The organism is Mycolicibacterium rutilum (assembly GCF_900108565.1).
GTDB lineage: Bacteria > Actinomycetota > Actinomycetes > Mycobacteriales > Mycobacteriaceae > Mycobacterium > Mycobacterium rutilum.
On record NZ_LT629971.1, the window covers coordinates 2,605,880 to 2,662,854 of the forward strand.

53 protein-coding genes, 1 tRNA gene and 1 pseudogene (1 of these 55 cut by a window edge) are annotated in these 56,975 nt (G+C 69.2%); 28 read left to right on the plus strand and 27 right to left on the minus strand.

Annotation, left to right across the window (positions count from 1 at the left end):
• Nucleotides 1–1,231: the 5' portion of a dolichyl-phosphate-mannose--protein mannosyltransferase gene (locus BLW81_RS12735; RefSeq protein WP_083407493.1), read on the minus strand. 311 nt of this gene lie to the left of the window's left edge; only the first 1,231 of its 1,542 coding nucleotides appear in the window; the start codon lies at nt 1,229–1,231; its stop codon lies beyond the left edge, outside the window.
• A gap of 24 nt (nt 1,232–1,255) precedes the next feature.
• On the opposite strand from BLW81_RS12735, the gene rsmI reads away from it, so the two are divergent.
• Nucleotides 1,256–2,092, plus strand: a complete 837-nt coding sequence (gene rsmI, locus BLW81_RS12740; RefSeq protein WP_083407494.1) for a 16S rRNA (cytidine(1402)-2'-O)-methyltransferase — start codon at nt 1,256–1,258, stop codon at nt 2,090–2,092.
• Here the strand turns inward: rsmI and BLW81_RS12745 are convergent.
• The 7 genes from BLW81_RS12745 to metG form a co-directional block, all read right to left on the minus strand.
• Nucleotides 2,048–3,295, minus strand: coding sequence for an aminodeoxychorismate synthase component I (locus BLW81_RS12745; RefSeq protein WP_083407495.1), 1,248 nt, complete (start codon nt 3,293–3,295; stop codon nt 2,048–2,050). The two genes, rsmI and BLW81_RS12745, sit on opposite strands and share 45 nt — an antisense overlap.
• A 12-nt stretch (nt 3,296–3,307) precedes the next feature.
• Entirely contained in the window at nt 3,308–4,210 is a 903-nt protein-coding gene (locus tag BLW81_RS12750) for an RNA polymerase sigma-70 factor (RefSeq protein WP_083407496.1), read from the minus strand.
• Nucleotides 4,207–5,370 carry an NAD(P)/FAD-dependent oxidoreductase gene (locus BLW81_RS12755; protein WP_083407497.1) on the minus strand — a complete coding sequence of 388 codons (1,164 nt, stop codon included), beginning with the start codon at nt 5,368–5,370 and terminating at the stop codon, nt 4,207–4,209. The genes BLW81_RS12750 and BLW81_RS12755 overlap by 4 nt, the downstream gene beginning before the upstream one ends.
• Before the next feature lie 105 nt (nt 5,371–5,475).
• Nucleotides 5,476–6,378 (minus strand): RNA polymerase sigma-70 factor, encoded by a 903-nt coding sequence (locus BLW81_RS12760; protein ID WP_083407498.1) that lies wholly within the window; start codon nt 6,376–6,378, stop codon nt 5,476–5,478.
• Complete coding sequence (locus tag BLW81_RS12765) at nt 6,375–7,571, minus strand: NAD(P)/FAD-dependent oxidoreductase (protein ID WP_083407499.1); 1,197 nt, start codon at nt 7,569–7,571, stop codon at nt 6,375–6,377. The genes BLW81_RS12760 and BLW81_RS12765 overlap by 4 nt, the downstream gene beginning before the upstream one ends.
• A 63-nt stretch (nt 7,572–7,634) precedes the next feature.
• The gene (gene gdhA / locus BLW81_RS12770) at nt 7,635–8,984 is read right to left on the minus strand and encodes an NADP-specific glutamate dehydrogenase (protein ID WP_083410500.1); all 1,350 of its coding nucleotides are present in this window, start codon (nt 8,982–8,984) and stop codon (nt 7,635–7,637) included.
• 8 nt (nt 8,985–8,992) lie between these two features.
• Nucleotides 8,993–10,540, minus strand: coding sequence for a methionine--tRNA ligase (metG, locus tag BLW81_RS12775; protein WP_083407500.1), 1,548 nt, complete (start codon nt 10,538–10,540; stop codon nt 8,993–8,995).
• A 24-nt stretch (nt 10,541–10,564) separates the two neighbouring features.
• On the opposite strand from metG, the gene BLW81_RS12780 reads away from it, so the two are divergent.
• The 3 genes from BLW81_RS12780 to rsmA all read left to right on the plus strand — a co-directional run bounded on the left by BLW81_RS12780 (nt 10,565) and on the right by rsmA (nt 13,546).
• The gene (locus tag BLW81_RS12780) at nt 10,565–11,419 is read left to right on the plus strand and encodes a TatD family hydrolase (RefSeq protein WP_083410501.1); all 855 of its coding nucleotides are present in this window, start codon (nt 10,565–10,567) and stop codon (nt 11,417–11,419) included.
• 85 nt (nt 11,420–11,504) lie between these two features.
• Complete coding sequence (locus BLW81_RS12785; RefSeq protein WP_083407501.1) at nt 11,505–12,632, plus strand: resuscitation-promoting factor; 1,128 nt, start codon at nt 11,505–11,507, stop codon at nt 12,630–12,632.
• Complete coding sequence (gene rsmA / locus BLW81_RS12790) at nt 12,629–13,546, plus strand: 16S rRNA (adenine(1518)-N(6)/adenine(1519)-N(6))-dimethyltransferase RsmA (RefSeq protein WP_083407502.1); 918 nt, start codon at nt 12,629–12,631, stop codon at nt 13,544–13,546. The genes BLW81_RS12785 and rsmA overlap by 4 nt, the downstream gene beginning before the upstream one ends.
• Before the next feature lies 1 nt (nt 13,547).
• Here rsmA and BLW81_RS12795 read toward each other — a convergent pair whose 3' ends face one another.
• Nucleotides 13,548–14,339, minus strand: coding sequence for a serine/threonine-protein kinase (locus BLW81_RS12795; protein WP_083407503.1), 792 nt, complete (start codon nt 14,337–14,339; stop codon nt 13,548–13,550).
• A gap of 37 nt (nt 14,340–14,376) precedes the next feature.
• On the opposite strand from BLW81_RS12795, the gene BLW81_RS12800 reads away from it, so the two are divergent.
• From BLW81_RS12800 to BLW81_RS12830, 6 genes are all read left to right on the plus strand, one after another.
• Nucleotides 14,377–15,342: a 4-(cytidine 5'-diphospho)-2-C-methyl-D-erythritol kinase gene (locus BLW81_RS12800; RefSeq protein ID WP_083407504.1), complete on the plus strand. Its 966-nt coding sequence runs from the start codon at nt 14,377–14,379 to the stop codon at nt 15,340–15,342.
• A gap of 294 nt (nt 15,343–15,636) precedes the next feature.
• Nucleotides 15,637–17,271, plus strand: coding sequence for a fatty acyl-AMP ligase (locus BLW81_RS12810; RefSeq protein ID WP_083407505.1), 1,635 nt, complete (start codon nt 15,637–15,639; stop codon nt 17,269–17,271).
• 108 nt (nt 17,272–17,379) lie between these two features.
• Nucleotides 17,380–18,336: an efflux ABC transporter ATPase subunit, DrrA-related gene (locus tag BLW81_RS12815; RefSeq protein ID WP_083407506.1), complete on the plus strand. Its 957-nt coding sequence runs from the start codon at nt 17,380–17,382 to the stop codon at nt 18,334–18,336.
• A complete protein-coding gene (locus BLW81_RS12820) occupies nt 18,333–19,148 on the plus strand; it encodes an ABC transporter permease (RefSeq protein WP_083407507.1) in 816 nt (271 codons plus the stop codon). The genes BLW81_RS12815 and BLW81_RS12820 overlap by 4 nt, the downstream gene beginning before the upstream one ends.
• Before the next feature lie 37 nt (nt 19,149–19,185).
• Nucleotides 19,186–20,217 (plus strand): epoxyqueuosine reductase, encoded by a 1,032-nt coding sequence (locus BLW81_RS12825; protein WP_083407508.1) that lies wholly within the window; start codon nt 19,186–19,188, stop codon nt 20,215–20,217.
• A gap of 45 nt (nt 20,218–20,262) precedes the next feature.
• On the plus strand, nt 20,263–20,958 hold the full coding sequence (locus BLW81_RS12830; protein ID WP_083407509.1) for a cutinase family protein: 696 nt from the start codon (nt 20,263–20,265) through the stop codon (nt 20,956–20,958).
• 3 nt (nt 20,959–20,961) lie between these two features.
• Here the strand turns inward: BLW81_RS12830 and pth are convergent, their stop codons facing one another.
• From pth to BLW81_RS12845, 3 genes are all read right to left on the minus strand, one after another.
• Complete coding sequence (gene pth, locus BLW81_RS12835; protein ID WP_083407510.1) at nt 20,962–21,540, minus strand: aminoacyl-tRNA hydrolase; 579 nt, start codon at nt 21,538–21,540, stop codon at nt 20,962–20,964.
• A 6-nt stretch (nt 21,541–21,546) separates the two neighbouring features.
• Nucleotides 21,547–22,218 carry a 50S ribosomal protein L25/general stress protein Ctc gene (locus tag BLW81_RS12840; RefSeq protein WP_083407511.1) on the minus strand — a complete coding sequence of 224 codons (672 nt, stop codon included), beginning with the start codon at nt 22,216–22,218 and terminating at the stop codon, nt 21,547–21,549.
• 144 nt (nt 22,219–22,362) lie between these two features.
• Nucleotides 22,363–23,235: an oxidoreductase gene (locus tag BLW81_RS12845; protein ID WP_083407512.1), complete on the minus strand. Its 873-nt coding sequence runs from the start codon at nt 23,233–23,235 to the stop codon at nt 22,363–22,365.
• Between the two features lie 84 nt (nt 23,236–23,319).
• Here BLW81_RS12845 and BLW81_RS12850 point away from each other — a divergent pair, with 84 nt between their 5' ends.
• Nucleotides 23,320–24,180 (plus strand): helix-turn-helix transcriptional regulator, encoded by an 861-nt coding sequence (locus BLW81_RS12850; RefSeq protein WP_083407513.1) that lies wholly within the window; start codon nt 23,320–23,322, stop codon nt 24,178–24,180.
• On the opposite strand, the gene BLW81_RS12855 is transcribed toward BLW81_RS12850, so the two are convergent.
• Nucleotides 24,148–24,978, minus strand: a complete 831-nt coding sequence (locus BLW81_RS12855) for a helix-turn-helix transcriptional regulator (protein ID WP_157897683.1) — start codon at nt 24,976–24,978, stop codon at nt 24,148–24,150. The genes BLW81_RS12850 and BLW81_RS12855 overlap by 33 nt on opposite strands.
• Before the next feature lie 116 nt (nt 24,979–25,094).
• Between BLW81_RS12855 and BLW81_RS12860 the strand changes: the two genes are divergently transcribed.
• Nucleotides 25,095–26,039, plus strand: a complete 945-nt coding sequence (locus BLW81_RS12860) for an SDR family oxidoreductase (protein ID WP_083407515.1) — start codon at nt 25,095–25,097, stop codon at nt 26,037–26,039.
• 5 nt (nt 26,040–26,044) lie between these two features.
• On the opposite strand, the gene BLW81_RS12865 is transcribed toward BLW81_RS12860, so the two are convergent.
• From BLW81_RS12865 to BLW81_RS12885, 5 genes are all read right to left on the minus strand, one after another.
• Nucleotides 26,045–26,683: an LpqN/LpqT family lipoprotein gene (locus BLW81_RS12865; protein ID WP_083410502.1), complete on the minus strand. Its 639-nt coding sequence runs from the start codon at nt 26,681–26,683 to the stop codon at nt 26,045–26,047.
• 41 nt (nt 26,684–26,724) lie between these two features.
• Nucleotides 26,725–27,063, minus strand: coding sequence for an arsenate reductase (glutaredoxin) (arsC, locus tag BLW81_RS12870; RefSeq protein WP_083407516.1), 339 nt, complete (start codon nt 27,061–27,063; stop codon nt 26,725–26,727).
• Nucleotides 27,064–28,044 carry a ribose-phosphate diphosphokinase gene (locus BLW81_RS12875; protein WP_083407517.1) on the minus strand — a complete coding sequence of 327 codons (981 nt, stop codon included), beginning with the start codon at nt 28,042–28,044 and terminating at the stop codon, nt 27,064–27,066.
• Between the two features lie 99 nt (nt 28,045–28,143).
• Nucleotides 28,144–29,601, minus strand: a complete 1,458-nt coding sequence (gene glmU / locus BLW81_RS12880; protein ID WP_083407518.1) for a bifunctional UDP-N-acetylglucosamine diphosphorylase/glucosamine-1-phosphate N-acetyltransferase GlmU — start codon at nt 29,599–29,601, stop codon at nt 28,144–28,146.
• A gap of 5 nt (nt 29,602–29,606) precedes the next feature.
• Nucleotides 29,607–29,678 (minus strand) — tRNA-Gln (locus BLW81_RS12885).
• Between the two features lie 95 nt (nt 29,679–29,773).
• Here BLW81_RS12885 and BLW81_RS12890 point away from each other — a divergent pair.
• The 8 genes from BLW81_RS12890 (at nt 29,774) to BLW81_RS12925 (ending at nt 39,534) form a co-directional block, all read left to right on the plus strand.
• Entirely contained in the window at nt 29,774–30,379 is a 606-nt protein-coding gene (locus BLW81_RS12890) for a TetR/AcrR family transcriptional regulator (RefSeq protein WP_083407519.1), read from the plus strand.
• Nucleotides 30,380–30,441: 62 nt separating this feature from the next.
• Nucleotides 30,442–34,098 (plus strand): transcription-repair coupling factor, encoded by a 3,657-nt coding sequence (mfd, locus tag BLW81_RS12895; protein ID WP_083407520.1) that lies wholly within the window; start codon nt 30,442–30,444, stop codon nt 34,096–34,098.
• A 40-nt stretch (nt 34,099–34,138) separates the two neighbouring features.
• Nucleotides 34,139–35,188, plus strand: a complete 1,050-nt coding sequence (locus BLW81_RS12900) for a nucleoside triphosphate pyrophosphohydrolase (RefSeq protein WP_083410503.1) — start codon at nt 34,139–34,141, stop codon at nt 35,186–35,188.
• Between the two features lie 105 nt (nt 35,189–35,293).
• On the plus strand, nt 35,294–36,025 hold the full coding sequence (locus BLW81_RS12905; RefSeq protein WP_083410504.1) for a lytic transglycosylase domain-containing protein: 732 nt from the start codon (nt 35,294–35,296) through the stop codon (nt 36,023–36,025).
• Between the two features lie 83 nt (nt 36,026–36,108).
• Entirely contained in the window at nt 36,109–37,398 is a 1,290-nt protein-coding gene (eno, locus tag BLW81_RS12910) for a phosphopyruvate hydratase (RefSeq protein ID WP_083407521.1), read from the plus strand.
• A 15-nt stretch (nt 37,399–37,413) separates the two neighbouring features.
• The gene (locus BLW81_RS12915) at nt 37,414–38,112 is read left to right on the plus strand and encodes an FtsB family cell division protein (protein WP_083407522.1); all 699 of its coding nucleotides are present in this window, start codon (nt 37,414–37,416) and stop codon (nt 38,110–38,112) included.
• Complete coding sequence (locus tag BLW81_RS12920) at nt 38,105–38,599, plus strand: DUF501 domain-containing protein (protein ID WP_083407523.1); 495 nt, start codon at nt 38,105–38,107, stop codon at nt 38,597–38,599. The genes BLW81_RS12915 and BLW81_RS12920 overlap by 8 nt, the downstream gene beginning before the upstream one ends.
• Nucleotides 38,596–39,534, plus strand: coding sequence for a Ppx/GppA phosphatase family protein (locus BLW81_RS12925; protein WP_083407524.1), 939 nt, complete (start codon nt 38,596–38,598; stop codon nt 39,532–39,534). The genes BLW81_RS12920 and BLW81_RS12925 overlap by 4 nt, the downstream gene beginning before the upstream one ends.
• Before the next feature lie 3 nt (nt 39,535–39,537).
• Here the strand turns inward: BLW81_RS12925 and dosR are convergent, their stop codons facing one another.
• The gene (dosR, locus tag BLW81_RS12930; RefSeq protein ID WP_083407525.1) at nt 39,538–40,188 is read right to left on the minus strand and encodes a hypoxia response regulator transcription factor DosR/DevR; all 651 of its coding nucleotides are present in this window, start codon (nt 40,186–40,188) and stop codon (nt 39,538–39,540) included.
• 50 nt (nt 40,189–40,238) lie between these two features.
• The gene (locus tag BLW81_RS12935) at nt 40,239–41,237 is read right to left on the minus strand and encodes an Acg family FMN-binding oxidoreductase (protein ID WP_083410505.1); all 999 of its coding nucleotides are present in this window, start codon (nt 41,235–41,237) and stop codon (nt 40,239–40,241) included.
• Between the two features lie 92 nt (nt 41,238–41,329).
• Between BLW81_RS12935 and BLW81_RS12940 the strand changes: the two genes are divergently transcribed.
• Both BLW81_RS12940 and BLW81_RS12945 read left to right on the plus strand, forming a co-directional pair.
• On the plus strand, nt 41,330–42,184 hold the full coding sequence (locus BLW81_RS12940) for a universal stress protein (RefSeq protein WP_083407526.1): 855 nt from the start codon (nt 41,330–41,332) through the stop codon (nt 42,182–42,184).
• Nucleotides 42,185–42,230: 46 nt separating this feature from the next.
• The gene (locus BLW81_RS12945) at nt 42,231–43,946 is read left to right on the plus strand and encodes a sensor histidine kinase (protein WP_197680367.1); all 1,716 of its coding nucleotides are present in this window, start codon (nt 42,231–42,233) and stop codon (nt 43,944–43,946) included.
• 2 nt (nt 43,947–43,948) lie between these two features.
• Here BLW81_RS12945 and BLW81_RS12950 read toward each other — a convergent pair whose 3' ends face one another.
• The 6 genes and pseudogenes from BLW81_RS12950 to BLW81_RS12975 all read right to left on the minus strand — a co-directional run.
• Entirely contained in the window at nt 43,949–44,398 is a 450-nt protein-coding gene (locus BLW81_RS12950) for a pyridoxamine 5'-phosphate oxidase family protein (RefSeq protein ID WP_083407527.1), read from the minus strand.
• Nucleotides 44,399–44,403: 5 nt separating this feature from the next.
• A complete protein-coding gene (locus BLW81_RS12955; RefSeq protein WP_083407528.1) occupies nt 44,404–45,804 on the minus strand; it encodes a WS/DGAT/MGAT family O-acyltransferase in 1,401 nt (466 codons plus the stop codon).
• A gap of 48 nt (nt 45,805–45,852) precedes the next feature.
• Nucleotides 45,853–46,209: a ferredoxin gene (gene fdxA, locus BLW81_RS12960; RefSeq protein ID WP_083407529.1), complete on the minus strand. Its 357-nt coding sequence runs from the start codon at nt 46,207–46,209 to the stop codon at nt 45,853–45,855.
• Between the two features lie 78 nt (nt 46,210–46,287).
• Nucleotides 46,288–46,707, minus strand: a complete 420-nt coding sequence (locus BLW81_RS12965; RefSeq protein WP_083407530.1) for a DUF4383 domain-containing protein — start codon at nt 46,705–46,707, stop codon at nt 46,288–46,290.
• 66 nt (nt 46,708–46,773) lie between these two features.
• Nucleotides 46,774–47,250: a DUF4383 domain-containing protein gene (locus BLW81_RS12970; protein ID WP_083407531.1), complete on the minus strand. Its 477-nt coding sequence runs from the start codon at nt 47,248–47,250 to the stop codon at nt 46,774–46,776.
• A gap of 273 nt (nt 47,251–47,523) precedes the next feature.
• Nucleotides 47,524–49,404: pseudogene (locus BLW81_RS12975) on the minus strand (propionyl-CoA synthetase); the annotation flags it as partial.
• Nucleotides 49,405–49,442: 38 nt separating this feature from the next.
• Here BLW81_RS12975 and BLW81_RS12980 point away from each other — a divergent pair.
• From BLW81_RS12980 to BLW81_RS13000, 5 genes are all read left to right on the plus strand, one after another.
• Nucleotides 49,443–50,306, plus strand: a complete 864-nt coding sequence (locus BLW81_RS12980) for an alpha/beta fold hydrolase (protein ID WP_083407533.1) — start codon at nt 49,443–49,445, stop codon at nt 50,304–50,306.
• A gap of 70 nt (nt 50,307–50,376) precedes the next feature.
• Nucleotides 50,377–51,909, plus strand: coding sequence for an HNH endonuclease signature motif containing protein (locus tag BLW81_RS12985; RefSeq protein ID WP_157897684.1), 1,533 nt, complete (start codon nt 50,377–50,379; stop codon nt 51,907–51,909).
• Nucleotides 51,910–51,966: 57 nt separating this feature from the next.
• Nucleotides 51,967–52,743 (plus strand): SDR family NAD(P)-dependent oxidoreductase, encoded by a 777-nt coding sequence (locus BLW81_RS12990; RefSeq protein WP_083407535.1) that lies wholly within the window; start codon nt 51,967–51,969, stop codon nt 52,741–52,743.
• Entirely contained in the window at nt 52,740–54,335 is a 1,596-nt protein-coding gene (locus BLW81_RS12995; RefSeq protein ID WP_083407536.1) for a phytoene desaturase family protein, read from the plus strand. The genes BLW81_RS12990 and BLW81_RS12995 overlap by 4 nt, the downstream gene beginning before the upstream one ends.
• Nucleotides 54,332–55,942, plus strand: a complete 1,611-nt coding sequence (locus BLW81_RS13000; RefSeq protein WP_083407537.1) for a RecQ family ATP-dependent DNA helicase — start codon at nt 54,332–54,334, stop codon at nt 55,940–55,942. Before BLW81_RS12995 ends, BLW81_RS13000 begins: the two co-directional genes overlap by 4 nt.
• Here BLW81_RS13000 and BLW81_RS13005 read toward each other — a convergent pair.
• Nucleotides 55,923–56,204 (minus strand): intersectin-EH binding protein Ibp1, encoded by a 282-nt coding sequence (locus tag BLW81_RS13005; RefSeq protein WP_157897685.1) that lies wholly within the window; start codon nt 56,202–56,204, stop codon nt 55,923–55,925. The genes BLW81_RS13000 and BLW81_RS13005 overlap by 20 nt on opposite strands.
• Before the next feature lie 38 nt (nt 56,205–56,242).
• On the opposite strand from BLW81_RS13005, the gene BLW81_RS13010 reads away from it, so the two are divergent.
• Nucleotides 56,243–56,890, plus strand: a complete 648-nt coding sequence (locus BLW81_RS13010) for an SDR family oxidoreductase (protein WP_083407539.1) — start codon at nt 56,243–56,245, stop codon at nt 56,888–56,890.
• Nucleotides 56,891–56,975: the final 85 nt, after the last annotated feature.

Genomic DNA, 56,975 nt, shown 5'->3' on the forward strand with positions numbered 1-56,975 from the left:
GCCAGTCGCGTTTGACGAACGCCCGCCACACCGCCCACGCCAGCACCGGCACCGCGAGGAACCACATCGCCGGCGTGCCGACCAGCATCACGGCCTTCACACACGACTGCGCCCCGCAGCCGGGCACGTCCTGGTTGTCGATCGCATACAGCACCGGCCGCAACGACATCGGCCACGTCCACGGCTTGGACTCCCACGGGTGGTGGTTGCCGTCGGCGTTGGTCAGCCCGGAGTGGAACCGGTATGCCGCATACGTGTAATGCCACAGCGAGCGCAGCGCGTCCGGGATCGGCAGCGCGCTGTCCGGCCCGATCGACTGGCCCACCTCGTGACGGTTGACGCCCGTCTCCGAGGCGAACCACGGCGCGTACGACGCCAGGTACACCCCGAACGGGATCAGCACCAGCGCATACAGCGACGGACCCAGATCGCGGCGGAACGCGCCCAGCCACGGCCGCGGCACCCGGTACTGGCGGCGCGCCACGATGTCGAACACCAGCGTCATCACGCCGAAGAACGCGACGAAGTACAGCCCCGACCACTTTGTCGCGCAAGCCAATCCGAGCAGCACCCCGGCGCCGAACCGCCACCACCGCACGCCAAGGCGCGGGCCCCACGGTGTCTCGGTGATGCGGCCCTCGATCAGCGCGACGTGCATCCGCATCCGGACCTGGTCGCGGTCGACGATCAGACAGCCGAACGCGGCCACCACGAACGTGACCAGAAACCCGTCGAGCAGCGCGGTGCGCGCCGCCACGAAGCTCACACCGTCGGCGATCACCAGCAGACCGGCGATGCCGCCGATCGCGGTCGACCGGCTGATCCGGCGGGCGATCCTGGCGACCAGCACCACCATGATCACCCCACACACCGCCCCGGAGAACCGCCAGCCGAGCCCGGTGTAACCGAACAGCGCCTCGCCGATCGCGATCAGCTGCTTGCCGACGGGCGGGTGCACGACCAGGCCGTAGCCGGGGTTGTCCTCGACGCCGTGGTTGTGCAGCATCTGCCAGGCCTGCGGCGCGTAGTGCTTCTCGTCGAAGATCGGCGTGCCCGCATCCGTCGGCGAACCGAGGTTCAAGAACCGCGTCACGGCGGCCAACGCGGCGATCACCGCGGTCATCGCCCAGCCCTGCAGGCGGTCCGCGGGCCCGAAGTCGGCGACCGGCACCTGCGGTGCTGGGCTGATGACCGGGACCGCGCGCGGCGCTTCGGTGGCGGGGGCGGTCACGGTTGCGATCGTAGGCTGTGGGGCGTGACCGCCGGCCGACTACTCATCGCCGCCACGCCGCTGGGTCAGCCCTCGGACGCGTCCGCCCGCCTGGTCGACGCGCTGCGCACCGCGGACGTCGTCGCCGCCGAGGACACCCGACGAATCCGCACGCTGGCCCAATCGCTGCAGGTCACCATGTCCGGCAAGGTCGTCAGCCTGTACGACCAGAACGAGGCGTCCCGGGTGGCCGGGTTGCTCGACGACATCCGATCCGGTGCGCGCGTGCTGCTGGTCAGCGACGCCGGGATGCCGCTGATCAGCGATCCCGGCTACCGGCTGGTGACCGCCTGCATCGACGCCGACCTGCCGGTGAGCTGCCTGCCGGGGCCGTCGGCGGTGACGACGGCGCTGGCGGTCTCCGGGCTGCCCGCCGAGCGGTTCTGCTTCGAGGGTTTCGCGCCCCGAAAGCAGGCCGCGCGCAAGACGTGGTTGACGACGCTGGCCGTCGAGCAGCGCACCTGCGTGTTCTTCGAGTCGCCCCGCCGACTGGCGGACACGCTCGCCGACGCGGTCGACGTGCTCGGGGCCGACCGGCGCGCAGTGGTGTGCCGGGAGCTGACCAAGACGCACGAGGAGGTGCTGCGCGGTTCGCTCGGTGAGCTCGCCGAGTGGGCGGGCGACGGCGTGCTCGGCGAGATCACCGTCGTGCTGGCCGGCGCGGTGCCGCGGGCCGACCTCGACACGCTGGTGGCCGAGGTCGCCGCGCTCGTCGACGACGGCATGCGCGTCAAGGACGCGTGCGCCCAGGTGGTCGCCGCCACACCGGGCGCCCCGTCACGGCGTGAGCTCTACGACGCGGTGCTGCGGTCGCGGCAGTGAGCCGACGATCGCCGCGGCCTTGTGCAAACACTCGTCCCACTCGCGGTCGGGGTCCGAGTCGGCGGTGATGCCGCCGCCGACGCCGAGCACCGCGCCGCCTGCCGCGTCGAACTCCACCGTCCGGATCGCGACATTCAATTCGCAACCCGCCGCCGGTGAGGCCAAACCGACTGTGCCGCAATACACCCCGCGTCGATGCGGCTCCCATCCGGTGAGCAGCTGACGCGCCCGGGTCTTCGGTGTCCCGGTCACCGACGCCGGCGGGAACGTCGCGTCCAGCACGGTGGCCATCGGCACGTCGACACCCACGCGCGCCGCGACCGTCGACACCAGATGCCACACCCCCGGCGCGGGCCGGATGGCCAGCAGTTCCTGCACCGTCACGGTGCCGACGTCGGCGACGCGGCCCAGGTCGTTGCGTACCAGGTCGACGATCATGATGTTCTCGGCGACGTCCTTGACCGACGTCCGCAACCGCGCGGGGTCGGCGTCGCGGGGCAGCGTGCCCTTGATCGGGCTCGACGTCACCGCCTCACCGTGCCTGCCCAGGAACAGTTCCGGCGACAACGACGCGACGGCGCCCCACGTCCCGGCGACGAACGCCGCCCTCGCCGGGTTCGTGCGGTGCACGGCGTCGACGAAGAAGTCGAGCGGCGTGCCGGTCAACCGGCCGCGGAACTGCGTGCACACACACGCCTGGTACACCTCGCCGGCGGTGATCGCCTCCAGGCACTCCAGCACTCCGCGGCGGTGCGCGTCGCGGTCGGCGCCGCCCCAGGCGATCTCGGCCGGCCGGGGCGCGACGGGCATCGTGACCGCCTCGGCAACCCAGCGCGGAATCGTTGCGCCGCTGAGGCTTTCGAACCACCAGAGCCCGTCAGAGTCCTGGCGCAGCACACAATCGGACCATCCGCCGGCCGCCTCCGGTACCCGAGGGCCGCACCCGTCGGCGGCCGCGTCCGGGTACGACAGATAGCCGAACCAGCCTCCGCCCACGGCATCTCCCGATCCCGCAGCGACGTCGAACGCGCGCGCCGGTACCACCGCGGACACGTCGACGGTCGGCGCGATGACGGCTCGAGAGTCGAACCACTCGCCGATCAGCGCGGCGGGCGGCGCCAACCCCTCACGGGCCGCCGCGTGACCGAGCGCGCGCAGTACCGCCGGGGCGTCGCCCAGGTCGCCGAGCCGGTCGATCCGCACCGCCTCAGCTTGTCAGATGTGCCGCGTGATCTCGCGCGGGATGTCCACGCCCGCCAGCTTGTCCGGGTTGCGCATCGCGTAGAAGTGCGAGATCCGCCCGTCGGTGATCTCGACGGTGACGATGCCCTCGAAGCTGTCGCCGAGGTAGAGCTTGAGCGCCGGGGCGTTGTTGTACATCGCGGGCTCGACCCGGCCGGCCTCGCCGGCCACCCTGACCAGCCCGATGAGCACCCGCGCGACCTTCTCGGCGCCGACGACGGGGCGTCGGGCGGCGCTGACCTTGCCGTCGCTGTCAGCGGTCCAGGTGACGTCCTCGGTCAGCATCTCGAGCAGGCCGTCGAAGTCACCGCCGGCGGCCGCGGCGAAGAACCGCGCGGTCAGTTCCGCCGACGCCTTCGGGTCGACGGGGTCGTAGCGTTTGCGGCGCGACTGCACGTGTTCGCGGGCGCGGTGGGCCATCTGACGCACCGCCGGCACCGAGCTGTCGACGGCCGAAGCGATTGCGTCGTAGTCGAACCCGAACACCTCACGCAACACGAACACCGCGCGCTCGTCCGGGCTCAGCGTCTCCAGCACCACCAGCATCGCCATCGACACCGACTCGGCCAGCATCACATCGGCCGACGCGTCGGTCTGCTCGACGAGCAGCGGTTCGGGCAGCCACGGACCGATGTAGTCCTCGCGCCTGCGCGACTGTGCGCGTAGCGCGTTGATCGATTGCCGGGTGACGAGCTGGGCGAGGTAGGCCTTGGTGTCACGCACCGTCGTCAGGTCCACCTCGGCCCAGCGCAGGTAACTCTCCTGCAGCACGTCGTCGGATTCGGTTGCGCTGCCCAGGATCTCGTAGGCGATCGTGAACAGCAGCGGACGCAGCAGCGTGAACCGTTCGGCGTGTTCGTCACCCGGGGCGCTCATCGCGCGGGCACCGCCTGCGCGGCCACTTGGGCGCGGTGCGGGTTCGTCTTCCAGGAGTACGAACCCGGCTTGTCGGCCTCGCCGCGCATCCACTTGAGCGTGTAGCGGCAGACCTGCTCCTTGATCAGCGCGCCGGCGCGGCCGCCGACGTACCACCGACGCGGCGTGTCGTCGACGTCGGCGAACTGGAAGATCCCCGCCGCGCGGCCGAGGCTGATGCACTGCCCGGCCATCGCGTGGTTGACGGCGGCCGGGTCGGCGCCGCCCATGCGGGCCAGCACCGTGTTCGCGGCCTGCGCGCCCAGCGGCAGCGCGGCCTGGCAGCTCATCCGCCACGGCGCGTTCGACGGGGACACCGCGTCACCGGCACCGATGACGCGCGGATCGGCGAGGCTGGTCAGCGTCTCGTCGGTCAGCAGCCGGCCGAGCCCGTCGGTGGGCAGTCCGCTGGCCGCGGCCAGTCCCGGCACGCCGAAGCCCGCGGTCCACACCGTCACCGCGCTCGGCACCTCGCGCCCTGACGCCAGCACCACGCGGTCGGCCCGCACCTCGGCGACCGCGCTGCCCTCCACGACGGCGACGCCGAGTTTGGCCAGCCGCTTGGCGATGCTGCGGCGGCCGCTGTCGGCCAGCGACGGTCCGAGCACGTCGGTCACCAGCGTGACGGGGCGGCCGGCCTCGGCGAACTCGGTCGCGGCCTCGATTCCGGTGAGGCCGCCGCCGACCACCACCAGCGGCGCCGGGACGGGCACGTCGGCCAGTCGGGCGGCCAACCGCTGCGCCTGCTCCAATTCGCCGATGGGATAGCTGAATTCGGCGGCACCCGGCACCGCGGCGGGCACCGTCCCGGTGCTGCCGACGGCGTACACCAGGTAGTCGTAGGTCAGCGAGCCGCCGGAGGCCAGCGCGACGGTGCGGTTCGAGGTGTCGATTCGCTCGGCGCCGTCGACCACCAGCCGCACGGTGTCGGCCAGCACGGTCGCGTAGTCGGCGACGGCGTCGTCGTTGCCCGCCACGAGCTGGTGTAGCCGGATCCGTTCGACGAACGCGGGCCGCGGGTTCACCAGCGTGACGGAAGCGTGCGGGGCCAGCCGGTTGGCGGTCATCACTCCGGCGTACCCGCCGCCGAGGACGACGACGGTGGTGTGGTGTTCGGTCATGTCGGTCTCCTGTCGGTCATCCGGCTCCGCGTCGAGCCGGTCTGACCTCAAGACACCGGGCACCTACGGAGTGTGACAGCCCGCCGGCGAATGTGGCACACATCACTACCGGGTGATCCGGCGCGGCACCGTGATGCCTGCGAGCTTGTCCGGGTTGCGCATCGCGTAGAGGTTGGTGATCTGGTCGTCGACCACCTCGAACACGAACAGGCCCTCGAGGTGCTCGCCGGTGTAGACGACGACGGCGGGCGCGCTGTTGTAGGTGGCGGTCTCGATCCGGAGTTCCGGGGTCTCGCGGGCCACCTGGAACAGCCGGGTCATCAGCGCGGCCACCCGGCGGGCGCCGACGACCGGCCTGCGGATCGCCGTGGCCTTGCCGCCGTGGTCGGCGGTCCACGTCACGCGCGGGGCCAGCAGCGACATCAGCCCGTCCATGTCGCCGGTGGCCGCCGCGGTCAGGAACTGCTCGGTGATCTGCGCGGTGCGCTCGGCGTCGACGGGCCCGAACCGGTTGCGGCGGGCGTGGACGTGTTCGCGGGCGCGGTGCGCCATCTGGCGCACCGCCGACACCGACCGCCCGACCGCCGCAGCGACGTCGTCGTAGTCGAAGTCGAACACCTCGCGCAGCACGAACACCGCGCGCTCGTCGGGCGTCAGCGTCTCCAACACCACGAGCATGGCCATCGACACCGACTCGGCGAGCACCACGTCCTCGGAGGCGTCGCGCGAGTCGAGCAGCAGCGGTTCGGGCAGCCACGGGCCGACGTACTCCTCGCGGCGACGTGCCCTGGCCCGCAGCGCGTTGAGCGCCTCACGCGTCACCAGCTGCGCGAGATACGACTTCGTGTCGCGCACGGTGGCCAGGTCCACGTCGGCCCACCGCAGATAGCTGTCCTGCAGCACATCGTCGGATTCCGTTGTGCTGCCCAGGATCTCGTAGGCGATCGTGAACAGCAGCGGCCGCAGCAGCGTGAACCGCTCGGCATGTTCGCCTCCGGAGGCCGTCACGTTTCCTCGACCACCTTCGGCGCGAGCGCGGGCTCCTCGGGACGCGGACCGCCCTTGAACCAGGGCGTCGAACCCGGCTTGCGGGCTTCGCGGCGGATCCCCCACAGGGTGCCTTTGCAGATCGTCTCCTTCAGTGACGCCGCAACACGGCCTCCGAGGTACGCGTTGACCGGTGTGGTGTCCTGGCGGCCGAACTGCAGGAGTCCGGCGCGGCGGCCCAAACCGGTGCACGAATTGCCCGCGAAGCCGTACTCCAACACCGCGGGTTCGGTGCCCGCGATCCGGCTCAACACGGTGTTGGCCGCCTGCGGTGCGAGCTGAGTGGCCGTTCCGCAGCACATCCGCAACGGTTCACCCGACGGGGCGGCACAATCGCCGGCGGCGACGATGCGCTCGTCGTCGACGCTGGTGAGCGTCTCGTCGGTGAGCAGCCTGCCCATCTCGTCGGTGTGCAGCCCACTCGCCACCGCGAGGTCGGGAACACCGAACCCGGTCGTCCACACGGTCACCGCGCTCGGCCGCACGGCGCTGTCGGCGAAAACCACCGCGTCGGCGCGGACCTCGGCCACCGTGTCGGCTTCGAGCACAGTGACGCCCAGCTTGCGCATCGCCTTGGCCACCGAGCGGCGACCCGGGTCGGACAGCGCCGGCCCCAGTCGCCCGCCGCAGACCAGCGTCACATTGCGGCCGTGTTCGGCGAGTTCGGCAGCCGTTTCGATTCCGGTGAGGCCGGCCCCGACCACGGTGACCGGGGCGGCTGGATGCAGCGCCTCCAGCCGCTGACGCAGCTTCTGCGCATGCTCGAATTCGGCCACCGAGTAAGCGAATTCGGCTGCGCCGGGGACCGCCGCGGGGAAGGCGGCGGTGCTGCCGACGGCGTAGATGGCGTAGTCGTAGTCCAGTTCGGCGCCCGACGCGAGTTGCACGGTCCGTGCGTCGGTGTCGATGCGGGTCGCGGTGTCGACCACGAGACGGATTCCCTCGCCGAGCAGCGTCCCGTAGTCGACTGATGCGTCGTAGTCGCCGGTCACGGCCTGATGCAGGCGGATGCGCTCGACGAACTTCGGGCGGGGATTGACCAGGGTGATGTCGAGATTCCCGCGCAGCCGCAGGTGGTTGGCCGCCAGCGTGCCGGAGTAACCGCCGCCGATGACGACGACCTTGGTATTGGGGGTGTGTGCGTTTCCAGTCATGCCCTCAAGACACCGCGGGGTGCCCGTACGTGACAGAACGTGACCTGCATCACATATTCGTGTCTACACCAGCCCGAGCGCCAGCATCGCGTCGGCCACCCGGATGAACCCGGCGATGTTGGCACCCGCGACGTAGTTGCCCGGCTGGCCGTACTCCTCGGCGGTCACCAGGCACCGGTTGTGGATGCGGCGCATGATCTGCTCGAGCCGCAGCTCGGTGTCGGCAAAGGTCCACGAATCCCGCGACGCGTTCTGCTGCATCTCCAGCGCGCTGGTGGCCACGCCGCCGGCGTTGGCGGCCTTGCCCGGCGCGAACGTCACGCCCGCCTCGCCGAAGTACTTGACCGCGTCCGGTGAGCACGGCATGTTGGCGCCTTCGGCGACGACGCGGCAGCCGTTGGCGATCAGCGCCCGCGCCTCCTCGCCGTTGATCTCGTTCTGCGTCGCGCACGGCAGCGCGATCTCGCACGGCACGCTCCAGACGTTGCGGTCCTCGGCGAACTTCGCTGTGCTGCCGCGGAGTTCGGCGTAGTCGGCGATGCGGCCGCGGCGCACCTCCTTGACCTCTTTGAGGACGTCGAGGTCGATGCCCTTCTCGTCGACGACGTAGCCGCTGGAGTCCGAGCAGGCGACCACCGTGCCGCCGAGTTCGTGGATCTTCTCGATCGCGTAGATCGCCACGTTGCCCGAACCGGACACCACGACGTGCTTGCCCTCGAAGCTGTCGTTGTTGGCCTTGAGGATCTCGTTGACGAAGAACACCGTGCCGTATCCGGTGGCCTCGGTGCGGACCTGCGAACCGCCCCACGTCATGCCCTTGCCGGTCAGCACACCGGACTCGTAGCGGTTGGTGATCCGCTTGTATTGCCCGAACAGGTAACCGATTTCGCGCATCCCGACGCCGATGTCACCGGCGGGCACGTCGGTGTACTCGCCGAGGTGGCGGTACAGCTCGGTCATCAGCGACTGGCAGAACCGCATCACCTCGTTGTCCGAGCGGCCCTTGGGGTCGAAGTCCGCGCCGCCCTTGCCGCCGCCGATCGGCATGCCGGTCAGCGAGTTCTTGAAGATCTGCTCGAAGCCCAGGAACTTGACGATGCCCAGGTACACCGACGGGTGAAACCGCATGCCGCCCTTGAAAGGTCCGAGCGCGGAGTTGAACTCGACGCGGAAGCCGCGGTTGATCTGCACGGTGCCGCGGTCGTCGACCCAGGGCACCCGGAAGATGATCTGCCGCTCGGGCTCGCACAGCCGCCGGATGACCTCGGAGTCGACATATTCGGGATGCTTCTGCACGACCGGCCCGAGGCTGGTGAGCACCTCGTAGACGGACTGGTGGAACTCGGCCTCACCGGCGTTGCGCCGGGCGACCTCTTCGTAGATGTCGTAGAGCTTTTCGTGTAGACCGTTCACGTTGCAGATCACTCAGCCTGGTAGCGGGGGAACACGCCGGTCGGGGCCGGCAGGGCGGTGCCTGGTTGCAGGCGGGTGCCGACGGCGGCGATGGTCCGCGCGCCGGCGTCCTGGCCGAGCAGGTCGAGCAGCTTGGCCGTCGAGTCGGGCATGACCGGTTGCGTCAGCAGCGCGGCGATCCGCACCACCTCCAGCGTCGTATAGAGCACGGTGCCGAACCGCTGCTGGTCCTCGGCGGACTCGGATTTGCGCAGCACCCACGGCTCCTGGGCCGAGAAGTACTTGTTCGCCAGCCCGAGCACCGACCAGATCGCCTCGAGCGCCAGGTGCATCGCGACCGCGTCGAAGTGCGCGCGGACCCGGTCGGTCAGGGCGTCGGCCGCGGCCAGCAGCTCACGGTCGTCAGCGGTGAAATCGCCTGGCTCCGGGACGATTCCGTCAAGATTCTTGGCGACCATCGACAGCGAGCGCTGCGCGAGGTTGCCCAGCTCGTTGGCCAGGTCGGCGTTGATGCGGCCGATGATCGCATCCTCGCTGTAGCTGCCGTCCTGGCCGAACGGCACCTCGCGCAGGAAGAAATAGCGCACCGGGTCGAGGCCGAACGTGTCGACGAGGTTGACCGGGTCGACGACGTTGCCGATCGACTTGCTCATCTTCTCGCCGCGGTTGAGCAGCCAGCCGTGCGCAAACACCCTGCGCGGCAACTCGATCCCCGCCGACATCAGGAACGCGGGCCAGTAGACGGTGTGGAAGCGGATGATGTCCTTGCCGATCATGTGCAGGTCGGCAGGCCAGTAGCGCTGGAAGTCGGCCGAGTCCGTGTCTGGAAAGCCCACGCCGGTCAGGTAATTGGTCAGCGCGTCGACCCACACGTACATGACGTGGTCGGGGTGGTCGGGCACCGGCACACCCCAGTCGAACGTGGTGCGCGATATCGACAGGTCCCGCAGCCCGCCCGAGACGAAGCTGACGATCTCGTTGCGCCGCGTCTCGGGTTCGATGAACTCCGGATGGGCCTCGTAGTGGGCGAGCAGCCGGTCGGCGTAGGCCGACAACCGGAAGAAGTACGTCTCCTCCTCGGTCCAGGTGACGGGAGCCCCGGTCTCGGTGGCGATCCGCACGTCGTCGTCGCCGACGGTGGTCTCGGCCTCGGTGAAGAACCGTTCGTCGCGGACCGAATACCAGCCCTTGTAGGAGTCGAGGTAGATGTCACCGGCGTCGTTCATCCGCTGCCAGATCGCCTTGGACGCCTCGTAGTGGTCGGCGTCGGAGGTGCGGATGAACCGGTCGAAGGAGATGTTGAGCTTCTCCTGCAGACGCTGGAACACGTCGGAGTTGCGCCGCGCCAGCTCGGCGGTCGGCACGCCCTGGGCCTTGGCGGCCTCGGCCATCTTCAGCCCGTGCACGTCGGTGCCGGTCAGGTAGCGCACGTCGTAGCCGTCGAGACGCTTGAACCGCGCCACCGCGTCCGTGGCGATGTACTCGTAGGCGTGTCCGACGTGCGGATCGCCGTTCGGATAGGCGATCGCGGTGGTGATGTAGAAAGGGTCACTCATTTGAACTCAGCTTATGGTGTGGCGGTGAGTCAGAAGCGTCCAGGCAGAAGGGAGCCGCCGCCCGCCCCGGAGCCGCTGGCCCCGCTGATCGACGCCCACACGCACCTCGACGCGTGCGGGGCTACCGACGCGGCGAGCATCGGTGCGATCGTCGACCGCGCCGCCGCGGTCGGCGTGCAGGCCGTCGTGACCATCGCCGACGACCTGGACTCGGCGCGCTGGGTGACCGGTGCCGCCGACGCCGACGACCGGGTCTACGCCGCCGTCGCGCTGCACCCGACGCGGGCGAACGCGCTCACCGAGGACGCCAGCGCCGAGATCGAGCGGCTGGCGGCCCACCCCCGCGTCGTCGCGGTCGGCGAGACCGGCCTGGACCTGTACTGGCCGGGCAAGCTCGACGGGTGCGCGGACCTGGCCACGCAGCGGGAGGCCTTCGCGTGGCACATCGACCTCGCCAAGCGGCTCGGCAAGCCGCTGATGATCCACAACCGCGAGGCCGACGCCGAGATCCTCGACGTCCTCGCCGCCGAGGACGCCCCCGAGACCGTGATCTTCCACTGCTTCTCCTCGGGCCCGGAAATGGCGCGGGCCTGCGTCGACGCCGGCTGGCTGCTGAGCTTGTCGGGCACCGTCAGCTTCAAGAACGCCAAGGATCTGCAGCAGGCCGCCGCGCTGATCCCGCCGGACCAGCTGCTGGTCGAGACCGACGCCCCGTTCCTGACGCCGCACCCCTACCGCGGGGCGCCCAACGAGCCGTACTGCCTGCCGTACACCGTGCGGGCGCTCGCCCAGATCCTCGATAAGCCGGCGGAGGACCTCGCGCGCGAAACCACCACCACGGCAGCCCGCACGTATGGCCTCGCGAGTTGCTGCCCCTGAGCGACTCCGTTACCGTCCTGTAATCGAACACGGAAGCGCCAGCAGGCAACGGCGCTCCGTCCGATAGTCGGGGTTAGACGACGTTTTGAATACATTCAGCAAGATCCATGAAGCGCGCTCGCCGTTACTGCGACTTCTGGTCGGTGCGACGCTGCTCGCCCTGGCCTTCGCGGGCGGCGTCGCGGTCTCGGCGCACAAAACGGTCACGCTGACCGTCGACGGTGCGTCCACGACGGTGGCCACGATGAAGTCGCGCGTCATCGACGTGGTCGAGGAGAACGGCTTCGAGGTCGGCGAGCGCGACGACCTTTTCCCCGCCGCCGACGAACCGGTGGACCAATCCGACACGATCGTGTTGCGCCGCAGCCGTCCGCTGCAGGTCTCGCTCGACGGCGAGAACAGCAGGCAGGTGTGGACGACGGCGTCCACCGTCGACGAGGCGCTCGCCCAGCTTCAGATGACCGACAAGGCGCCCGCGGCGGCCTCGCGCGGCAGCCGCGTCCCGTTGGCGGGCATGTCGCTGCCGGTCGTCAGCGCAAAGACCGTCCACATCAACGACGGCGGCTCGCAGCGCACGGTCACGCTGGCCGCACCCAACGTCGCCGGGCTGCTCGAGGCGGCCGGCGCGCGGCTCGAGCAACGCGACGAAGTGGTGCCCGCCGCATCGGCCCCGGTCGTCGATGAGATGCAGATCACGGTCACTCGCAACCGCATCGAGAAGGTCACCGAACGGGTGCCGCTGCCCCCGGTGATGACCCGCATCGAAGACCCGACGATGAACCAGAGCCGCCAGGTCGTGGAGGACCCCGGGATGCCCGGCGTGCAGGACGTGGTTTTTGCGATAGCAAAGCTCAACGGAACCGAAACCGGCAGGCTGCCAGTAGCCAATGTCGTTCTCACCCCGGCCCGTGACGGCGTGCTGCGAGTCGGCACCAAACCCGGCACCGAGGTACCGCCGGTGGCCAATCCGGCGACCTGGGATGCGCTCGCGCGGTGCGAAGCCGGAGGTAATTGGGCCATCAACACCGGCAACGGATTTTACGGTGGCGTTCAATTTGACCAAAACACATGGGAGCGCAACGGGGGTCTGAGGTATGCTGCACGAGCGGATTTGGCAACAAGAGAAGAACAAATCGCGATTGCTGAAGTCACTCGGGCGCGGCAAGGGTGGGGAGCGTGGCCGACTTGTAGCGGGAGGATTGGGGCGCGCTGACCATTCGACTACTCGGGCGGACCGAGATACGACACCTGGCGAAAGAGATTGATTTCCGGCCGCGCAAATCGTTCGGCCAGAACTTCGTCCACGACGCCAACACCGTGCGCCGCATCGTGTCGGCGTCCGGGGTCAACCGGCATGACCACGTTCTCGAGGTCGGCCCCGGTCTGGGCTCCCTGACGCTGGCGCTGCTGGATCGGGGAGCGCGCGTGACGGCGGTGGAGATCGACCCCGTGCTGGCCAGGCAGCTTCCGACCACCATCGCCGAGCACTCGCACAGCGAGATCAACCGGCTGACCGTGCTCAACCGCGACATCCTGCTGCTGCGCAGGGCGGAGCTGACCGAGGAGCCGACGGCTCTGGTCGCCAACCTGCCGTACAACATCGCGGTGCCCGCGCTGCTGCACCTGCTCGCCGAGTTCCCCTCGATCCGCACCGTGATGGTGATGGTGCAGGCCGAGGTCGCCGAGCGGCTGGCCGCCGAACCGGGCGGCAAGGACTACGGCGTGCCCAGTGCCAAGGTCCGGTTCTTCGGCAACGTCCGCCGTTTCGGGATGGTGTCGCCGACCGTCTTCTGGCCGATCCCGCGGGTGTACTCCGGGCTGGTGCGGATCGACCGCTACGAGGTGTCGCCGTGGCCGACCGACGAGCGGTTCCGGCAGAAGGTGTTCGACCTCATCGACGTCGCGTTCGCGCAGCGCCGTAAGACCTCGCGCAACGCGTTCGCCGAATGGGCGGGCTCGGGCAACGAGTCGGCACGCCGGCTGCTGGCCGCCAGCATCGACCCGTCGCGCCGCGGCGAGACGCTGTCGATCGCGGACTTCGTCCGGCTGCTGCAGCGGTCCGGCGAGGCCGACAAGCCGGACGTCGACACCAAAGCCGACGAGCAGGGCTCCGTCGGCGTCCTGTAGGTCACTGCAGCGCGCGGGTGATCAACGCGACGAACTCGCGGCACGACTGGTAGCGGTCTGCGGGCTTCTTGGCCAGTGCTTTGGCCACGATCGAGTCGAAAGCCCTTGGCAGCCATGGTGTTCGCCGCGACAGCTTCGGCGGCGCCTCATGCAGGTGCGCGTCGACGAGGGTCATTCCGTCGTTGTGTGGAAACGGCGGTGACCCGGTGATCAGTTCGACGGTGGTGCAGGCCAGCGCGTACACGTCGGTGGCCTCGGTCGGGGCGTGGCCGGTGAGCAGTTCGGGCGCCGAGTAGGGCAGCGACGTCTCCACCTGCGTCGGGCGCCGGCAGATGTCGTCGGCGAGGGTGACCGCGACGCCGAAGTCGATCAGCACTGCGCGCGAGCCGTCCGGTTCGACCAGGATGTTGGCGGGTTTGACGTCGCAGTGCACGATCGCGCGGTTGTGCGTGTAGTCGAGCGCGTCGGCGATCTGGCCCAGTGCGGTGAGGCGTTCGGCGACGGTCCGCAGGCGCTGCACGCCGCCGCCGGTGACCAGTTCCATCGTCAGCCACCCGGGGCCGCGTTCGTAGACCGTCACGACGTTCGGGTGATCGAGCCGGTGGGCGAACTCGAATTCCCTTCGCAGTCGGCCGATTTCGGCGAGGTGCCGGTTGTGGTCGTCGAGGATCTTCAGTGCCACCACCCGGTCCGGGCGCTCGGCGTCGTGAATGCGATAGACGGTGGCGGATCCGCCGTGGCCGATGGGCGCGTCGACGACGTACCCTTCGAAACCTTCCCCCGCCGAGAGCACGCTCTAAAGACTAGGCCGACTCCGCTAGTGTCGTGCCGTGCCAGGCTGGAACGGAAACACCGCCTCCGAGTGGGTGCCCACCGGGTCGGTCACCGTCCGCGTGCCGGGCAAGGTCAACCTCTATCTCGCGGTGGGGGACCGCCGCGACGACGGCTACCACGAACTCACCACCGTGTTCCACGCCGTGTCGCTGCTCGACGAGATCACCGTGCGCAACGCCGACGTGCTGTCGCTGGAGATGACCGGTGAGGGCGCCGAGTCGCTGCCCGTCGACTCGCGCAATCTGGCCTGGCGCGCCGCCGAGCTGATGGCCGACCACGTCGGGCGCGCGCCGGACGTGGCGATCAGCATCGAGAAGTCGATCCCGGTGGCCGGCGGAATGGCCGGCGGCAGCGCCGACGCCGCGGCCGTGCTGGTGGCGATGAACACGCTGTGGGAACTCGGGGTGCCGCGCCGCGATCTGCACGCGCTGGCCGCGCAACTCGGCAGCGACGTGCCGTTCGCGCTGCACGGCGGCACCGCGCTGGGCACCGGCCGCGGCGAGGAGCTCGCGACCGTGTTGGCCCGCACCACCTTTCACTGGGTGCTGGCGTTCGCGCACGGCGGCCTGTCGACGCCCGCGGTGTTCGGCGAGCTGGACCGGCTGCGGGAGGCGGGCCGCGAGGCGCCGCCGCGGCTCGACGACGCCGAACCGCTGCTGGCCGCGCTGGCCTCCGGCGACGCCAACGCGCTGGCCCCGCTGCTCGGCAACGACCTGCAGCCCGCAGCGCTGCGCCTCGATCCCGAACTGCGCCGGACCCTGCGCGCGGGTACCGAAGCGGGCGCGCTGGCCGGAATCGTCTCGGGCTCCGGCCCGACGTGTGCGTTCCTGTGCGCCTCGGCGGGCGCGGCCGTCGACGTCGGCGCACAACTGGCCGGTGCGGGGGTGTGCCGGACCGTGCGGGTGGCCAGCGGCCCGGTGCACGGCGCGCGGGTGGTGCCGTCGCCGTCCACCTCGGTCTGACCCGCTCACCAGCGCATGTGTTGTGACCCAGGCCTCAATTATCGCGACAGTTTGGCAGCTACTTAAGAGTTGCATAAGATGGCTCGCGGTGAGAACTAGCGGTCAAGCAAGGGACGCGGCTTCTTCGCCCGCCGGATACAGCGGCGGGCGTGTCGTCAGATACCGCGAAGAGTCCGGAGCATCACCGATTCGAGACACAACCGCTCCCCAAATGTGTGCGCGCCTACGCAAAAGCGCCGCTGATCAGGCGGAGCATTACACCGGGGTCTTTGCTCTGGAGCCGAGGAGGTCGTCGTGAGCCGATTCACCGAGAAGATGTACTACAACGCCCGGACCGCCAAGACGGGCATGGTCACCGGTGAACCGCACGAACCCGTCCGGCATACCTGGGGCGAGGTACACGAGCGCGCGCGCTGCATCGCGGGCGGCCTGAAGAAGGCCGGCATCGGCCCCGGCGACGCCGTCGGCGTGCTGGCCGGCTTCCCGGTCGAGATCGCCCCCACCGCGCAGGGCCTGTGGATGCGCGGCGCCAGCCTGACCATGCTGCACCAGCCGACCCCGCGCACCGATCTGGTGGTGTGGGCCGAGGACACCATGAACGTGATCGGCATGATCGAGGCCAAGGCCGTCATCGTGTCCGAGCCGTTCCTGGTCGCGATCCCGGTGCTCGAGGAGAAGGGCATCCAGGTCCTCAAGGTCGCCGACCTGCTGGCCTCCGAGCCCACCGATCCCGTCGAGGTCGGCGAGGACGACCTGGCGCTGATGCAGCTCACCTCCGGATCGACCGGATCCCCCAAGGCCGTGCAGATCACGCACCGCAACATCTACTCCAACGCCGAGGCCATGTTCATCGGCGCCGAGTACGACGTCGACAAGGACGTCATGGTCAGCTGGCTGCCCTGCTTCCACGACATGGGCATGGTCGGCTTCCTGACCATCCCGATGTACTTCGGCGCCGAGCTGGTCAAGGTCACGCCGATGGACTTCCTGCGCGACACGCTGCTGTGGGCCAAGCTCATCGACAAGTACAAGGGCACCATGACCGCCGCGCCGAACTTCGCCTACGCGCTGTTCGCCAAGCGGTTGCGCCGCCAGGCCAAGCCCGGCGAGTTCGACCTGTCGACACTGCGCTTCGCGCTCTCGGGCGCCGAGCCCGTCGAACCGGCCGACGTCGAGGACCTGCTCGACGCCGGTAAGCCGTTCGGGCTCAGGCCCGACGCGATCCTGCCCGCCTACGGCATGGCCGAGACGACGCTGGCGGTGTCGTTCTCGCCGTGCGGCGCGGGCCTGGTCGTCGACGAGGTCGACGCCGACCTGCTCGCCGCGCTGCGCCGCGCCGTGCCCGCCACCAAGGGCAACACCCGCCGGCTGGCCTCGCTCGGCCCGCTGCTGCGCGACCTCGAGGCCCGCGTCATCGACGAGCACGGCAACGTCATGCCGCCGCGCGGCGTCGGCGTCATCGAGCTGCGCGGCGAGTCCCTGACGCCCGGCTACCTCACCATGGGCGGTTTCATCCCTGCCCAGGACGAGCACGGCTGGTACGACACCGGCGACCTCGGCTACATCACCGAAGAGGGCAACATCGTGGTGTGCGGTCGCGTCAAGGACGTGATCATCATGGCCGGCCGCAACATCTACCCGACCGACATCGAGCGCGCCGCGTGCCGCGTCGAGGGTGTGCGTCCGGGTTGCGCGGTCGCCGTGCGGCTCGACGCCGGGCACGCGCGCGAGACGTTCGCGGTCGCCGTCGAGTCCAACGCCTGGCAGGACCCGGACGAGGTGCACCGCATCGAGCGCCAGGTCGCCCACGAGGTGGTCGCCGAGGTCGACGTGCGCCCGCGCAACGTCGTGGTACTCGGTCCGGGCACCATCCCGAAGACCCCGTCGGGCAAGCTGCGCCGCAGCAACTCGGTCTCGCTCGTCACCTAACGATCCGCCGAGCAGACGCCAACTGCTCAAAAATCCGCGGGTTTCGGGTCACTTTGTGTCTGCTCGCGCGGTAACGGGGTGTCGGAAAATGCCGATACGGTTCCTGACATGCAACCTGCCATCGAAGCCGTCGAATTGGTGAAGCGCTTCGGCGACAGCGCCAGACCCGCCGTCGACGGCGTCAGCTTCACCGTCGCACCCGGGACCGTGCTCGGGCTGCTCGGGCCCAACGGCGCGGGCAAGACCACCACCGTGCGGATGATGACGACGCTGACGGTCCCGACCAGCGGCACCGCCCGGGTCGCCGGCTACGACGTCATCCGCGAACCCGACGCGGTGCGCCGCAACATGGGGTTGACGGGTCAGGTCGCCACGGTCGACGAACTGCTCACCGGCCGCGAGAACATCCGGATGATCGGCGGGCTCTACGGCATCCGTCGCAAAGACCTCAAGCGCCTGGGTGATCAACTGCTGGAACAGTTCTCGCTCGCCGACGCCGCCGACCGGGTGGTCAAGTCCTACTCGGGCGGGATGCGCCGGCGCCTCGACCTGGCGGTGAGCCTGCTCGCGTCGCCGCCGGTGCTGTTCCTCGACGAGCCCACCACCGGGCTCGATCCGCGCAGCCGCAGCGAGTTGTGGGACGCGCTGCGGGGGCTGGTCGAACAGGGCACCACGCTGCTGCTGACCACGCAGTACCTCGAGGAGGCCGACCAGCTCGCCGACAACATCGTGGTGATCGACAAGGGCCGCATCATCGCCGAGGGCTCACCGCTGCAACTCAAACAGCAGGCGGGCAACGCCAGTCTCGTCGTCACCGTGACCAACGCCGACGACCTGCCCGCCGCGCAGGCGCTGCTCGCCAAGACCGGCGCCGAGGTGTTCGTCGACGCCGGTGCGCGCGAATTGACCGCGTCCGCAGAGGGTTTGGACGACATGGTGAGCGTGGCCGGATGGCTGCGCGACAGCAACATCGCCGTCGACGACATCGGCCTGTCCAGGCCCAGCCTCGACGACGTCTTCCTGTCGTTGACCGGGCACCGCAGTGAAGAGGAGGCCGACGCGTGACCGCCGTGCCGATCCACCGCACCAACATCGCTCAGCAGTCGTGGATCATGGTCAAGCGCAACATGATCCACACCAAGCGGATGCCCGAGATGTTGAGCGACGTGACCGTGCAGCCGATCATGTTCGTGCTGTTGTTCGCGTTCGTGTTCGGCGCGTCGATCGCCAACCCCGGCGGCACCAACTACCGTGAGTTCCTGCTGCCGGGCATCCAGGCGCAGACCATCGTCTTCTCGGCGTTCGTGGTGGCCTCCGGGATCACCGCCGACGTCGAGAAGGGCATCATCGACCGGTTCCGGTCGCTGCCGATCTCCCGGTCGTCGGTGCTGATCGGGCGCAGCGTCGCCAGCCTCATCCACTCGTCGCTCGGCGTGCTGGTGATGGCGCTGACGGGCCTGGCGATCGGGTGGCGCATCCGCGGCAGCGTCGCCGAAGCGGTGCTGGCGTTCGCGCTGGTGCTGGTGTTCGGGTTCGGGATGATCTGGTTCGGCATCCTGATCGGCTCGCTGCTGCGCACCGTCGAAGCCGTCAACGGGGTGATGTTCACCGTGCTGTTCCCGATCACGTTCCTGGCCAACACCTTTGTGCCCACCGAGCCGATGCCGCACTGGCTGCGGGTGATCGCCGAGTGGAATCCGGTGTCCTCGCTGGCGCAGGCGATGCGTCAACTGTGGGGCAACGGCGGCCCCGCGCCGGAGAGCGCGCAGCTTCCGCTGCATCACCCGGTGCTGGCCACCGTCATCTGGTCGCTGGTGCTGACGGCGGTCTTCGCGCCGTTCGCGCTGCGCGCCTACGCGCGCCGTACGGCCGACTAGCTGCCCGGATTGCTGAGTATTGTGTACTATACTCAGCATGGCTCAGCCGATACCCGCGCGCATCGCCGATCACCCCACCGTTCGGGCCGTGCGCGCCCGACCGCGGCGCACCCCCGGCGTCATCGACGCCGCGTGGCTGCGGCAGCTCTGCCTGGACGCCGGCGCCGACGACGTCGCGTTCGCCAGCGTCGACAACCCGGACCTGGCCACCGAGCGCGAACACGTCGACGCCGCGCTGCCGGGTGTGCGCAGCTACATCTCCCTCGTCGTGCGGATGAACCGCGACAACGTGCGGTCGACGGCGCGCAGCGTGGCCAACCAGGAGTTCCATCGCAGCGGCGAGATCATGAACGAGGCGGCCCACCGGATCACCCGGGCCCTGCAGGACGCCGGGCACCGGGCGATCAACCCGTCGATGTCGTTCCCGATGGAAATGGACAAGTTCCCGGGCCGCATCTGGGTGGTGGCTCACAAGCCGGTCGCCGTCGCCGCCGGGCTGGGCGTGATGGGCATCCACCGCAACGTCATTCACCCCAAGTTCGGCAACTTCATCCTGCTGGGCACCGTGCTGGTGGACGCGCCGGTCAGCGAATACGGTGCACCCCTGGACTATTCGCCCTGCCTGGAGTGCAAGCTCTGCGTCGCCGCGTGCCCGGTCGGCGCGATCAAGAAGGACGGCGGCTTCGACTTCGTCGCCTGCTCGGTGCACAACTACCGCGAGTTCATGGGCGGCTTCACCGACTGGGCGCAGACCATCGCCGACAGCGAAGACGCCGCCGACTTCCGTTCCCGCGTCAGCGATTCGGAGAACGCGTCGATGTGGCAGAGCCTGTCGTTCAAGGCCAATTACAAGGCGGCATACTGCCTGGCGGTGTGTCCCGCCGGCGAAGACGTCATCGAGCCGTACCTGGAGGATCGCAAGGGTTTTATGGACCTGGTGCTGCGGCCCCTACAGGAGAAAAAGGAGACGCTCTACGTGCTGCCGGACTCGGCCGCCAAGGAGCACGCCGAGCGCCGGTATCCGCACAAGACGGTCAAGGTCGTCGACAGCGGGGTGGGCGGCCGCTAGCGCCGACCGGAATACATTCGCGCCGGCCCGGCGTTTGCTCATGGCATGACGACCAAACTGCCGCTGAGTCGGCTACTGATCATGGCTGCGGCAGTGGTGTTCTCGGGCCTGACGCTGGCGGCACCCGCAGCGGCCGCACCGACCGGCGCATGTCCCGACGTACAGGTGGTGTTCGCTCGAGGGACCGGCGAGCCCGCGGGTATCGGCCGGGTCGGCCAGTCGTTCGTCGACGCGCTGCGCCCGCTGGCGTCCGGCAAGTCGATCGACGTGTACGCGGTCAACTACCCGGCGACCCGTGACTTCCTGCGCGCCGCCGAGGGCGCCAACGACGCGAGCCTGTTCGTCCAGAACATGGCCGCGACCTGCCCCGACACGTCGATCGTGCTCGGCGGCTATTCACAGGGCGCCGCCGTCATCGACGCGATCGCGGTGGCCCAGACGCCGACGCTCGGCTTCACCCAGCCGATGCCCGCGACGGTCGCCGACCACGTCGCGGCGGTCGCGGTGTTCGGCAACCCGTCGATCCGGCTGCTCGGCGGCCCGCTGACCGCGCTGAGCCCGCTCTACGGCAGCAAGACCATCGACCTGTGCAACGGCGCAGACCCGGTGTGCTCCAACGGAAACGACGTCGCCGCACACAGCCTCTACGGCGAGTCGGGGCTGACCACGCAGGCCGCGCAGTTCGTCGCGGGCCGGTTGGCGGGCGCGGCGCCGATCACCACGCTGTCCGGCCGCGGCTGACGATCAGCCCCAGGCGTGCACGACGTTCTGCGCTGGCTCCAGACCCTGTGACACCAGCAGTTCGGTCGCGTCGCCGGCCTGCTCGCAGATCGTCGGCACGTCCTTCCACTCGGCGGAGGTGAATGTGCTCAGCACGAACTTCGCGCCGTCCATCCGCCCCGGCGGGCGGCCGATGCCGATGCGGACCCGCTGAAAGTCGTTGCTGCCCAACGCCGCACCGACCGAGCGCAGGCCGTTGTGGCCGGCCACCCCGCCTCCGGACTTGAGCCGGATACGACCGAAGTCGATGTCGAGCTCATCGTGGATGACGACGACGTCGGCCGGCGCCACCGAGTAGAACTTGGCCAGCGGCCCGACCTGACGGCCCGACTCGTTCATGTAGGTCCGCGGTTTCGCCAGCACGACGGCCCGCCCGCCGAGGCGGCCGGTGGCCACCTCGGCGCCGGACTTCTTGTGCACCTTGAACCCCGAGCCCATGCGGTCGGCGAGGATGTCGGCGACCAGGAACCCGAGGTTGTGCCGCGTCGTCGCGTACTGCGCACCCGGGTTGCCCAGGCCGACCACCAGGTGGGGTTCGGCCACGGGGGACTACTCGGACTCTTCGGCGGGCGCCGCTTCGGCGGAGTCGCCCTCTTCGGCAGCCTCGGCGGTCTCGGCGGCGGCTTCCTCGCCGGTCTCGCCGCCACCCTCGGCCTCGAGATCCTCTTCGGTCGGCGCGGCGACCACGTTGACCACCAGGGTCTCGGCGTCGGTCACAAGCGACACACCCGACGGCAGCTCGATGTTGCCCGCGGTGAACTGCGTGCCGACCTCGGCACCCTCGACGGACACGGTCAGGCTCTCCGGGATCGACTGCACGTCGGCCTCGACCTCGATGGTGTTGGCGTCCTGGGTGACCAGCGTGCCGGACGCGGCGTCGCCCTCGACGACGACGTTGACCTCGACGGTGACCTTCTCACCGCGCCGCACGACGAGCAGGTCGGCGTGGGTGATGGTGCGGCGGATCGGGTGGATGTCGAGCGCCTTGGTCAGCGCGAGCTGCTCCTTGCCGTCGATGTCGAGGGTCAGCACGGCGTTGGTGCCCGCGTGCCGCAGCACGGCCGCGAAGTCGTGGCCGTCCAGCTCGAGGTGCTGCGGGTCGGAGCCGTGGCCGTAGAGCACGGCGGGCACCTTGCCGTTGCGACGGGCACGGCGCGATGCGCCCTTGCCGGTCTCGGTGCGGACCGATGCGGTGAGGTTGTTGGGGGCGTTCTTCGCCATGAGGGGTGCTCCTGTCGTGTCGCTCGGCACGGCCAGGGCTCAACCACTCGAGATGGTTCGCGTCGATAACGGTGGCCTACGGTAGCCAGCCACCCTCGCCGTGATCGTCAGCCAGGGTAGCCGCAACCGGCGGGTTTGCCCAAATCAGAGCGGGAAAGCGGTGTCCGTGAGCTGCTCGGACAGCTCCCACAGCGCGGTCGCGGTGCGGCCGTCGCGGGCCAGCGGGCTGCGCAGCGCGGTCAGCCCGGTCGGGCCGCGGCTGGCGAACCGCGGGCCGACGAAGGCGTCGCCCGGGATGTCCTCGGCCACCGCGTACAGCGTCTGGCGGGCGCCGAAGTCGGGGGCGGTGGCGAACAGCCGGTTGTTGGCAAGCCAGATCCGGGTGCCGAACCGGTTGCCGGTCTGGCCCTGCAGGTTGGTCGCGGAGTAGCCGGGATGCGCGGAGACGGCCCGCACCGGGGATCCGGCGGCGCTCAGCCGTCGCTGCAGGTCCTTGGTGAACAGCAGGTTCGCCAGCTTCGACTGGCCGTACGCCGGCCAGGCGAGGTAGGGCCGGGCCTTCCAGTTGAGGTCCTTGAGGCTGATCCGGCCCATGAAGTGCATGATCGACGACACCGTGACCACGCGATCGCTGATCTTCGGCAACAGCAGATTGGTCAGCGCGAAGTGGCCGAGATGGTTGGTGCCGATCTGGCTCTCGAACCCGTCTCTGGTCAGCGCGTAGGGCACGGCCATGATGCCGGCGTTGTTCACCAGCACGTCGACGGCGTCGACACCGTCGGCTAACGCCCGCACCGACGCCAGGTCCTGCAGGTCGAGTTCGCGGACCTCGACGTCGCCGGTGATCTCCGCTGCGGCCTGCTCACCCTTGGCGGTATTGCGGACCGCGAGAATGACGCGAGCCCCGACGCGGGCCAGTTCGCGCGCGGTCACCAGGCCGAGTCCGCTGTTGGCGCCCGTCACGATGACGGTGCGTCCGGCGAACGAGGGCAGATCGGCGGCGGTCCATTCGCTCATGCGCTCACCCTAGCCGCGCCGGTTCGGGGCTCGGGGGTCCGGCCGTCCCTGGATATCCACTCGCTAAGCGGCGACGATGGACCGGTGGATCGGGTTCAGTTGGCGGACTTCCTGCGCAGTCGGCGTCTCGCTCTCGCCCCGGAGGAGGTCGGCTTGCCCAGCGGGGTGCGCAGGCGCACCAGCGGGCTGCGCCGTGAGGAGATCGCCTCGCTGGCGCTGATCTCGACCGACTACTACTGCCGGATGGAACAGCAACGCGGGCCCCAGCCGTCGGTTGAGGTCGTCGCATCGCTGGCCAAGGCGCTGCGGTTGTCCCTGGACGAGCGTGATCACCTGTACCGGCTCGCCGGACACAACGCTCCGGCGCGGAGCCCGGGGACCGATCAGGTCAGCGCCGCCATGATGCGGATCATCGACCGCCTGAAGGACACACCCGCCCAGGTGATGTCGGCGCTGGGCGAGACCCTGGTGCAGACGCCGCCCGCGCGGGCCCTGCTCGGCGACGAAACGCGGTACGAGGGCCACGCGCGCAGCGTTGTCTACCGCTGGTTCACCGACGACGCGTCCCGCAACGTGTACCCGACCGAGGACCATCCGAAGATCGAGCGCTCGTTCGTTGCCGGCGCGCGTGTCGCGTTCGTGCGCGACGGCGCAAGCTCGCGCGCAGCCGAAGTCATCAAAGCTCTGCTGGAGTGCAGTCCCGAGTTCGCCGTGCTGTGGGAGCAACACGATGTGGACACTCCGCATGAACTCGAAAAGCGCCTCGTGCATCCGCAACTGGGAGTGCTGGATCTGCAGTGCCAGGTGCTGCACGACGTGACCCACCTGCACACGCTGCTCGTGTTCACCGCGGAGGTCGGCAGCGTCAGCCACACCAAGCTGACCGCCCTGTGTGCCGAACCGGACGCGTATTCACGGGAAGCGCTGGTGCCCGATGACCGTTGACAACTGCACGCTGGTGTCGTCGGTTGAGCCGGGCGCCGGGTAGTAGACGACGAGCCGTTGGCCAGAGGCGTCCACCTCGAGAACCTCACGGCGCAGGTCGATGACACCGACCGCCGGGTGCAGGAAACGCCGCGTGGTAGCGGTCGCGGGCGGTGGTGCCCCGTCCGCCCAGAGGCGGGTGAACTCGGGGCTGCGCTGGCGCAACATCGTGGCCAAAAGCTCTGCGCCGCAATGGCCTTGCTCGACGGATCGCCGCAGGCCGGCGACGATCTCCGCACCGATTCGCGGATGCTCCTCGGCGGCGTAGCGTTGCCGTTCACCGGGTTCAAGGAACCAGCGGTAGTAACCGCTGCGCGCCCAGCCCGTGTGCACGGTCAGGTCGCCGAGCAGTGCTCGGGAAGCCGGCGTCTGCCGCAGCACCTCACCGGCCGGTCCCACGACGTGCGCGGGTGTCTCGGCGAGGCGGTCGAGCACCAGCATCACGCCCGGATCGACGTGCGCACAGAGGTGTTCACCCCCGCGGTAGCCCGCCGCCGCGAACAGGCGGTCGCGTTCTGCCCGGGTGAATCGAAGCCCCCGCGCGATGCCGGCCAGCGTGGCAGCCGACGGGTGCGGAGCCCCGCGGTGGCGTTCGAGGCGGGTGTAATAGCCAGGGGAGATCGAGCACAGTTCCGCCGCCTCCTCGCGACGCAAACCCGGTGTGCGCCGTCGCCGGCCGCGGGCGAGACCGACGTCTTCGGGTTGCAGTTGTCGCCGCCGCGTACGCAGCGCCTCCGCCACATACTCGAGGTTCGCCACGGCAGTCAGGATGCGGCGTCGTCGAGGCGGCCGGAAGGGCTCGGTGATCCAGGGATCGGCGATCCGCGGACGAGTGAATCCTGAATCCGGATTGTCCGGTGTGACAGCTTCGAAGCATGATGAACAGCAACACGCAGATCGTCGTCCCGGACATGACGGGCCAACTCGCCGTGATCACCGGTGCAAGCGACGGCATCGGCTTGGCCCTGGCCGCTCGCTTGGCCGCTGCGGGAGCGGATCTTGTTCTGCCGGTACGCAATCTGGACAAGGGTCAGCGGGTGGTCGAGCGGATCCGCACAGAAACACCCGCTGCCGATGTCACACTGCTGCCGGTCGATCTCTCGTCACTGCAGTCGGTGGCCGACCTGGCGGGCGAGCTGCTCGCCTGGGGCCGCCCGGTCAACGTGTTGATCAACAACGCGGGCGTCATGAGCCCACCCACCCGGCAGACCACCGCCGATGGCTTCGAATTGCAATGGGGCACCAATCACCTCGCGCACTTCGCGCTGACCGCCCGGCTGCTGCCGCTGCTCGTGGCGGGGAACGCTCGGGTGACCACGCAGTCGAGCATCGCGGCGCGGACGAACGGAATCAACTGGGACGACTTGAACTTCGAGCGGTCCTACTCCGAGGCGAAAGCTTACAGCCAGTCGAAGATCGCCAATCTGCTGTTCGGCTTGGAACTGGACAGGCGCAGCGCCGCCGCGGGCTGGGGCATCACGAGCAATGTCTCGCACCCGGGGGTGACGCCCACCAACCTCCTGCGGGCGCAACCACACATGGGACGGTCGCGCGACACGCTCCAGTTCCGTGCGGTCAAGGCGCTTTCCCGGCTGGGACTGCTGAATCGTTCCGCCGAGGAGGGGATGCTGCCCGCGCTGTATGCGGCGACGGACACACGCGCGGTGGGCGGCAAGTTCTACGGGCCGAGCGGATTCCAGCACCTCGCGGGAGCCCCGGCCGAGCAGCAGGTCTACCGGCCGGCACGCGACATGGCCGACGCCGCGCGCCTGTGGGAGGTTTCTGAGCGACTGGTCGGCGTGCGGTTCGCGACGCTGTAGGTGCGCTACTTCGGCGGCGGCGGCGGGGCGCCCGGCACCGCGACCGTGAAGCCGCCGATGATCTTCTCGATGTCGGGGGCTTCCTCGACGGCCTTGTCGGCGAATCCGGTGACCGTGAACTGCACCAGGTAGCGCTGTTTGGCCGGTGCCGCGCCGGTCGCGATCACGATCCGGTTGTAGCTGTGCATCCGCGTGCCGTTGAGGTCGTAGCTGCCTTCGATCATCGCCGACGGAAAACCCTTGAAGTCGTCCATCGACGCGTTGAGCCGCTTGAAGTTCTGCGACATCTCGGCGTCGACGTAGCCATGCTTGATCGCTTCCCGCGGATCAAAGTCGCCGGTCAGCTTCATCACCACCAGCATCGCGATCGGATAGGTCTCGCCCTTGGCGATCACCCGGGTGCCCGGCGCGAAGTTCGTGTTGAAGTACGGCGCCCATCCGGCCGGGGTGGGGAAGCTGACCGTCAGATCGGTCAGCTTGTCCGGCGGCACCGTCTGGCCGACCACGCCGTTCTGCTCGAGGTACAGCGCGATCGGCACCGGCTTGTCGCTGTCGGGCGCAGCGGCGCTGGACGTCGGCGCCGCCGACGTCGACCACACCGACTGGTAGTTGGGCGGCTCGGTGCCGCACCCCGCGGCGACCATCACCGCGGCGGCTCCGGCGATCAGCCCAAAGCCCAACTTTCTCACAGGATCTCGCGCACCGCGTCGATCGGTCGGGCCAGTCGGGTACCGTTCGCGGTCACGACGAACGGACGCTCGATCAGGATCGGGTGCTCGGCCATCGCGTCCAGCAGCTCGTCGTCCGACGCGTCGGCCAACCCGAGCTCGGTGTACAGCGATTCGCGCTTGCGCACCGCGGTGCGCACGTCGATGCCCGCGTCGGCGATCATCTTCTCGAGCTCCGCGCGGGTCGGCGGGGTCTTGAGGTACTGCACGATCTCGGGCTCGATCCCGTTCTCGCGCAGCAGGTCCAGCGTCTTACGCGATGTCGAGCACTTCGGGTTGTGGTAGATCCGTGCCACTTACGCCGACCCGTCGAAAAGGCTTGTCACAGAACCGTTGTCGAACACCGCGCGGATCGTGTTGGCCAGCAGCGGCGCGATCGACAGCACGGTCAGCTGCGGGAACCGCTTGTCCTCGCCGATCGGCAGCGTGTTGGTGACGATCACCTCGCACGCCCCGGAATCGGCTAGCCGCTCGCGTGCCGGATCCGACAGCACGCCGTGCGTCGCGGCGATGATCACGTCGCCGGCGCCGTCCTGCTTGAGCAGCTTGACCGCACCGGCGATGGTGCCGCCGGTGTCGATCATGTCGTCGGTCAGCACGCAGGTCTTGCCGCGAACATCGCCGACCACGCGGTTGGACACCACCTCGTTGGGCTTGAGCGGGTCGCGGGTCTTGTGGATGAAGGCCAGCGGCACGCCGCCCAGCGAGTCGGCCCACTTCTCGGCGACCCGCACACGGCCCGAGTCGGGGGACACTACGACCATGTCGTGCTCGGAGTAGTTCTCGGCGATGTAGCCGGTGAGCAACTTCTGCGCCCGCATGTGGTCGACCGGGCCGTCGAAGAAGCCCTGGATCTGATCGGTGTGCAGGTCGACGGTGACGATGCGGTCGGCGCCCGCGGTCTTGAGCAGGTCGGCGACCAATCGCGCGGAGATCGGTTCGCGACCGCGGTGCTTCTTGTCCTGGCGCGCGTACGGGTAGAACGGCAGGATCGCGGTGATCCGCTTGGCGCTGCCGCGCTTGAGCGCATCGATCATGATCAGCTGTTCCATCAGGTGCTGGTTCAGCGGAGCGGGATGGCTCTGCAGCACGAACGCGTCGCAGCCGCGGACGGATTCGTCGAACCGGACGAAGATCTCGCCGTTGGCGAAGTCCCGCGCGGTCTGCGCGGTGACCGGTACGTCGAGTTCCTTGGCTACCTGCTCAGCCAGTTCCGGGTGCGCCCGACCCGAGAAGAACATCAAATTTTTGCGGTTGTCGGTCCACTCGGTGCCCACGGTGTGCCCTCAAGGTCGGAATCGATACCGGACAATCGTACGTAGGTCCACGCACAACTTGTGCCCGGGTTGCCAGATCATGAACAACTACGTGCAGTCTCACGCATCGTCGTCCCCCGATGCCGCCTCCGCCGCGGCTGCGGACGCCGAGCCCGGCCGCTTGCGCACCACCCAGCCCTCGATGTTGCGCTGCGGGCCCGCCGAGACCGCCAACGCGCCAGGCGGCACGTCCTCGCGGACCACGGTGCCCGCGCCGGTGTAGGCGCCGTCGCCGACGGTGACCGGCGCGACGAACATGGTGTCCGAACCGGTCCGCACGTGCGAGCCGATCTTGGTGCGGCTCTTGGTCTCTCCGTCGTAGTTGACGAACACGCTGGAGGCGCCGATGTTGCTGTGCTCGCCGATGTCGGCGTCGCCGACGTAGGTCAGGTGCGGCACCTTGGTCCCTGTGCCCAGCGTCGCGTTCTTCGTCTCGACGAACGCGCCGAGCTTGCCGTCGGCGCCCAGCACGGTGCCGGGCCGCAGATAGGTGAACGGCCCGACCGTCGCACCGTCGCCGATCACCGACGAGCTGCCGTGCGTCCGGCACACGGTCGCGCCGTCGCCGACGGTGACGTCGGCCAGCGTGGTGTCCGGCCCGATCTCACACCGGCCGCCGACCCGGGTGCCGCCGTGCAGTTGTGACCCCGGCTTGACGACGGTGTCGCGGCCGATGGTGACGTCGACGTCGATCCACGTGCTGGCCGGGTCGATCACCGTGACGCCCGCGCGTTGATGGGCCGCGACGATGCGCCGGTTCAGTTCGGCGCCCAGCTCGGCCAGCTGCACACGGTCGTTGACGCCGGCGACCAGCGTGGAGTCGTCGACGTGCCGGGCCCGCACCGGCCGGCCGTCGGAGCGCACGATCGAGATGACGTCGGTCAGGTACTGCTCCTGCTGGGCGTTGTCCGAACGCAGCCGGCCCAGCGCCGGCCGCAGCGCGGTGATGTCGAACGCGTACACCCCGGCGTTGACCTCGGCGATCGCCCGCTGCGACGGGCTGGCGTCGGCCTGCTCGACGATGCCGATCACCTCCCCGTCCTGCGTGCGCAGGATCCGGCCGTAGCCGGTCGGGTCGGGCAGCGTGGTGGTGAGCACGGTGGCCGCGGCCGGCCCGGCGTCGGTATGGGTGGTGATCAGGTCGGCCAGGGTGGCGGCGTCCAGCAGCGGCACGTCACCGGAGGTGACGACCACGGTCCCGGCGAAGTCGGGCGGCAGCGCCGTCAGCCCGCATTCGACCGCGTGACCGGTGCCCAGCTGCTGTTCCTGCACCGCGGTGAAGATAGGGCGGCCGACTTCGGCGGCCAGCGCCTCGACGGCGGGCGCCACCCGCTCGCGGTCCTTGCCGACCACGACGACCAGGTGCTCGGGGGCCAGCCCGGCCGCCGCGTGCACCGCGTGCGCCAGCATGCTGCGCCCGGCCAGCGTGTGCAGCACTTTCGGGGTGTCCGAGCGCATCCGGGTACCGGCCCCGGCCGCCAGGACCACGACCGCGGTTTCGGGGTGCGCGATGTTCATAAAAGCTCCGTCGCCAGGACTCGAACCTGAACTATCTGAACCAAAATCAGAGGTGCTGCCGATTACACCACGACGGATCGATCACCTCGTGATGCTAGTGCAACGCACCGGAGCAACTAACCTGACAGGCGTGGCAGCACTCGACAAAGAGGTGCGGACGCCGCGGGCCCGGATGACCGGCGCCGAGCGGCGCCACCAGCTCATCGACATCGCGCGGTCGCTGTTCGCCGAACGCGGCTACGAGGGCACCTCGATCGAGGAGATCGCGCAGCGCGCCAACGTCTCCAAACCCGTCGTCTACGAGCACTTCGGCGGCAAGGAGGGGCTGTACGCCGTCGTCGTCGACCGTGAGATGTCGGCGTTGCTGGACCGCATCACGTCGTCGCTGACCCGGATGACCAACAACCGCTCCCGGCTGCGCATCGAACGCGTCGCGCTGGCGCTGCTGACCTACGTCGACGAACGCACCGACGGCTTCCGGATCCTGATCCGCGACTCCCCGGCCGCCATCACCTCGGGCAGCACCTACTCGACGCTGCTCAACGAGGCCGTCAACCAGGTGTCGTCGATCCTGGCCGGGGACTTCTCCCGCCGCGGCCTGGACGCCGAGATGGCGCCGCTGTACGCCCAGGCCCTGGTCGGCTCGGTGTCGATGACCGCGCAGTGGTGGCTCGACGTGCGCGAGCCGAAGAAGGAGGTCGTCGCCGCGCACCTGGTCAACCTGTGCTGGAACGGGCTGATGCACCTGGAGAACGACCCGCCGCTGCTCGACGAGTGAGCCACGTCACGGATTGGCCGCTCCGGCAAGCACTTCGGCGGTTTGCCTAGGATGGACTCATCATGACCGCATCGGGGACCGCTTCTGTCCCAACCCCGATCGCGGGGCTCGTCGAACTGGCGCTGAAAGATCCCTCGCTCGAGGAGATCGGCCGCCGCGCCGCCGACAGACCCGCCGATCTCACCCTTGTCGGCCCGGCCACCGCCCGGGTGTTCGCCGCGTGCGCGCTCGCGCAGGCCGGATCCCTGGTGGTGGTGACCGCCACCGGGCGTGAGGCCGACGACCTGACCGCCGAACTGCGCGGGGTGTACGGCGACGCCGTCGCGCTGTTCCCGTCCTGGGAGACGCTGCCCCACGAGCGGCTGTCGCCCGGCGTCGACACCGTCGGCGCGCGGCTGATGCTGCTGCGCCGCCTGGCCCACCCCGACGACGCCCGGCTGGGCCCGCCGCTGCGCATCGTCGTCACCACCGCGCGTTCGCTGCTGCAGCCGATGGCGCCCGACGTCGCCCGGGTCGAGCCGGTGACGCTGAGCGTCGGCACCGACACCGACTTCGAGGCGCTGATCGTCCGGCTCGTCGAGCTCGCCTACACCCGCGTCGACATGGTCGGCAAGCGCGGCGAATTCGCGGTCCGCGGCGGCATCCTCGACCTGTTCCCGCCGACCTACGAGCATCCGGTGCGCATCGAGTTCTGGGGCGACGAGGTCTCCGAGATGCGCATGTTCGCCGTCGCCGACCAGCGCTCGATCCCGGAGATCGAGGTCGACACCGTCGTCGCGGTGCCGTGCCGCGAGCTGCTGCTCACCGAGGACGTGCGCGCCCGGGCCGTCGAACTGGCCCGCGAACACCCGGTGCACGAGAACACGCTGCCGGGCTCGGTGCCCGACATGCTGGCCAAGCTCTCCGAGGGCATCCCGGTCGACGGGATGGAGGCGTTGCTGCCGCTGCTCAAGACCTCCGGCGACCCCGCCGAGCTGACCACCCTGTCCGGTCAGCTGCCCGCAGGCACCCCGCTGCTGATCTGCGATCCGGAGAAGGTCCGTACCCGCGCGGCCGACCTGAAGAAGACCGGCCGCGAGTTCCTCGAGGCGTCGTGGTCGACGGCTGCGCTCGGCGGATCCGCGCCGATCGACCTGGAACGGATGGGCGCCTCGGGGTTCGTCGAGTTCGAGGATGCCCGCGCGGCCGCCCGCGCCGGTGGCCATCCGTGGTGGACGCTGAGCCAGCTCTCCGACGAGAACGCCGTCGAACTCGACATCCGGCCGGCGCCGTCGGCGCGGGGTTCGCAGTCCAGCATCACCGAGATGTTCGCGATGCTGCGCGCCCACGTGCTGACCGGCGGGCACGCCGTCGTCGTCACCCCCGGCACCGGCACCGCGCACCGCGTCGTCGAGCAGCTACGCGAATCCGACACGGCTGCAGTGTGTTTGGAGCTCGGCGAGGAACTCAAAGACGGTGTCGTCAACGTCCTGCAGGGCCCGCTGCACGACGGCGCCGTGATCCCCGGCGCGAACCTGGTGGTGCTCACCGAGACCGACCTGACCGGCAACCGGGCCACCGCGGTCGAGGGCAAGCGGCTGGCCGCCAAGCGGCGCAACGTCGTCGACCCGCTGGCACTGACGGCCGGTGACCTGGTGGTGCACGACCAGCACGGCATCGGCCGGTTCGTCGAGATGACCGAGCGCGTGGTCGGCGGCGCCCGCCGCGAGTACCTGGTGCTCGAATACGCGTCGAGTAAGCGAGGACAGGCTTCCGATCGCCTCTATGTGCCGATGGACTCGCTGGACCAGCTGAGCCGCTACGTCGGCGGCGAGTCGCCGTCGCTGTCCAAGCTCGGCGGCAGCGACTGGGCCAACACCAAGACCAAGGCGCGCCGCGCGGTGCGCGAGATCGCCGCCGAACTGGTGACGCTGTACGCCAAACGCCAGGCCTCGCCCGGGCACGCCTTCGGCCCGGACACCCCGTGGCAGGCCGAGATGGAGGACGCGTTCGGCTTCACCGAGACCATGGACCAGCTGACCGCCATCACCGAGGTCAAGTCCGACATGGAGAAGCCCGTCCCGATGGACCGGGTGATCTGCGGCGACGTCGGCTACGGCAAGACCGAGATCGCGGTGCGGGCGGCGTTCAAGGCGGTGCAGGACGGCAAGCAGGTCGCGGTGCTGGTGCCGACGACGCTGCTCGCCGACCAGCACCTGCAGACGTTCAGCCAGCGGATGGCCGGTTTCCCGGTCACGGTCAAGGGCTTGTCGCGGTTCACCGACCCGGCCGAGTCGCGCGCCACGCTCGAGGGCATGAAGGACGGCAGCGTCGACATCGTGATCGGCACCCACCGGCTGCTGCAGACCGGCGTGACGTGGAAGGACCTCGGCCTGGTCATCGTCGACGAGGAGCAGCGCTTCGGCGTCGAGCACAAAGAGCACATCAAGTCGATGCGTACCCACGTCGACGTGCTCACCATGAGCGCCACCCCGATCCCGCGCACGCTGGAGATGAGCCTGGCGGGCATCCGCGAGATGTCGACCATCCTGACCCCGCCCGAAGAGCGCTACCCGGTGCTGACCTACGTCGGCCCGCACGACGACAAACAGGTCGCGGCCGCGCTGCGCCGCGAGCTGCTGCGCGACGGTCAGGCGTTCTACATCCACAACCGGGTGCGCTCGATCGACCAGGCCGCCGCGCGCGTGCAGGAACTCGTGCCGGAGGCCCGCGTCGTCGTCGCGCACGGCCAGATGCCCGAGGAGCTGTTGGAGAAGACCGTCGAGGGCTTCTGGAACCGCGAGTACGACATCCTGGTCTGCACGACGATCGTCGAGACCGGGCTGGACATCTCGAATGCCAACACGTTGATCGTCGAACGCGCCGACACGTTCGGCCTGTCCCAGCTACATCAGCTGCGGGGCCGCGTCGGCCGCAGCCGCGAGCGCGGATACGCGTACTTCCTGTATCCGCCGGAGGTTCCGCTGACCGAGACCGCCTACGACCGGCTGGCCACGATCGCGCAGAACAACGAACTCGGTGCGGGCATGGCCGTCGCACTCAAGGACCTCGAGATCCGCGGTGCGGGCAACGTGCTGGGCGCCGAGCAGTCCGGGCACGTCGCCGGTGTCGGCTTCGACCTCTACGTGCGGCTGGTCGGCGAGGCGGTCGAGGCGTACCGCGCCGCCGCCGACGGGAAAACCGTTGCGACACCGGAAGAACCGAAGGACGTGCGCATCGACCTGCCCGTCGACGCGCACCTGCCGCCGGATTACATCGACAGCGACCGGCTGCGGCTGGAGGGGTACCGCCGGCTCGCGGCCGCGGCCGACCAGGACACCGTCGACTCGGTAGTCGACGAACTCCTCGACCGCTACGGCCCGCTGCCCGAACCCGCGCAGCGGCTCGTGGCCGTCGCGCGGTTGCGGTTGCTGCTCAAGGCCTACGGCATCACCGAGGTCAGTTCGGTGTCCGAGGCGACGCTGCGGTTGGCGCCGCTGCAGCTGATGGACTCCCAGCAACTGCGGCTCAAGCGGATGTACCCGAGCGCGAACTACCGCGCCACCACGTCGACGGTGCAGGTGCCGATTCCGCGGGCGGGCGAAGGCCTTGGCGCACCGCGGATCCGTGATCTTGAACTGGTCCGGATGGTCGCCGGTCTGGTGCTGGCCCTCGATGGAAAACCGCAGGATTCTATTGATATAACGAAGTTGGGGTCGGGTCAGGAAACGTTGCGATGAGCGCGAAGGCCGCAGCGTGCACAGCGAGGAGGTCATCGCGATGACCGTCGTACTGGTCGACCCGCGCCGCCCGTCGCTGATCCCCGTCGACGCGATCGATCTGCTCTCCGGCGACGTTCAGTACACCGAGGAGATGCCGATCAAGGTGCCGTGGTCGCTGCCCGCGGCGCGCCCGGCCTACGACGGCGAGGATGCGCCGGTGCTGCTGTCGTCGGACCCCGAGCATCCCGCGGTCAAGACGCGGTTGGCGGCCGGCGAGAAGGTGATCTCCGCTCCTGAGGCCGCGCCGGGGGAGCGCCTGGTCGACGCCGTCGCGATGATGGACAAGCTGCGCACCGCCGGACCGTGGGAGAGCGAACAGACCCACGACTCGCTGCGGCGGTATCTGCTGGAGGAGACCTACGAGGTGTTCGACGCGGTGCACAGCGGCGACGCCGACGCGCTGCGCGAGGAACTCGGCGACGTGTTGCTGCAGGTGCTGTTCCACGCCCGGATCGCCGAGGACGCGCCACAGCACCCGTTCGGCATCGACGACGTGGCCGACGCGCTGGTGCGCAAGCTCGGCAACCGGGTGCCCGCGGTGCTGGCCGGTGAGTCGATCTCGCTCGACGACCAGCTCGCGCAGTGGGAGGAACGCAAGGCGCTCGAGAAGCGCACCCGCACCTCGATCGTCGATGATGTGCCGACCGGCCAGCCCGCTCTGGCGTTGGCGCAGAAGGTGATCGAGCGGGTGACCGCGGCCGGGCTGCCCGCCGAGCTGATCCCGGAGTCGGTGACCTCGGTGACGGTGTCGGCGGGTTCGGACACCGAGAGCGAGCTGCGCTCGGCGGTGCTGGCGTTCATGGACGCCGTGCGCCGGGCCGAGCGCGCGATCCTCGCCGACCGTCGCGGCACCGACGTTCCCGAGGAACTCGACAGCGCGGCGCTGGACAAGGTGACCGACGAGGAGTGGCGCGCGCACTGGCCGGGCGAGGAGGCCGAGACCGAGGACGCGCCCGACGAGGTAGCCGAGGAAGCTGCGACAGACGGGACGGATGAGGCTTCCGAGGCCGAGCCGGACCGTGAAACCGCCGATTCGGCGCGCTCATAGTCGCTGATCGATCGATTGCGCACCCGAATCGCTTGCCACGCTGAACCACCGTGTCCCGCACGCGTGGGAACATGGGCATCGACCGAAGTTGGTTGAGGGGATTTGGTGTCGCCGGTGCGTTGGATGCGCGCGGTCGCCGTACTAGGTGCGACGGCGCTGCTCTTGGCTTCTAGCTGTTCGTGGCAGCTGGGCACTCCCATCCCGGAGGGAGTGCCCCCGCCGCCTGGCGACCCGGTGCCCGCGATCGACACCCACGCCAAGGGCCGCCCCGCCGACCAGCTGCGCGAGTGGGCCGCCGAACGCGCCCCCAAGCTCGGGATCCCGGTCGGCGCGCTGGAGGCCTACGCGTACGCCGCGCGGGTCGCCGAGGTGGAGAACCCCGACTGCAAGCTGACCTGGACGACGCTGGCGGGCATCGGTCAGATCGAGAGCCACCACGGCACCTACCGCGGCGCGGTGATCGGGCCCAACGGCGACGTGGAGCCGCCGATCCGCGGGGTGCTGCTCGACGGCACCAACGGCAACCTGGAGATCCTGGACAACCACGCGGTCAGCCACGACGGCGACCAGTCGTTCGCCAGGGCGATGGGCCCGATGCAGTTCATCCCCGAGACCTGGCGGCTCTACGGCGTCGACGCCAACAACGACGGCAAGATCAGCGCCGACAACATGGACGACGCCGCGCTGTCCGCGGCCGGTTATCTGTGCTGGACGGGCAAGGACCTCGCCACGCCGCGGGGCTGGATGAACGCGCTGCGCGCCTACAACCTGTCCGACCAGTACGCCCGCACCGTGCGCGACTGGGCCACGGCTTACGCGAACGGACACCCCCTCTAGACACGCCCGGCGCTCACCGAGGCTCTAGGCTCGTCGGTTGACGCACGAACCATCACGCATCGTCTGGACCAAGGAGAAGCCAAGTGCCCACTATCGATCAGGTCGGAGCCCGAGAGATCCTCGACTCCCGCGGAAACCCGACGGTCGAGGTTGAGGTGTTGCTGGGCGACGGGTCGTTCGCCCGCGCCGCGGTGCCCTCGGGCGCCTCGACGGGTGAGCACGAGGCCGTCGAACTGCGCGACGGCGGCTCCCGCTACGGCGGCAAGGGCGTCGAGAAGGCCGTCGAGGCCGTGCTCGACGAGATCGGTCCCGCGATCATCGGCCTGCAGGCCGACGACCAGCGGCTGGTCGACCAGGCGCTGCTCGACCTCGACGGCACCCCGGACAAGTCCCGGCTGGGCGCCAACGCGATCCTGGGCGCCTCGCTGGCGGTGGCCCGGGCCGCCGCGCAGGCCGCCGACCTCGACCTGTTCCGCTACGTCGGCGGCCCCAACGCGCACATCCTGCCGGTGCCGATGATGAACATCCTCAACGGCGGCGCGCACGCCGACACCGGCGTCGACGTGCAGGAGTTCATGGTGGCCCCGATCGGCGCGGCCTCGTTCAAGGAGGCGCTGCGGTGGGGCGCGGAGGTGTACCACTCGCTGAAGTCGGTGCTCAAGAAGCAGGGGCTGGCCACCGGCCTTGGCGATGAGGGCGGCTTCGCCCCCGACGTGGCGGGCACCAAGGCCGCGCTCGACCTGATCCTGTCGGCGATCGAGGCCACCGGGTTCAAGGTCGGCTCCGACGTCGCGCTGGCCCTCGACGTGGCCGCGACCGAGTTCTACACCGACGGGCAGGGCTACAAGTTCGAGAACGAGGTCCGCTCCGCCGAGCAGATGGGCCAGTTCTACGCCGGCCTGCTCGACAGCTACCCGCTGGTGTCGATCGAGGATCCGCTGTCCGAGGACGACTGGGACGGCTGGGTCGCGCTGACGTCGGCGATCGGCGACCGCGTGCAGCTGGTCGGCGACGACCTGTTCGTCACCAACCCGGAACGGCTCGAGGAGGGCATCCAGAAGGGCGCGGCGAACGCGCTGCTGGTCAAGGTCAACCAGATCGGCACGCTGACCGAGACCCTCGACGCCGTCGCACTGGCCCACGCCAGCGGCTACCGCACGATGATGAGCCACCGCAGCGGCGAGACCGAGGACACCACGATCGCCGACCTGGCCGTCGCGGTCGGCAGCGGCCAGATCAAGACCGGTGCGCCCGCGCGCAGCGAGCGCGTCGCCAAGTACAACCAGCTGCTGCGCATCGAGGAAAACCTCGGCGACGCCGCCCGCTACGCCGGCGACCTGGCGTTCCCGCGATTCGCCGTGGACGCGAAGTAACCAGTGAAATAGCCCGTGCCCGAAGCGAAACGGCCCGACCCCAGGCGTCGGTCACCGACCTCCCGACCCGGCAAGTCGGGTAAGGCCGGTGACGCCGGGAAGGGCCGTCCACGCACCGCGGCGCGGCGCAGCACCGAGTCGAAGGCACCCCCCGAGGTCTCCGACGCCGAGGCGCAGCCGAGCGACACCAGCGTCGTCATCCGCCGCGCGATCACCGAGTCGGCAGAACAGCAGTCCGAGCAGCGGTTCGGGTCCGCGGCACGGCGCGCAGCGATCCTCGCGGCGGTGGTGTGCGTGCTGACGCTGACGATCGCCGGGCCGGTGCGTACCTACTTCGCGCAGCGCACGGAGATGCAGCAACTCAAGGCGACCGAGGAGCAGTTGCGGGCACAGATCGCCGAACTCGAACAGCAGAAGGGCAAGCTGGCCGATCCGGTGTTCATCGCCGCGCAGGCCCGCGAACGCCTGGGTTTTGTGATGCCCGGCGAGATTCCGTACCAGGTGCAGCTGCCGCCGGAGGCGATCGTGCCGGGCGGGCCGGACGAGGAGCCGGTGCCCGTCGACGACGGCCAGCCCTGGTACACCGCGCTGTGGCACACCATCGCCGATGAGCCGCACGGGATTTCGCCGGCACCGCCCCCGCCCGGCCCGCCCGCGCCCGGCCCGCCCGGCGCGCCCGGCGCGCCCCTACCCCCGCCTCCGCCCGGTGGTTGAGCAAGCCGATCTCGACGCCGTCGCGAGACAACTCGGCCGGGAGCCCCGCGGTGTCCTCGAGATCGCCTACCGCTGCCCCAACGGGGAACCGGGTGTCGTCAAGACCGCGCCGAAACTGCCTGACGGAACACCGTTTCCGACGCTGTACTACCTGACCCATCCCGGGCTGACCGCGGCGGCCAGCCGACTGGAGTCATCGGGCATGATGCGGGAGATGACCGAGCGGTTGCGCGAGGATCCGGACGTGGCCCGCGCGTACCGGGCCGCGCACGAGTCGTACCTCGCCGAGCGCGACGCGATCGAGTCGCTGGGCACCACGTTCTCCGGCGGCGGCATGCCGGACCGGGTCAAGTGCCTGCACGTGCTGATCGCGCACTCGCTGGCCAAGGGTCCGGGGGTAAACCCGTTCGGCGACGAGGCGCTCGCGGCCCTGGCCGACGATCCGGCGATGGCGGGCATCCTCGAACCAGAAAGGTGGAAGCCATGAGCAGGGTCGCTGCCGTCGACTGCGGGACGAACTCGATCCGCCTGCTGATCGCCGACCGGGCCGACGGCGGATTGACCGACGTGCACCGCGAGATGCGCATCGTGCGCCTCGGTCAGGGCGTGGACGCCACCGGACAGTTCGCGCCCGAGGCCATCGACCGCACGAAGGTCGCGTTGCAGGCGTACGCCGACCTGATGCGCCGCCACGAGGTGAGCGCGGTGCGCATGGTCGCGACGTCGGCGACCAGGGACGCCGCCAACCGGAACATCTTCTTCGAGATGACCGCGAACGTGCTCGGCGACGTGGTGCCCGGTGCGGTCGCCGAGGTGATCACCGGCACCGAGGAGGCCGAGCTGTCGTTCCGCGGGGCGGTCGGCGAATTGGACCCGGCGGCAGCGCCTTTCGTGGTCGTCGACCTCGGCGGCGGGTCGACCGAGGTCGTGCTCGGCGGCGCCGATGTCACCGCGAGCCATTCCGCCGACATCGGTTGCGTGCGGCTCACCGAGCGGTGCCTGCACTCCGATCCGCCGACGGCGACCGAGATCGCCGCGGCCCGCGACGTCGTGCGGCAGGGGTTGGCCGACGCCTTCCGTGCAGTGCCGGTCGAGCAGGCCCGCACCTGGGTCGGCGTGGCGGGCACCATGACCACGCTGGCGGCGCTGGCGCACCGGATGGCGGCCTACGACTCGGACGCGATCCATCTGTCGCGGGTGCCGTTCGCCAGGCTGCTCGAGGTCTGCGACGAGCTGATCGCGATGCCGCGGGCCAGGCGCGCCGTGCTCGGGCCGATGCACGAGGGCCGCGTCGACGTGATCGGCGGCGGCGCGATCATCGTCGAGGAGCTAGCCGACGCGTTCGCGCAGCGCGCCGGGCTCGACGAACTCGTCGTCAGCGAACACGACATCCTCGACGGCATCGCGCTCTCGATCGCCTGACGGTCAGTCGGCGGGGCGGTGGCGCGACTGCTCGAGTTTCGAGATGAAGACGGCGGCCTGCGTGCGGCGCTCCATCCCGAGTTTGGCCAGCAGCCGCGACACATAGTTCTTCACGGTCTTCTCGGCCAGGAACATTCGCGCGGCGATCTGCTTGTTGGTCAGACCCTCGCCGAGCAGGTCCAGCAGCACCCGTTCCTGCTCGCTGAGGCCGGCCAGCGGATCCGTTTTGTCGGCCTCGCCGCGCAGCTTGGCCATCAACGCCGCCGCGGCGCGGTTGTCGAGCAGTGACCGGCCGGCTCCGACGTCCTTGATGGCCTTGGCCAGCTCCATGCCCTTGATGTCCTTGACGACATAGCCGCTCGCACCGGCGAGGATGGCGTCCAGCATCGCCTCGTCCGAGGTGAACGACGTCAGCATCAGGCAGCGCAGGTCCGGCATCCGCGAGAGCAGGTCGCGGCACAGCTCGATGCCGTTGCCGTCGGGCAGCCGGACGTCGAGCACCGCGACGTCGGGTTCGAGGGCCGGGATCCGCGCCATCGCCTCGGCCACCGAACCGGCCTCGCCGACCACCTCGAGTTCGGCGTCCTCGCCGAGCAGTTCGATGAGCCCCCGCCGGACCACCTCGTGGTCGTCGACGAGGAACACCTTGACCATCCGATGCCCTCCTGCGTCCGGGCTTCCACCATACGGTCCGGCAGCGGGACTCAATGCCGACTCGAGTTTCGTACCTCCAGCACTTCGCTGAGCGGTCGCCTCGGTGTCGCGGGTGGGTGCTGCTCGATCGCCGGCGCCGACCCGACCCGAATCAGCAACTGCGGTGTGGTCGCCCGGCCGATGAGGCACGCTACGACCTCGCGGCTGGCTGCCAGCTCGGTGACGTGCGACAGCGTGCACGTGGCCAGTCCGGCCACTGTGGCCTCCAGTAGCACGGCCGACAGCATTTCACCGCATTCGAGGACGCTGGCCCGGTCACTGTCCCGGGTCGAGAGCACGACGACCTTGGACCTGTCCGTTCCGTAGGTCCGGCGGCGGTCTCGCTCATCGAGCGGCATCGGGAACCTGCGCCCGATGTCGACGCGATCGCCCTCGGCCGCAGTCGGAAGCTCGTTCCTCGGGATGCCCTGCGTCGCCGCGAACGGCGCTGTCCACCACTGCAACTCCTCGTGGTAGGACGAATCGTAGAAGCGCAGCGACTCGGTGAGCCGGGAGGCTTCGACCAGTTCCGGACGCAGCTCGTCGGCGATGACGTCGAGGTGCACCGCATCCGAGGTGATGGTCTGATGCAGAAGCTGCTCGACGGCGCCCCAATCCGCCGGCGCTGAGAACGGCAGACGGTCGGTGCGGCGAATCATGATCGCATCGGCGCGCCGGCCGTGCACGTCGGTGAGGGGCTCGAGTGGCGTGAACCTGAAGGTCGCCAGGTGCGTCGTGTCGTTCGGGTCCGGATAACGGTCGACGTCCGCGGCCCAGCCTGCGGCGGCCATGGCCACTCGAAAGTGATCCAGCACGGCTCCGCAGGCCAGCAGCGCTTCGCGGCCGGACCGGTCGGTCGAGTAGAGCACCCGCGTCTTGTCGAGGAACAGGTGAACGGTGTCGCCGTCGATGGCCCAGCGCCAGGGCTGGGTGTTGTGCAACGACGGTGCCCGGCACGCCACGCCGACAGCCTTGACCAGCACTTCAGTCTCTACGGCACAGCCATTCATGTCTTCATCCTCGCCGTGCATCGTCGGCGGCAACAGGGCCAATGGTCCCTCCAGTCCTTCTCTCGCACCGGCGAGCAGTGCAGCATGGACCCATGCCGTCGCGTGCACAGAAAAGCAGGGGGATCGTCGTCGGGGTGGACGGGTCGCCGTCGTCGGAGGCCGCCGTGCGGTGGGCCGCGCGGGATGCCGCGCTGCGCGACGTGCAGCTCACGCTGGTGCACGCGGTCACGCCCGCCCTCGGGTCGTTCCTGACATTCGATGCGAATCCCGACGTCGACGCGAACCTCCTCGAGCGCGCCACGCAACTGGCCCGCGACACCGCCGGAACGGGTTTGCGGATTGCGGTGGAGGGGGTTTCGATCGCGCCGGCGCAGGCGCTGTTGCAGATGTCCGATGACGCCGACCTGGTGGTGGCCGGCCGCCGGGGGATGAGCAGACTCGCCGGCGTCCTGCTGGGCTCGGTGAGCATGGCGCTTCTGCACCACAGCCACTGTCCCGTCGCGGTCATCGCGGGTGACGCTGCCGCGGTCGACGCGCAGGCACCCGTCCTGGTCGGCGTCGACACCTCGTCGGCTTCCGACGAGGCGGTCGAGTTCGCGTTCGAGGAGGCGTCCCGACGCGGCGTCGCGCTCGTCGCCGTACATGCGTGGTGGGGTCCCGGGGCGTTCGACTTCGCCGGAACCGATTGGGAGGCAATATGTCCCGAGGTCGAGAACAACATCGAGCGGCATCTCGACCCGTGGTCCCAGCGGTATCCGCACGTTCAGTTGCGGCGCGTGGTCGTGCGCGACGAACCGGCGCGGGAGATCTCCGAACGGTCCGGGGACGCGCAGCTGGTGGTCCTCGGTAGCCGGCGCCACGGTGAGATCGCCAGCGCGCTACTCGGCTCGGTGAGTTCGGCGGTCGTGCAGGCGGTCCAGTCGCCGGTGATCGTCGTCCGGTCGTGACGTCATTTTGCGGCTCGCCGAAACGGCGAGATGGCACGATGGGCCTGTGACGCAGTCGATCGACTCCGGCGACGAGTTCAGCGCACGCCCGCTGCGGGACACGCTGTCCCAGTTGCGGCTCCGTGAGCTGCTCGTCGAGGTTCAGGACCGGGTCGAGCAGATCGTCGAGGGCGGGAACCGGCTGGACGGCCTGGTCGACGCGATGCTGGTGGTGACCTCTGGCCTCGAGCTCGACCAGACCTTGAAAACGATCGTGCACACGGCGATCGAGCTGGTCGACGCCCGCTACGGCGCGCTTGGTGTGCGCGGGCACGACCACGAACTCGTCGAGTTCATCTACGAGGGCATCGACGAAACCCTGAGGGACCAGATCGGGCACCTTCCGGAGGGGCGTGGCGTCCTGGGCGTGCTGATCGACGAGCCCAAACCCATTCGGCTGGAGAATATTTCGCATCACTCGGCGTCGGTGGGCTTTCCGCCGCATCATCCGCCGATGCGCACTTTCCTCGGGGTTCCGGTGCGCATCCGCGACGAGGTGTTCGGCAACCTTTATCTGACTGACAAGGTCGACGGGCTGCCGTTCAGCGAGGACGACGAAGTGCTGGTGCAGGCGCTCGCCGCTGCGGCCGGTATCGCGATCGACAACGCCCGCCTCTACGAACAGGCCAAGGCCCGGCAGTCCTGGATCGAGGCGACCCGCGATATCAGCACCGAACTCCTCTCCGGCACCGACCCGGCGACGGTTTTCCGGATGATCGCCGACGAGACCCTGCAGCTGAGCGGCGCGGAACTGACCTTGGTCGCGGTCCCGGCCAATCTCGGCGCGCCGACCGAGGAGGTCGACGAACTGGTGGTGGCGGCGACGGCGGGGACCACACCGCAGCGTCCGGTGCGCGCAGTGCCCACCGAGGGCACCGCGATCGGGGCGGCCTTCCTGCGCCGCACGCCTGGCCGGTTCGACAGCCTCGAACTGGCGCCGGACATCAGCGCGACCGGTCCCGCGCTGGTGCTACCGCTGCGCGCGTCGGACGCGGTCGCCGGCGTCCTGGTGGCTGTGCGGCCGAATGAGAGCCCCCCGTTCACCGTCGACGAACTCGACATGATGGCGGCGTTCGCCGACCAGGCCGCGTTGGCGTGGCAGCTGGCCACCACGCAGCGGCGGATGCGCGAACTCGACGTGATCAGCGACCGCGACCGGATCGCGCGAGACCTGCACGACCATGTCATCCAACGGCTCTTCGCGGTGGGACTGGCACTGCAGGGCACCATCCCCCGTGCCCGCGAATCCGAGGTGCAGCAGCGGCTCACGAACTGTGTCGACGACCTGCAGAGCGTCATCCAGGAGATCCGCACCGCGATCTTCGACCTGCACGGGGGCGGCGCGGGGATCACGCGGTTGCGGCAGCGTCTCGAGGAGGCCGTCGCGCAGTTCGCCGGCTCGGAGCTGCGGACGACGGTGCAGTTCTCCGGCCCGCTGTCGGTCATCGATGCGCCGCTGGCCGACCATGCGGAAGCCGTTGTGCGCGAAGCGGTCAGCAATGCCGTGCGGCACGCGCAGGCGACCACCGTCGCGGTCGACGTGACCGTGGGCGACGACCTGTGCATCGAGGTCGTCGACGACGGCTGCGGGATCGGCCGCGACGTCACCCGCAGCGGACTCACCAATCTCGGCCGACGTGCCGACGACGTCGGCGGGGAATTCTCGGTCGAGGCCGCGCCGTCGGGAGGCACCCGGTTGTTCTGGCGGGCACCGCTGCCCTGAGTTCAGGACCTGCCGGCGTCGACGGCTCCGCAGTACTGCGGGACGCTGCGCCGACGGAACCGGCGTCCGGTCATCGTCTCGGTGCGGATCCGCACGAAGTGATCACGCCGCCCGTCTACCCACGGCTCGACGAAAGTCCCTGACAACTCGACGAGTTCGTCGATCTCGGTGATCGGTTCGGCGTGCCCGACGACGGTCACACTCCAGCCGTCCCGCAGATCCGGGTCCAGCTCGTCGGCCTCGAACGCGACGACCTGATGATTGGTGGCGGCGGCCAGTTTCGGCCCGCCAGCGACCCGGATCACGAGGTCATCGCGCCACAGCCGGAAGTTGACCGGCTGCACCGCGGGCAGGGCGTCCTCGGTGAACACCAGCCGGCCCACCCGCACGTGCTGCAGCAGGTCCAGACATTGTCTGCGATTGAGGGTTTCGAGCGCTCGGCCCTTGGTCATATCGATCAGCCTCCTTGTACCAAAGCGAGAGTTCCTGCCGGTGTGCTGCGCCAGTGACCGGTGCTGAGCTCGGCCAGTCTCTTGACCGCGCGTTCGATCCCGACCGCGAGTTCGTCGACGTCGGGCGTCGCGTCGTAGTCGCCGATGATGCCGAACGCGAGGTGGTCGGCGTAGCTCAGAATGGCGATGCCGGTGCGCAGTTGCAGCGCCAGCGGCGGGATCGGGAGCAGCCGGATGACCTCGCGGCCCAAGACCTTCATGCGCCGGCGCGGGCCGGGCACGTTCGTCGCCAGCGTCACGACGCCACGCTGGGGGAGCCGGGTGAGGGTGCGTACCGCCCAGGCGGTGATCGGGAACGGGATGGCATTCGCGGCGGAGATCAATACGTTGCCCGCCTGCCGCTGGCCGCTGCCCTTGGCTCTGGTCATCCGGGCATGCACGGTCTGCAGCTGCTGGATCGGATCGGACTTCTCGACGGGCAGGAACGGCAGCATCACCGAGACACGGTTGTCGGCTCTATCCGCCGCGTCGCGGGATCGCACCGAAACCGGCACCAGCGTCCGCAGCGAGGTGCGGTGCGGTTGTTCGCCGCGGCGAAGCAGCATCGTCCGAAAACTATCGGTAATCGCTGCCAGCGCAACATCGTTGACTGTGACGCCGAACCGCTGACAGATCGTCTCGACGTCGTGCAGGGACACCTCGACGGTGGCGTAGCGGCGCATGTCGGTGACCGGGCCGGTCAGCGAGGAGGTGGCCGCCGGACGGAGCAGACCGCCGGCGAGGTCGAGCGCGCCGTGCAGGGCTTGCGCCGTGGCGGACGTCACCCCGCACGAGGTCCGCCACGCCGTGGTCAGCCAGTCCATGGGGTTCAATGTCAGTGCGGGCAGGCGCGGGCCTCGCGGAGCCGTCGGCGCTTCTGGCTCGAATGCGCTGTCCGAGAACCCATCACACAGACGGCTCAGCAGGTGCGTGGCGGCCACCCCGTCGGCGATGCAGTGGTGGATCTTGATCAGGATCGCCCACCGGTTGTGCGCGAGGCCCTCGACGACCCAGCACTCCCACAGTGGCCGGTCGCGGTCCAGCCGATGCTCCATGACGTCGGCGGCCCACCGGAATAAGGCGGCGTCGTCTCCCGGCCGCGGCACGGCCGCCCGGCGCACGTGGTGCGAGATGTCGAGGGAGTCGTCGTCCACCCACTGCGGGGCGCCCAGGTCGAGCGGCTGGGTCCGCAGAATCTGCCGGAAGCGTGGTACCGACGTAATGCGGTGGGCCAGTTCCGTGGTGAGCGTCTCGAAGTCCGGCATCGGACCGGCCAACACGGCGATCGCGCCGATTGCCAAGCTCACGTGCCGGTCGGCGCCCTCGGCCTGCAGGAATCCCGCGTCCAAGGTGGTCAGCTGCTCCATGACTTCACTGTCGTCCGGACGGTCACGTGCCAGAAGAGGCTTAGGTCCTCAGTTCGCGGGGCCATCGGCGGGACGCGTGAACGCGGCCACCAGCGGTGTGTCGGCGCCGACCGCCCCCAGCTTGGCCGCACCACCCGGCGTGCCGAGCGGCGTGTCGCGGCCGGGCAGGATCTCGGCGAAGAACGCCGCGTTGTCGGCCAGATGCCGACGTTCGCCGTCGGGCAGGTCGGTCTCGAAGTAGATGGCGTCCTCTTCGCAGGCCACCTTGCAGGCGCCGCAGTCCACGCACTCGTCGGGGTTGATGTAGAGGGACCGGGCGCCTTCGTAGATGCAGTCGACCGGGCATTCCGGCACGCAGGATTTGTGCATCACGTCCACGCAGGCGCTGCTGATCACGTAGGTCATGGCCGCAGTGTAGGAATCGTGGGGGCCGCTCGGCGCGGGCCGAAGGCCGTCGCTTCGTGGGACCAAAGTCCTTCCGCGTCAGGCCCGAATCCGCCTGCGGCGCTTCGTCGGATCGTGCTGCCCGGCCAACGTCAGCCCGAGAATGATCATGACGACCCCGAGCGCGAACGGCAGCCAGCCCCACGGTCGCGCGGCGATCAGCCCGTACGCCCACAGCGCCAGGTAGACGACGCCGCTGCCGAGGAAGTAGGCCCGCGCCATCGCATAGGTGCGGGCCATCGCCAACCCGAGCGCGCCGATCACCAGGTTGACGATGTTGTGCGACACCGACACCGCGAACAGGCCGAAAAGCCTGGCTCCGGACTCGTGGCCGAGCCAACTCAACCGGTCGTAGTCGGAGGTGATGCCGGGGATGAAGCCGAGCACCCCGATCAACAACAGTACGGCGCCGACGATCAGCGCCGCGGCCTGCACGGCCATGTAGCGGGGGGCTGCCATCGTTCACCTCCGTCCGTTATTGACGGACCGGTTACCCGGCTGGCCGGAGGGTTAACCGCAAACCGCTCAGCGGTTCAGCGGCGTGTTTGCGTCGATCACGCGGCGCGACAACAACACCCCGAGCGCGATCATGCCGAGACCGAGGAACAGGTGCAGCCAGTTGTCCGCGGTGTTCAACGGCACGAAGTTCGCCGCGCTGTCGTGGTCGATCACCAACCCGTACAGCCACAGCACCAGGTAGACGGCGCCGCCGCCGATCAGGTAGGCACGCGCACCGCTGAACGTGCGGGCCAGCAACAGCCCGGCGACGCCGAAGAGCAGGTGCACGATGTTGTGCAGGATCGACACGTTGAAGAGGCCGAGGAGAAGAGCCTCGGAGTGGTGGCTCGCGAACGTCATGGTGTCGTAGTTCGTCGTGATGCCCGGGATGAATCCCAGGACGCCGACCAGCAGGAACACCGCGCTGACGGCGAGTGCCGCCTTCTGCACAGGGGAGCCGTATCGAGTGACGGCCGTCGGACCCGACGGCTGACTGCTGACCATCGTCGTTCCTTTCGCTCAAGGGGTGAGCACTGTGCTACCCCTCGAGTTACGGAACAAACGCGGCGAACTACTTTCTGACGTTGCAGTTCGGCCGGTTACCGCAGTGGTGGCCGGATTCGCAGGCGTTGCAACGGCAGCTGCAGCCACTGGGTGCCTTGACGGGAGATATACGCATCGCTGTTCAACTCCTATGTTGACGCGCCCGCGTATGACCGGGCGATCTCGCACCCTCGAATATATGCCGATCCGCCGATGTTTCGGGCCGGTTGCGGCCTACCCGCGCGAGCCGTGCAGGATCGGCTTCAGCTTGTCGAGCACCGTCGGATCCTCGATCGTCGACGGGACGGGCTCGTCCTTCCCGTGCGCGATCCCCCGCATGGTCTTGCGCAGGATCTTGCCGGACCGGGTCTTCGGCAGCGCGGGCACGATGTCGACGATCTTGAAACACGCTACGGCGCCGATGTTCTCGCGCACCAACGTGACGAGTTCGTCGGCCAGGCCCTCGGTCGAAGCACCCGACTGGAGCACCACGAAGCCGCGCGGCACCTGGCCTTTGATGTCGTCGTTGACGCCGATGACCGCGCATTCGGCGACTGCGGGGTGCGTCGCGAGCACTGCTTCGATGGATCCGGTCGACAACCGGTGGCCGGCCACGTTGATCACGTCGTCGGTGCGGCCCATGACGAACAGGTAGCCGTCCTCGTCGAGATATCCGCCGTCGCCGGTGAGGTAGTACCCGGGATATTCGCGGAGGTACGAGTTCTCGTACCGGGCGTCGTCACCCCACAGCGTCGGCAGGGTTCCGGGCGGCAGCGGAAGCCGGATGCAGATCGCGCCTTCCTCGTTCGGCTCGCAGGGGGAGCCGTCGAGCCGCAGGATTCGCACGTCGTAGCCGGGCATCGGCACCGTCGGGGATCCGGGTTTGATCGGCAGCGGGTCCAGTCCCATCGGGTTCGCGGCGATCGCCCAGCCGGTCTCGGTCTGCCACCAGTGGTCGACGATCGGGATGCCGAGTTTCTGCGCCGCCCATTCGTAGGTGTCGGGATCGAGTCGCTCGCCGGCCTGGAACAGGTACTTCATCTTCGACAGGTCGTAGCGGCCGAGGTGCGACGCGTCCGGGTCCTCCTTGCGGATCGCGCGCAGGGCCGTCGGCGCCGAGAACAGCGCCTTGACGCCGTGTTCGGAGGCGACCCGCCAGAACGCACCGGGATCCGGGGTGCCGATCGGCTTGCCTTCGTAGAGCACCGTGGTCGCACCCAAAAGCAGTGGCGCATAGACGATGTAGGAGTGTCCGACCACCCAGCCGACGTCGGACGCGGTCCAGAACACGTCGCCGGGCGCGATGTCGTAGATGTTGCGGATGCTCCACAGCAGCGCCACCGCGTAGCCGCCGTTGTCGCGGACGATGCCCTTGGGCTTGCCGGTGGTCCCCGACGTGTAGAGCACGTAGAGCGGATCGGTCGCCGCGACCGGCACCGGGTCGACGGGCGCGGCGGAGGCGACGTCGTCCCAGTCGAGGTCGCGGTCGGGGTGGAGTTCGCAGGGGTGACGGTCCCGCTGCACGATCACGCAGACGCGGGGCGGATGCTCGGCCATCTCGAGCGCGGCGTCGAGCATCGGCTTGTACTCGACGGTGCGGGTCGGTTCGATGCCGCAGGATGCAGACACGACGACCGTGGCCTGGGCGTCGTCGATGCGCGCGGCGAGTTCGTGGGCGGCGAACCCGCCGAACACCACCGAATGCACCGCGCCCAGTCGAGCGCACGCCAGCATGGCGATGACGGCCTCGGGGATCATCGGCATGTAGATCACCACGCGGTCGCCCTTGCCGACGCCGAGCGCGCGCAGGCCGCCCGCGAACTTGGCTGTGCTGTCGAGCATTTCGCGATAGGTGTAGGTGCGTTGGGTCCCGGTGACGGGTGAGTCGTAGATCAGCGCCGGCTGATCGGCGCGGCCGTTGTCGACGTGGCGGTCCAGTGCGTTGGCGCAGGTGTTGAGTTCGGCGTCGGGGAACCATCGATAGAAGGGCCGATTCGAGTCGTCGAGGATCTGCTCGGGCGTGCGGGTCCACGTCACCGCCTTGGCGGCATCAGCCCAGAAGGTCGCGGGATCGGCGATGCTGGCGTCGAAGAGATCTCGGTATCCGGCCATATCGGCACGGTAGCGCGAGCGCCGGTCTCTATAGTCCGTTTATGACTGCCGGTCCACCGCCGATTGCCGGCGCCCGACGATCCTTCGTCGACGCGCGCGGGGTGCGGTTCCACGTGACGGAGGCCGGACCTGCCGACGGGCGCCCGGTGCTGGCGCTGCACGGCTGGCCCCAGCACCACTGGTGTTACCGCGATCTGCTGGCCGACCCGCCGCCGGGGTTACGGATCATCGCGCCTGACCTGCCGGGGTACGGATGGTCCGGGCCGGCTCCGCACCGGTGGGCCAAGGACGACGTTGCCGCTGACGTGCTGGCGCTGCTCGACGCGATCGGTCTCGAGCGGGTGCTGCTGGTCGGTCACGACTGGGGTGCCTACGTCGGATACCGCCTGGTGTTGACGGCGCCGGAGCGGTTCGACGGCTATCTGACGATGAACATGGCGCATCCCTGGGTCAGCCCGCGCACGATCGCGCCGCACCTGTGGCGGCTCTGGTACCAGGTGCCGCTCGCCGCGTTCGGCGGGTTCGCGCAGCGTCGCACTGATTTGGTCGCCCGGGTGTTTCGCATCGGGTCGGACCTCGACCGGGAGACGGCGAAGGTGTACGTCGACCGTTTCCGCGATCCCGTCGTCGCACGCGCGGGCCGCGATACGTACCGGACGTTCCTGCTGCGCGAATTGCCCGCCGCAGGGATCGCGCCGAAGCCGCCGCGCGCGACCGTGCCGATCCGGTGCCTGTTCGGCGAGCGCGACAGCGCCGTGCATCCGTCGCTGGTCGACCCGGCGACGGCCGACGCCGACGATTACAGGCTCGAGTTGGCCGACGCCAGTCATTTCATCGTCGACGAACGCCCGGAACTGGTCCGGGCGGCGCTGATCGCGCTCGCGGACGAGACTTCACCGAAATAACTTCTGCCACTTTGGTTCCGGGCGTCACATACGGGGTCATGTTGTCGGTGGCCGGGTTTAGTCTCGGGTCATGGGATTCGAACGTATGTGTGAAGCGCTTGCGGTGATTCGCCGCGAGATTGCGGTGCTGCGTTCTGAGCCCCTCGATGGCGCGTCGACTGCTGAGTTGTTGGCGTTCGCCGCTGATTGGGAGTCGTTGGTCCGGTCGTCGGCGACGGTGGAGCACCGCGTGGTGGCGCAATTGATGCGGGCACCGGCAGAGGAGTTGGGCGTATCCAGCGTCGGTAAGGCGTTGCAGACGTTGTTGAAGATTTCGCCGACGGATGCCAACCGGCGCGTCGGTGAGGCTGCGGATCTGGCGCCACGGATGGCGATGACCGGTGAGGTGCTCGCCCCGGTGTTGGCCAACACCGCGGCTGCCGTGGCCGACGGCCGGATTGGCTCCGAGCAGTTGCGGCTGCTCCGCAAGTTCTTCAACAAGCAGATTCCGCCGTCGGTGAGTTTCGATGTGCGTGAGCAGGCCGAAAAGCACTTGGCGGATGTGGCGGGCACGCTGAATCCGGCAGGGCTGGAAAAGGCGCTCGAGCACATGGTGACCGTCTTGGAAGAGCACTTCGAGTTCCGTGAGCATGAGCGTCGCCGCAAGACGGGGATCTGGTTCGGTCCGCAGGATCGCGATGGGATCAGTGAGATCCACGGCGCAGTCGATGCGCCGACCCGGGGGTGGATCGAGGCCGGGTTGGCCAGCTACGCCGCTCCGGGACAAAACATGCCCGACGCCGACCCTGCCCCGCCGGCCGAGCCTGCCCCGCGGCCCGAACCTGCCCCGCGGCCCGAACCTGAACCCGACCCTGCCCCGTCGGCCGAGCCTGCCCCGCAGCCCGAACCTGAAGCACTGGATCCAAGTCCGTCGGAGGAGTTGGCCCTGCGCGACACCCGCACGCGGGCGCAGCGCAATCACGATGGGCTGGGAGCGATGTGTCGTGATCTGCTGGCTTCAGGCAAGGTCGGCAGTCATAACGGGTTCCCGGCGACCATGGTGATCACCGCGACGCTGCAGGACCTGCAGGAGGCCGCGGGGTTCGGGGTGACGGCGGGCGGGACGTTGGTGCCGATGGCCGACGTGATCCGGCTGGCCGCTCAGGCCCATCATTACCTGGCGGTGTTCGACAAACACACCAGCGAACCGCTGTATCTGGGCCGGGCTAAACGGTGCGCGTCCACGGCGCAGCGGTTGATGTTGTTCGCCCTGGAGCGGGGCTGCACCCGCCCGGGCTGCACCGCCCCGGCCTATGAGACTCAGGTGCATCACGCGGTCGCCGACTGGGCCGATGGCGGGAGCACCGATATCACCGCGCTGACGCTGGCGTGTCCGGACGACAACCGCTCGGTCAAGCCCGGCGGGTACCGCACGCGGAAACGTAGAGACGGCCGCACCGAATGGCTGCCTCCACCACAGCTGGACACCGGCCAGGCCCGGGTCAACAATCACCACCACCCCGAGCGCTACTTGATCCCCGATGACGGCGCCGGCGAGAACGCCGACGATGACGACGGCGGCGAAAGACCCGACCCCAGCGACCCTGACCGCGACGCCAGCTGACGCCGCGGAGCACCACCACGCGCGTTTGACAGCAGCCTCGTCGGGTAGCCCGCGGGCATGGCACAAGGACGACCTCTCGCGCTTGTCACGGGCGCTTCCAGCGGAATCGGATTCGAGCTGGCAAAGCTGTTCGCCGACGACGGATACGACCTGGTGATCGCCGCCGACGACGACGCCATCCACGCCTGCGCCGAAAAGCTCAGGAGCGGTGCCGGGGAGGTGCGGGCGGTGCAGGCGGACCTGCGCAAGCCCCAGGACGTGGACCGGCTCTACCGCAGCGCCACCGAGAACGGCCGCCGCATTGAACTGGCCGCACTCAATGCCGGCACTGGCGGCGGCGGACGCTTCGTCGATCGCGGCCTCGAAGAGGACATGAACACGATCGATCTGAACGTCAGGTCGACGACGCATCTGGCCAAGTTCGTGCTGCAGGACATGGTCAGCGCGAACTCCGGCAAGGTGCTGTTCACTTCGTCGGTCGCGTCGATGATGCCGGGCTCGCTGCAGACGGTCTACAACGCGACGAAGTCGTATGTGCAGTCGTTCGCCGAGGCGCTGCAGGACGAACTGCGCGACACCGACGTCACGATCACCTCGCTGATGCCCGGTCCGACCGAGACCAACTTCTTCCGTCGCGCGGGCATGCTGGACACGCTCGTCGGCCGGATGCCCAAGGACGACCCGGGCAAGGTGGCCAAGCAGGGCTACGAGGCGCTCAAGCGCGGCGACAAGAAAGTCGTTGCGTCGTCGCCGCTTTCGAAGGCGATGGGCGTGATGAACCGGGTGATGCCCGACTCGGTCAAGGCCGTCTCCAGCAGGCTGATCTCGAAGTGAGCATCCCGACCACGGCCGACGCCGTGGTGATCGGAGCCGGCCACAACGGTCTCGTCGCCGCGGCGATGCTCGCCGACGCCGGCTGGGACGTCGTGGTGCTCGAAGCGCAGGAGCAACCCGGCGGCGCGGTGAAGAGCGCCGAACTGTTCCCCGGCTACACCAGCGACCTGTACAGCGCGTTCTATCCGCTGTCGGTGATGTCGCCCGCACTGAAGGCGCTGCACCTCGAGGACCACGGCCTGTGCTGGTCGCACTCACCGGCCGTCGTCGGGCACGCCCGCGATGCCGAGGACGACGACGCGCCGGTGATCTGGCACGAACTCGACCGCACCGTCGCCGATCTCAACCGCCGCACACCCGGCGACGGCGACCGCTGGCGCGACCTGTTCAACCAGTGGCGCCGCATCCGGGAACCGCTGCTGGAGACATTGTTCGCCCCGTTCCCGCCGGTGCGCGGAGCCGTCGGGTTGCTGCGCGAGCTCGGCACCGCCGACGCGCTTCGCCTCGCGCATCTGCTCTTGCTGCCCGCCGGAGTCATGGCCGAGCGGCTCTTCGACGGCGAGGCAGCGCGACTTCTGTTGCTGGGCAACGCCATGCATGCCGACGTGCCGATCGACGCCCCGGGAAGCGGCGTCATGGGCTACATGCTGATCATGATGGCCCAGGACGGCGGCTTCCCGGTACCCGTCGGCGGCGCCGGACAACTGACGGCCGCTCTGGTCAACCGCGCCACCTCCGCGGGTGCCCACATCGAATGCGGCCACGAAGTCGAGGCGATCGACGTCCGCGGCCGCCGCGCCGTCTCCGTCCGTACGACTGGCGGCGCCTCGATACGCGTGCGCCGCGCGGTGGTCGCCGACACCTCCGCTCCCGCCCTGTATCAACATCTGTTGCCGGCCGACGCCCTTCCTGCGTCGGTGCTGCAGGACTTCGACCGGTTCGTCTGGGACACCCCGGTTTTGAAGATCAACTACGCGCTCGACGCGCCGATCCCGTGGCGGTCCAAGAGCCTCAACGACGCCGGCACCGTCCACCTCGGCGCCGACCACGACGGGCTGATCCGCTGGATGGCCGACCTGAACACCGGCACCGTGCCGCTGCACCCGTTCCTGCTGTTCGGTCAGATGACCACTGCCGATCCCAGCCGCTCACCGGCAGGCACCGAAAGCGCCTGGGCGTACACGCATCTGCCGCGCGGTGTGGACGACGACGCGTCGGCGGACCAACTGTCGGCCGCCGTCGACATGGTGCTGGAGAAACACGCACCCGGTTTCGGTGAGCACATCGTCGGCAAGATGATCCAGCGGCCGTCCGACCTGCAGGCCAGTGATGCGAACCTGCATGCGGGCGCTGTCAACGGCGGTACCTCACAGTTGTTCCAGCAGTTGATCTTCCGGCCGATACCCGGCTTCGGCGGCGCGGACACCCCGATCGAGAACGTCTACCTCGGCAGCGCGGGCGCGTCGCCGGGCGGGGGAGTGCACGGCGTGTGCGGCCGCAACGCCGCCCGGGCCGCGCTCGGCGGTGACGGACGGCTGGGCTGGCCGCGCCGCCAACTCAACCGCGCGGTCTTGTCGATGCTGACCCGGTGAGCGACGCCGATCGACTGCGCGACGCAGCCGCCGACGTGTTCGGCTGGGATGAGCTGCGCCCCGAACAACTCGAGGCGATGACCGGGATCCTCGCCGGTCGCGACGTACTTGCCGTCATGCCAACGGGTTCGGGTAAGTCGGCGATCTACCAGGTGCCCGCGGTGCTGTTGCCGAAGCTGGTGATCGTCATCTCGCCGCTGATCGCGTTGCAGCACGACCAGATCGCCGCGCTCGAGGAGAGCGACGCCCCGGCCGCGGTCGCGGTGAATTCGCGTCAGAGCGCGAAAGCGCTTGACCGGGCGTGGGCGGCGATCGACGACGGCGATGCGCGCTATGTGTTCCTCGGTCCCGAACAACTCATGAAGGACGACGTGCTCAAGCGTCTCGCGGCGACCGAGCCGTCGCTGGTCGTCGTCGACGAGGCGCACTGTGTTTCGGCGTGGGGGCACGAGTTTCGCCCCACGTATCTCCGCGTCGGCGATGCCATCGAACGGCTGGGCCGGCCGCCGGTCGCCGCGCTGACCGCCACGGCGTCGGCGGTGGTGCGTCGCGAGATCACCGACTTCCTCGGGTTGCGTGAGCCGATCGTCATCGCCGGCGGCTTCGACCGTCCGAACATCAGCCTCGACGTGCAACACCACACCGACGAGGGACACAAACGCGAGGCCGTCGTCGACACGGTCGCCGAACTCGCCAGACCCGGCCTGCTGTACTGCGCCACCCGCAAAGACACCGAGGACTACGCCGCAGCGCTGGTCAAGCGGGGTCTGAAGGCCGTCAGCTATCACGCGGGCCTGAACACCAAGGAGCGCAACGACGTTCACGACCGTTTCCGCGACGACGAGGTCGACGTCGTCGTCGCCACGAGCGCGTTCGGGATGGGCATCGACAAGCCGAACGTCCGCTTCGTCGTGCACGCGTCGATACCCGACGCGGTCGACTCGTACTACCAGCAGATCGGCCGAGCCGGACGCGACGACGAACCCGCCGACGCGATCCTCTTCTACCGCGCCGAAGATCTGACGCTCGGCAACTTCTACGCCACTCGCAACCCGGACGAGGAGCTGCTCCGGCGGGTCTACGAGACGCTCGACGAGCGGAAAGCCAAGCGGATGAAGCGCCTTCGCGACGAACTGGACGAACGGGGCCGTCGGCTCACCGCCGCGGTCAACCTGCTCGAGCAGGCCGGCGCGGTGGAGTCGACGCGCACGGGTTTCGTCAGCGCCGGTGTGCCTGCGGACGTCGCGGTCCGCCGCGCGGTCGACATGGCCGAGATCGGCGAACGCGTCGACAAGACGCGCGTCGAGATGATGCGGTCGTACGCCGAGACCCCGGACTGCCGCAGGCAGTTCCTGCTGGCGTATTTCGGCGACCAGTTACCCGAGCCGTGCGGCAACTGCGACCGGTGCCGCGAGCACACCGCCACCGATCGGGGCGAGCCGGCCATCGCGGCGGGCACGGCGGTCGAGCACAAGGAGTGGGGCGCGGGCACGGTGCTGGGCGGGGACCCTGAGCGGATCACCGTGCTGTTCGATCTCTACGGATACCGCACGCTCGACGTCGACGCCGTGCGCGAGAACGAGGTGCTCAGTATCCCGGGGTGTTGACGTCCTCGAGTTCTTCCAGCTCAGGGGACGGCTGGAACGGCGTGGGCGTCGCTGGCTCCGCGAGGCCACCGGTGTTGGGCACCAGGTAGGGAACGCAGGCGCCGGTGTAGAGGTCGCCTTCCTCCCCGGTGGCGCAACCCGAGTCCTGAGCGGCCAGCTCAGCTGGCGAGAGCAGGACGGGCGCGATGCTGGGCAGCGACGCGGCGACGGTGAACGCGCCGGCGATGATCAGGTTCCGAGCGGACAGCATTGGAGTTCCCACGCGGACAGTATTGCCTACTACGCGGCTACATTGGGGTTATGGCGCGGATCCTGATCATCGGCGGTCACGGCAAGGTGGCCATGCATCTGTCCAGAATCCTGACCGAGCGCGGTGACGAGGTGACCTCGGTCTTCCGTAACCCGGACCACTCCGAGGAAGTGCACATGACGGGCGCGCGGCCGTTGGTGGCCGACATCGAACAACTGGATACCGACGCGCTGGCGCAACTGTTGGCCGGGCACGACGCGGTGGTGTTCTCCGCAGGAGCCGGTGGTGGTAACCCGGAGCGCACCTACGCCGTCGACCGTGACGCGGCCATCCGGGTGATCGACGCGGCCGGGCAGGCGCAGGTGCCGCGGTTCGTCATGGTCTCGTACTTCGGAGCCGGACCGGATCACGGTGTGCCGAAGGAGAATTCGTTCTTCCACTACGCCGAGGCGAAGGCGGCGGCGGACACTCACTTACGGGCCAGCGATCTGCAGTGGACGATTCTTGGCCCGGGCGGCCTGACGCTCGAGCCGGCGACCGGTCGCATCGCGGTCGGTCCCGATGCCGCCAAGGGGCAGGTTTCGCGCGAGGACGTCGCGCTGGTCGCCGCGGCGTGCCTGGCCGACGATTCCACCGTCGGGCGGACCATCGAGTTCAACAACGGCGACGTGCCGATCAATGAGGCGATTCACGGTTGAAATCGGTAGGTTGCCGAACGTGGGTTACCCGCACGCTCCGACCCGTCGAAGCGGTCATCAACCCCACACTCCGCGAGTTGGTTTT

Excerpts from the sequence above, each read along its gene's own strand:
- BLW81_RS12750 (WP_083407496.1), bottom strand. The coding sequence starts at position 4,210 with ATGAGCGCCCCGGGTGACGAACACGCCGAACGGTTCACGCTGCTGCGT.
- BLW81_RS12755 (WP_083407497.1), bottom strand. The coding sequence starts at position 5,370 with ATGACCGAACACCACACCACCGTCGTCGTCCTCGGCGGCGGGTACGCC.
- BLW81_RS12765 (WP_083407499.1), bottom strand. The coding sequence starts at position 7,571 with ATGACTGGAAACGCACACACCCCCAATACCAAGGTCGTCGTCATCGGC.
- metG (WP_083407500.1), bottom strand. The coding sequence starts at position 10,540 with ATGAGTGACCCTTTCTACATCACCACCGCGATCGCCTATCCGAACGGC.
- BLW81_RS12815 (WP_083407506.1), top strand. The coding sequence starts at position 17,380 with ATGCAACCTGCCATCGAAGCCGTCGAATTGGTGAAGCGCTTCGGCGAC.
- BLW81_RS12825 (WP_083407508.1), top strand. The coding sequence starts at position 19,186 with ATGGCTCAGCCGATACCCGCGCGCATCGCCGATCACCCCACCGTTCGG.
- BLW81_RS12830 (WP_083407509.1), top strand. The coding sequence starts at position 20,263 with ATGACGACCAAACTGCCGCTGAGTCGGCTACTGATCATGGCTGCGGCA.
- BLW81_RS12840 (WP_083407511.1), bottom strand. The coding sequence starts at position 22,218 with ATGGCGAAGAACGCCCCCAACAACCTCACCGCATCGGTCCGCACCGAG.
- BLW81_RS12845 (WP_083407512.1), bottom strand. The coding sequence starts at position 23,235 with ATGAGCGAATGGACCGCCGCCGATCTGCCCTCGTTCGCCGGACGCACC.
- BLW81_RS12860 (WP_083407515.1), top strand. The coding sequence starts at position 25,095 with ATGATGAACAGCAACACGCAGATCGTCGTCCCGGACATGACGGGCCAA.
- BLW81_RS12865 (WP_083410502.1), bottom strand. The coding sequence starts at position 26,683 with ATGGTCGCCGCGGGGTGCGGCACCGAGCCGCCCAACTACCAGTCGGTG.
- glmU (WP_083407518.1), bottom strand. The coding sequence starts at position 29,601 with ATGAACATCGCGCACCCCGAAACCGCGGTCGTGGTCCTGGCGGCCGGG.
- BLW81_RS12890 (WP_083407519.1), top strand. The coding sequence starts at position 29,774 with ATGACCGGCGCCGAGCGGCGCCACCAGCTCATCGACATCGCGCGGTCG.
- mfd (WP_083407520.1), top strand. The coding sequence starts at position 30,442 with ATGACCGCATCGGGGACCGCTTCTGTCCCAACCCCGATCGCGGGGCTC.
- BLW81_RS12900 (WP_083410503.1), top strand. The coding sequence starts at position 34,139 with ATGACCGTCGTACTGGTCGACCCGCGCCGCCCGTCGCTGATCCCCGTC.
- BLW81_RS12925 (WP_083407524.1), top strand. The coding sequence starts at position 38,596 with ATGAGCAGGGTCGCTGCCGTCGACTGCGGGACGAACTCGATCCGCCTG.
- dosR (WP_083407525.1), bottom strand. The coding sequence starts at position 40,188 with ATGGTCAAGGTGTTCCTCGTCGACGACCACGAGGTGGTCCGGCGGGGG.
- BLW81_RS12935 (WP_083410505.1), bottom strand. The coding sequence starts at position 41,237 with ATGAATGGCTGTGCCGTAGAGACTGAAGTGCTGGTCAAGGCTGTCGGC.
- BLW81_RS12940 (WP_083407526.1), top strand. The coding sequence starts at position 41,330 with ATGCCGTCGCGTGCACAGAAAAGCAGGGGGATCGTCGTCGGGGTGGAC.
- BLW81_RS12950 (WP_083407527.1), bottom strand. The coding sequence starts at position 44,398 with ATGACCAAGGGCCGAGCGCTCGAAACCCTCAATCGCAGACAATGTCTG.
- BLW81_RS12955 (WP_083407528.1), bottom strand. The coding sequence starts at position 45,804 with ATGGAGCAGCTGACCACCTTGGACGCGGGATTCCTGCAGGCCGAGGGC.
- fdxA (WP_083407529.1), bottom strand. The coding sequence starts at position 46,209 with ATGACCTACGTGATCAGCAGCGCCTGCGTGGACGTGATGCACAAATCC.
- BLW81_RS12965 (WP_083407530.1), bottom strand. The coding sequence starts at position 46,707 with ATGGCAGCCCCCCGCTACATGGCCGTGCAGGCCGCGGCGCTGATCGTC.
- BLW81_RS12970 (WP_083407531.1), bottom strand. The coding sequence starts at position 47,250 with ATGGTCAGCAGTCAGCCGTCGGGTCCGACGGCCGTCACTCGATACGGC.
- BLW81_RS12980 (WP_083407533.1), top strand. The coding sequence starts at position 49,443 with ATGACTGCCGGTCCACCGCCGATTGCCGGCGCCCGACGATCCTTCGTC.
- BLW81_RS12985 (WP_157897684.1), top strand. The coding sequence starts at position 50,377 with ATGGGATTCGAACGTATGTGTGAAGCGCTTGCGGTGATTCGCCGCGAG.
- BLW81_RS12990 (WP_083407535.1), top strand. The coding sequence starts at position 51,967 with ATGGCACAAGGACGACCTCTCGCGCTTGTCACGGGCGCTTCCAGCGGA.
- BLW81_RS13010 (WP_083407539.1), top strand. The coding sequence starts at position 56,243 with ATGGCGCGGATCCTGATCATCGGCGGTCACGGCAAGGTGGCCATGCAT.